This is a genomic window from Micromonospora sp. DT227, assembly GCF_049841835.1.
Classification (GTDB): Bacteria; Actinomycetota; Actinomycetes; order Mycobacteriales; family Micromonosporaceae; genus Micromonospora.
Window position 1 is genome coordinate 302,255 of sequence record NZ_JBNCLA010000008.1, and the last position, 57,671, is coordinate 359,925.

The following is a 57,671-nucleotide window of genomic DNA, read 5'->3' on the forward strand; positions in this document are numbered from 1 at the left end:
GCGCGTCGACCAGGGTGTTCGGGTCGTGGTGCTGATACGCCGTGTAGGCGCTCCACGCGTCCTTCAGACGCTGCCGGAACCGGTCGATCTCGGTCGCGGTCAGGTCGAGCACGTGCGGCCAGCCGGTGTCCACGTAGTGGTTGTGGTTGAGCTCGAACCGGCCGCTGATGTTCTCGGCGAGGCGTTGCATGCCGAGCGCCATGTCGTGCATGGCCCAGGCGAAGACGTCGGCGGCGGAGCCGTCGAACGACCCCCCGGCGTGGACCTCGTCGTACATCGCCCGGAGCCGGGCCTGACCGGGGCCGGTCAGATAGGCGTGCACGTTGCGGAAGCGGGTGGCGACGTCGCGGAACATCGCCGGGTCGAGGTACTGGTTGGTGTCGATCCCGTCGATGATCTCCCGGCTCGCGTCGACAAGCGCCTTGCCCTGGCGTGCCGGCGAGTTGTCGCCGCCCTCGTAGAAGTAGACCGTGGCGCGGATGAGCTGGAAGTTGGCCATGTCGTTGTAGGCGCGGTACCGGTAGATCGTGATCTTGTTCCAGTCGTTCCCGTTGGGCATCCAGTGCTCCCACGGGCGCTGGTAGTCCTGCTCCGTGGCGGCCGAGGTCTCCCAGAACGACATGTCGAGGCCGAGCCAGGCGGGGGTGCTGACCCGGGACGAGTCGATGTCCTTGTCGGTGCCGAGAACGACCCGCATCGACTCGTCCCAGTCCATCGGCTGTGTCATCTGATCCCCTCAACTCCGACCGGCGGCGTGCGTCCGGGTTCGTCGGCCCGCGCGGCACCGCCGTCCGCCGCGATGGCGTGCGGGGACGGCGATGCCGGCGGAGAAGTGGCTACCTGGCGGGCGTCGGCGAGGTGTTCCAGGCCGGCGCGTTGGCGAGGAACTCCTGCGCCTGGTGGCCGTTCATGCCCTCGGTGTCGTCCGTGACGGCCATGAAGTTGGCCAACTGGGCGGCCCGGTTGCTGGCCGTGTCGCGGATCTCCGTGAGCCGGGTGCTCAGGTTCGCACCGACGCCGGAGACCGCCTTCTGGACCTGGGCGCCCAGCGAGAAGCTGCTGTGCCCGGGCTTGAGGCTGATCCCGGCGATGTCCCCTCCCGGCGAGGCGGTGACCTCCTCGGAGATCAGGGTGTTCGAGCTCGCCGCCCGGGTGAGATAGGCGTCGTCGGTGGTGATCGGCATCGCGGTCCCGCCTAGACGTTTCCGCCGAACAGCGCCGCACCCTGGCTGTCCGCGATGTGGTAGTTCTCCCGGATGCTGTCGATGGCGGTGGCGCCGCTGCCGAGCGACGCCTGCATCTTCGCCAGTCCCTGGTGCCAGGTCTGCTGCGCCTGCTGGTACGCCGTGGCGGCGCCGCCGGCGTTGTTGGCGATGAACTGGTTGACGTATCCCTCAAGGGTGGTCAGCGAGTTGTCGATGGCCCGGGTGACACCGCGCAACTCCTCACCGGAGTCCAGCAGGCCGTTCGGGTTCAGGGAATAGGTCGCCATCTGCTCTTCCTCTCGTCAGTTGGTGTACCAGCGGGCGTTCTGGGCGGCCTCGTCCTCGACGTTCGACGAGATGTTCAGGTGCTGGGTCATGGCGGTGCGCAACATCTCGAGTCCGCGCCGGACGTCGTTCAGGCCGGTGCGCCACTCGGCCAGCGAGTTGCGGTACTGGGTGGCGGCGTCGCCGCTCCAGGGCACCGACGAGCTGACCGCGTCGACCGACTGGTCGGCGGCGTTCACGTCGGCCATGGTGGTCTCGAAGGCGCTGAGCGTCTGGGTGATGGTGGCCTGATCCACCTGGTTCAGCGGTGAGGTCACGGTGTTCCTCCTACATCGGCGGTGGTGGACGGGGTGCCGGCCGGGCCGGCGGATCGTCGGGGTGTCACCTCCTCGCCGCCGCCGAGTCCAGGACCGGCCCGGTCGGCAGCAGGGACAGCAGGTTGGCGGGCACGACCCGGGCCGCCTCGACGGTGAAGCCGAGCGCCCGGACCACGTCGGCACCGGCGATCGGGAACTTCACCCCGGCGTCGGTGACCAGGAAGTAGCTCGTCCCGTTCAGTTGCCCGGCGCGACCCTGCCGGACCAGCCCACCCACCCCTGGCGACACCGACACCGAAGTGGCGGTCTGCTCGGTCCGGCGCACGCCCGGCGCGTCCCCGGCGGGAACGACCGTCGGGACCGCCCGCGCGGTCACCCGGGCGGGCAGCTCCGGCGTGGACCACTGCACGCACCACGTGTCGCCGGCCGCCGGGCTCGCCGCCGCCGGCGGCCGGGGCGGGAGACCGGCCGGCAGCGCCGGCTGCTTCGACATCGGTAGCCCGCCGAGCGCGCCGGCGCTGAGGTCCAGCGGGCGTACCGTCGAACCCGGGTAGGCCGCGGCGGTCGCCGGGTCGCCGAGCACCAGCGCGAGCGCGGTCTCGGCGAGCGGGCTCAGCCCGTCGCGCAGCAGCAGGAAGTAGCGGTCGGCGGTGCCGACGACGCGGGCCACGAACACCTGCCCGATCCGGGTCGGCTGCCCGTCGACGACCGGGCCGGCCGCGCCCCGACCGGCCACCGGCACGGGGGTGACGTCCGGGCCTGGGGGAAGCTGGTCGAGCCAGCTCGCCGCGACCACGGGCGCCGTGGAGTAGCCGAGCACCCGCGGGATCCACGGCCGGGTCAGCGTGAAGCGCTGCCCGTCCCAGATCAGGAACAACTGCCCGCCCGGCGAGGTCACCACGAAGCCGCCGTCCGCACCGAGCGGGGTTCCGCCGGCGCCCGGGGCGAGGGTCAGCAGGGTGCCGGCACGGGCCGTGCCGACCCGGTCCGTCCCGCCCAGGGCGCAGACACTCCACCGCACCCCGGCCAGCCCCGCCGGCGCGGGCGGTGAGTCGGGCGCGCCGACGATGCCGATCGGCGTGCCCCGGGGTACGGAGGTCAGCGACGCCGCGGAGACGGTCACCAGGGCGGGCCGCCGGCCGAAGATCAGGGCCGCCGACGTGTAGTTGTGCACCGGCCGGAGCCGGCCGTCGACGAGCACGAACCGGCCGCCCGACTCCTTCTCGACGATCAGCGTGCCCGGTTGCCGCCAGCGGGTGGCGCCCCCCGGCTTGAGCAGGCCGTAGACCACGGCCCCGGCGACCACGAGGCAACCGACCAGCAGCCCGGCGATCATCCCGGTGAGCAACCGCCGGTGCGGGTTCTCCAGCGCCTCCGGCTCGGCCATCACCAGGGCGGCGGTGAGCCGGCCGGTCATGTACGACTGGGCCTGCACCTGGTCCCGTCTCGACTGCACCGCGCTCAGCCCCCGATCCCGCGGGCGAACCGGTACACGTCGAGCACGGCGAGGAGGACCGGCAGGACAGCCGTGGCGGCCAGCGTCTGGAGCAGGTCCCCGAGCCGACCCCAGTACGGGGTGAGTCGGCGATCGGGCATGGTCCGGGCGATGAGCAGCAGCAGGGCGGAACCGAGCGACACGGCGAGCACCGGGGCGGTGACCCGCGCCAACGGGCCGCTGGACGCCACCGCGCCGAGGGCGAGGGTGACCGCGCCGACCGCGGCGGGCGCGAGCTGGGCCAGCCGGTGCCACGCGCTCGTCATCGTCCGGGCGGCCAGGCAGCGGACCAGCGCGACCAGGCCGACCAGGGTGGCCGGCGCCCAGCCCGGGGCGAGGCCGACCACGACCACGGCCACCGCCGTCGGGGCGGCGATCCCGGCGTACAGCGCGGTCATCGCCCGGTCCGCGACGGCGGCCTGGGGCAGCAGCGTGCCGCTCGGAATAGGGTCGAGGTCCTCCTGGAGATGCTCCGGCTGCGTGGGCAGCGGCGCCATTCGCAGGCCGGCGAGCCGGAAGGCGACCAGCGGCACCACCATCGTGGCCAGGGTGGCCGCCACCAGCATCGCACCGGCCGCCTGCACCGCGGTCAGGCCGGCGAACGCGGAGAGCGCGGTCGCCCCCGCGGCGAGCAGGCCGGCCACCAGCACGGCCAGCAGTGTCGGCCGGGCGTGCGCCGTCGTCGTCGCGGCGATCCCGGCGACGGCCAGGACGGCCACCGAGGCGGCGAACAGGCCCGGACCGTCCGGCCGCAGACCGACCACCCCGACCCGCGGGTCGACCGCGAGCAGGCCGGCCAGGCCGGCGTACCCGGCGGCGGCACCGGTGAAGGCGCCGCCGAACGGCCGATCCCCGACGGCGAACGTGGCCACCAGCGCGCCGACCAGGCAGGCGGCGGCGAGCACGCCGGCCGCGCCCGCCCGGTGGCCGGCGTGGCCGGGCAGCGCGAGCGCCGCGACGCCGGTGGCCGCCAGCAGCACGGTCGCCGCCAGGGCGGCCCACCGGCTCAGTTCCGGCCGCCACCGTCCGGGCCGTTGCTTCATCCCGGTGGCGACGCCGTCGACCAGGTCGTCGAAGTCGGCCGGCGGGATCTGCTCGGACCGGGGACGCAGGTGGACCAGGTCGCCGTCGTGCAGGCCCAGCATGGCGACGGTGGAACCCTGGTCGAACGGCGCGGCGCCGAGGCGCTGCAGCACCCAGCCGCCGTGCAGCAGACCGGTCTCGACCAGGTTCTCGCCCAGGTGCTCGACCAGCACCGGCAGCAGGTCCGACACCACCACGTGCGTCGGTACGGCCACCTCCACCTGGCGGGTGGGCCCGCAGACGGTGAGGCGGCACATCTCACCGGTGGCCGAGACAGTCATGGCCGAATCAACGGATGGGTGCCGGCCGAGTTCATCCGGCGGCGGAAAAATCTGCTCCCACTGACCCTCCTCCCTCGGATCGTGCGTTGTAGTTCGTGCCGGCGACCCCGTACCGCCGGCATCGGAGGTCAACGGTGAGCACCGTCGTGTTCCGGCGCCCGGCCCGGCGGACCGGGCCGGAGACGCCCTCGGGCGAGATCAGCCTTCAGGAGCCGCCGGTGCTGCCGGAGGTCACACCCGGCGGTCTGCGTAGCGTCATGACGATCCTGCCGATGATGCTGATGTCCGGCGTGATGGCGATGATGTTCCTCGGCGGTGGCCGCGGAGTGCTCACCTGGGTGATGGCCGGCATGATGGGCGTCGCCATGGTCGGCATGCTGGTCGGCCAGTTGGCGATGAGCGCCGGGGAGCGCAAGCACCGGATGAGTGGCGACCGCCGCGACTACCTGCGCTACCTGTCGCAGCAGCGCAAGCGCGTCCGCAGGTCCATCGACCAGCAGCGGGAGGCGTCCGACTGGCGGCACCCCGACCCGTCCGCCCTCTGGTCGGTGGCGCTCACCACACGGCGGTGGGAACGGCGACCCAGCCACCCGGACTTCCTGGAGGTGCGCGTGGGCACCGGCCGGCAGCGCCTGGCGACCCGGATGGCGCCGCTGCAGACCAAGCCGATCGAGGACCTGGAACCGCTGGCGGCGAAGTCGCTGCGACGGTTCATCAACGCCTACAACACGGTCGCCGACCTGCCGGTGGCCTTGTTCCTGCCCGGCTTCCACCAGATCCGGATCACCGGCGACCCCGAGCGGTGCCGGGCCGTGGCGCGGGCGCTGATCGCGCAGGTCGCCACGTTCCACGCGCCCGAGGAGGTCATGATCGCGGTGTGCCTGTCCGACGACGCCACCGAGGCATGGGAGTGGGCGAAGTGGCTGCCGCATCTGCAACACCCCACCGAACAGGACGCGGCGGGTCCGGCCCGGCTGACGGCTGCCAGCACGGACGCCGTGGAGCGGCTGCTGGGGGAGGACTTCCTGGCCCGGCCCCGGTGGGAGCCGGGCGCCACACCGAGCCGGGACGAGCCGTTCGTGCTGATGGTCTGCGACGGCGGGCGGATCCCCGCCGGCTCCCGCCTGCTGTCCGGTGGTTACCGCAACGCGGTGCTGATCGACCTGGGTACGCCACCGACCACGGTGCCGCGTGGCCTGCTCTGGGCCGACCTCACCGACTCCGGGCTGGAGCAGGTCAAGCACGACCAGGTCGGCCGGGAGGTCCGGTCCAACCTGGCCCGGCCGGACGAACTGGCCTCGGCCCAGGCCCGCAGCCTGGCCCGGATTCTCTCGCCGTACCGGCTGAGCATCACCACCGAGCCGGCCGCCGAGGCGCTGACCACCGACTTCGACATCGGTACGCTGCTGGGCGTCGCCGACCTGAGCCACCTGGACCTGACTCACGCCTGGGCCGCCCGCCCGCCGGCCCGCCGGCTACGGATCCCGATCGGCATCGACGCCGAGGGCGCGCCCGTCGAGCTGGACATCAAGGAGTCGGCCCTGGACGGCATGGGCCCGCACGGGATGCTCATCGGCGCCACCGGTTCCGGCAAGAGCGAGCTGCTGCGCACCATCGTGCTGGGGCTGGCGATGACCCACTCGTCGGAGATCCTCAACTTCGTGCTCGTCGACTTCAAGGGCGGCGCCACCTTCCTCGGCCTGGACCGGCTTCCGCACACCTCCGCCGTGATCACCAACCTCGCCGACGAGGCCGCGCTGGTCGGCCGGATGCGCGAGGCGCTGCACGGCGAGCTGATCCGCCGCCAGGAGCTGCTGCGGCAGGCCGGCGGGTTCACCTCGGTGCTGGAGTACGAACGGGCCCGGGCCCAGGGGCAGCCGCTGGACGCGCTGCCGACCCTGTTCGTGGTGGTGGACGAGTTCAGCGAGCTGCTGGCCACGCACCGGGACTTCATCGACACCTTCGTGATGATCGGCCGGCTCGGCCGGTCGCTCGCGGTGCACCTGCTGCTGGCCAGCCAGCGTCTGGACGACGGCCGGATCGCCGCGCTGGAGACACACCTGTCGTACCGCATCGGGCTGCGCACCTTCTCCGCCATCGAGTCCCGCACCGCCATCGGCGTACCCGACGCGCACGAGCTGCCGACCCAGCCGGGGAACGGTTTCCTGCGGGCCGACGTGTCGTCGCTGCTCCGGTTCAAGGCGGCCTACGTGTCCGGGGCGCACCGGCCCAAGCACAAGCGGCTCGACCTCGCGGTGGTGCAGCGGCAGGTGGTGGCGTACCGGCTCCTGCACATCCCCGTCGCGGCGACCGAGCCGCCGGATCAACCGGCGGCGGCCGACCCGCCCGACGAGCGCGGCCCGAGCGTGCTCGACGTGGTCGTGGACCAGTTGGTCGACCAGGGCCCACCGGCGCACCAGGTCTGGCTGCCGCCGCTCCAGCAACCACCGACCCTGGACCAGCTCCTGCCGGCGCTGGCCCCCGACCCGGAGGCCGGGTTGCGGGCGGTGGGCTGGCCGGGCAACAGCCTGCTGGTGGTCCCGGTGGGCTTCGTGGACAGGCCGTTCGACCAGGCCCGCGAGTTGCTCGTCGTGGACCTGTCCGGCACCGGCGGCCACCTGGGCATCGCCGGCGGCGCGCAGAGCGGGAAGTCCACCCTGCTGCGCACGCTGATCTGCGCGCTGGCGCTCACCCACAGCCCCCGCGAGGTGCAGTTCTACTGCCTCGACTTCGGCGGCGGCACGCTCGGCACGCTCGCCGACCTGCCCCACGTCGGCAGCGTCGCCAGCCGCCTCGACGCCGACCGGGTCACCCGCACCATCGCCGAGGTGAGCGCGCTGATCGCGGAGCGGGAACGGCGGTTCGCCGCCGAGGGCGTGGACAGCATGGCCGCCTACCGGGCCCGGCGGGCGGCCGGGCTGGACGACGACCCGTACGGCGACGTGTTCCTCGTGGTCGACGGCTGGTTCACGCTGCGTCAGGAGTTCGAGGCGGCGGACGCGACGGTGCGACAGATCGTCGCCCGGGGCCTCAACTTCGGCGTCCACCTGCTGCTCACCGCGTCCCGGTGGTCGGAGGTGCACCACGGCATGCGGGACCTGATCGGCAACCGGCTGGAGTTACGCCTCGGCGACCCGGTCGACTCGGCGATCGACCTGCGGGCGGCGGCCACCGTCCCGCACGTACCCGGGCGCGGGTTGACCGCGCAGAAGGCGCACTTCCTGGCCGCCCTGCCCCGGATCGACGGCGTCGCCGACCCGGCCGGCGTGGCCGACGGCACCCGGGCGCTCGCCGCGGCGGCCCGGGACTTCTGGGACGGCCCGGACGCGCCCCGGGTACGCACCCTGCCGGCGGTGCTGCCGGCGGCCGAGCTGCCGGCGGCCGACGGCGACCTCCGGTTGCCGATCGGCATCGACGAGGAGCGGCTACAGCCGGTGTGGCACGACTTCGAGGAGCTGCCGCACCTCACCGTCCTCGGCGACGCGCAGAGCGGCAAGAGCAGCCTGCTGCGGTACGTGGCGGACGCGCTGGTCCGCCGCTACCCGCCACGGGAGGTGCGGATCATGGCGGTGGACTTCCGGCGGGCGCTGTTCGACCGGATCCCCGAGGCGTACCGGCTCGGCTACTCGGTGTCCGTCGACTCCACGAAGGCCACGGTGGCCGAGGCGATCGAGGGCCTGAAGCACCGGATGCCGGGCACCGACGTCTCGCCGGAGCAACTGCGGGCCCGGGACTGGTGGTCGGGTCCCCGGCTGTACCTGCTCGTCGACGACTACGACATGATGGGCGGGCACGAGAGTCCGCTGCTGCGGCTGGTCCCGTACCTGGCGCAGGGCACCGACATCGGGTTCCACATGGTGTTGACCCGGGCGGCCGCGGGCGCGATGCGGATGTCCATGGATCCCCTGGTCCGCCGTCTACAGGAGACGAACAGCCCGGACGTGGTGCTGTCCTGCCCGCCGGGTGAGGGCCCGTTGCTGGGCAACACCAAGCCGAGGATCCTGCCGCCGGGTCGCGCGCTGCTCTGCACCCGCCGGGGGGCGAGGGTCATCCAGACGCCGTACCCGGACCCCGGGACGCCGGCCGACGGTGTCCCCGCCGGATCCGGACCCCGGCGCCGATCAGCAGCGCCACCACCGTGATCGCGGCGGCGAGCAGCCCGGAGCGGGCGACCGCCGGATCGGCCGGCGGGGCGGTGGCGACCGAGACGGCGCCCGCGTCGAGCCGGACCGGTCGGGTCGCCGCGCCGGGATCGAGCGTCGTCATCGCGGCGTACGGGTCGACCGTGCCGGCCGGCGCGTAGGGCGCCCGCTCGGCCGTGCTGACCAGCCGGTCCCGGACCTGCGCGGCGGTCAGCTCCGGGTGGTACCCGCGGACCAGCGCGGCGGCGCCGGCGACGTGCGCGGCGGCCACCGCCGTCCCGCCGACCGTGTAGTGGCCCGCGCCGGTCGGGCCGGGCACGACCGCGTCCTTCGCCGGGGCCAGCACGTCGAGGCCGCTCGCCGGCAGCGCCAGCACGGTGCCCCGGCCGTTCGCGTCGACCCCACCGACCGCCAGGACCTGCGGGTACGCGGCGGGATACCACACCGGCGGCGGTTGTCCCGTCGTGGACGCCGGCCCGTCGTCGACCGGCGCGACGACGAGGACGTCGCGCCCGGCGGCCCGGGTCACGGCAGCGCGCAACGCCGGGGTGTCGGCCACCTGGCCGCTGCCGACCAGCACCACGTCCGCGCCCGCGTCCACCGCGGCGTCGATGCCGTCGGCGATGGACGCCGGCGTCGTACGGCGCTGCGGGCCGATGATCCGGAACGGCAGCACGGTGGCCTCGGGGGCCATCCCCACCACGCCCGTGCCGGGGGTGGGCCGGGCGGCCACGATCGCCGCCAACGCCGTACCCCGACCCAGGCAGTCCGACCGGGCGGGGCCGCCGGAGACCACGTCCCGGCCGGGCGCGACGGCGGCGCGCAGGCCGGCGGCGGCGCCGCTGACGCCGGAGTCCAGGACCGCCACCCGGACGCCCCGGCCCTGGCTGAGTGAGCGGGTCAGGTACGGCGCCATCCGGGCGACCGGCCACGGGGTGCGCTCGCCGTACCGGACCGGGGACTCCCCGACGCAGCCGGTCAGCGCGGCGGGCAGGGCGGGCGGGTCCTCGTCGGCGACCGCCGGGGGGATCGCGGTGGCCAGGTGCAGGCCGGCGATCAGCGCCACGGCGGCGCACGACGCGCCGGCCCGGGCCACCGGCCGGGACGAGAGGGGCATCGGCGCTCCTACTGGTTCAGATACGTGCGCAACGCCTGCTTGGCGTAGTGGGCCCGCGACTTGACCGTCCCGACCGGGACGCCGAGCCGCTCCGCGACCTCGCTCGGGGTGCGGCCGTGGAAGTAGAGCTCGATCAGCACACCGCGCTGGTCCGGCCGCAACCGCAGCAGCGCCTCGCGGACCGCCCGCGCCGACACCACGTCGGCGATGGTGTCCTCGGACACCGACAGCTTGGTGAGATCGTCCATCACCACCTCGGACGGCCGGGACCGGCGCGACCTCAGCATGTCCACGACCAGGCGCCGGGCCACCGTGTACAGCCACGGCCGGAACGTGTCGATGTCGGTGTCACCGTGGCGGGACAGGTGACGCCAGGCGCGGACGAACGTCTCCTGCAACAGATCCTCGGCCAGCTTGCGGTCGCCCAGGGTGAGTTTGACCAGATAGTTCAGCAACTGCTTGCTGTGCAGCTCGTGCAGCCGGGTGAGCTGGGCGTCGGCCCGGCTCGTGGGGGTGGCCGCCGCATCCGCCGGCGTGGCCTGCCGCGCCTCGCCCGACCGCCCCCGGGGCGGGTTCCAGGCGGGATGATCGGCCATCGCGGTCATCGGACCCTCCATTGTCGTCACTGTCATGACGCTCCCGCGATCCGACCGGCGAGACATCGTTGAGCCCAGTGATTTCTTGCACGCGTGTGAACGTTTCGCACCGACGCGACGAAGTAGCGGTGACGGACCACTGCCCGACCGTTTCCGAAGGAGGCGTCCTGTGACGGTCGCCGCGTACCACCACCTGCTCCTCCGGGTCGCCGGCTGGGTGCCCGACGCGTTGGTCAGCGTCGCCCGCGACAGCCTCGTCCGGGGGGTGACCGGCGACGTCGCCGCGATGGTCGGATACGCGGCCACGATCGGACGGTTCCCCCTCGTCGACCGGGACGCCGAGCGGATCGGGGCCGCCCTCGGCGAGGTTCCGCCGGTGCTGCGCGCCGGTGACCGGCCCGTCCTCCCGCCGGTCGTGTTCACCCGTACCCCGCCGGCCGGTCCGCTCCCCGACGCCGAGCCGGTCCCGCCGGCCGGCGCGGCGGACCCGGCACCGACGGACGGCGTGGCCGACGACCTCGACCGGATCGACCGGGCCTGCGTCGACGCGGTCGAGCTGGAGTCCGAGGGGACGGCGAGCGCGGTGTGGCGGGTCTGGCGGTCGCCGGACCGGCCGACGGCGTGGCCGCCACCGAGACGGGTGTACCTCGTCCGGGCCGCCGCCGACGGGGAACTGCTCGCCCTGGTCGCGGCCCGCCTGCAAGAGGTGCTGGAGCACGCGGGCGAGACGGACCCGCAGGTCGAGCTCTTCGCCGAGCCGGATGACCTGCCGCCGTACCAGCGGGCCGCCCTCGCCGTCGCGGCGCTGATCTGGGCCGCCGACGGCACCGGGGCGGCCCCTGCCGCGCGGGTCCGGCCCCGGGTGGCACGACTGCTCGATCCGGGCGTACAGCCGGGCGTCGCGTCCGGCCGGGAGGATCTCGACGCCGCCGAGCGGGACCGGATTCTGGCTTTCCTGACCGGAGGCGTGCCGGTCCTGGCCAGCACGGCCCTGATGGACGACGTCGTCGGCGGCGGGCCGGCCGTGGTGCCCATGACCTGCCGGTCCGACGGCGCGTGGGTGTGGTCGGACGGCGTGGCCTACTACCTGCGCACCCACGGGTTGGCACCGGAGGAGGACTTCCTGCGGCACATCCGCTCGGCCGGCTACCGGGCGGGGGCACCGGACACCGTCGCCGCCCAGTTCGCGGTGCGGGCGCTGGCCGACGCGGGAACGGCAGGTCCGTGGTGAGGGCCGGGGACGGCCGGTGAGCGCCGCGGTCGCCGTCGAGGCGCTCGGCGCCGCGCTGCTGCTGCGGGGCGGAACCGGACCGGTGGGCGCGTTACGGGCGGTGACCACCGCCCTCCAGCGGGCCCACCCGGAGACGGTGCTGGTGACCGCGCCGGCGGTGACCGGTCGAGACGGGCTCTTCGCACTCGTCGCCGACGCCCTGGCGGGCGCACCGCCGTCCGAGAACCGCCTGCGGCTCGTCCTGCTCGGTCGGGGGCCGGACGCGGCGGCCCGCCGCGACGGCGCCCGTCTGGTCGCCCGCCGGCTCGGCCGGCCGGTCACGGTTGCGCTCGGCCCGGTCACGGTCGCGCGGGACGGCACCTGCGTCTCGGTGGCCGAGCCCGACGGTCGCCGCCCGGATCTGCCCGACACCGGGGCCGGATGGTACGCCGTCGGCGGCGCCGGACCGGCCGAGGAACGGGAGGAACCGCCCTGGTCACCCGCGCCGCCGTGGTCGACGCTGCCCGCGCCGCAGCGGTGGGCCGGGCCGGACCTGGTGGCCCGCCCGGTGCCCGCCGGGCTGTGGCTGGTTCCGCCGGACGTCCGGCCCGGCGGGACGGTCGGCGGCCTGCCCCGGGAGCCGGACGCCGCCACCATCTTCGTCGGCGGGTGCGGCGCGCCGGTGCCCGTGGCGGAACTGTGCCGGGCGGTGGCCGCGCTGCGGCCCGATCCGGCGTCCCGGCTGGTGCTGCTGCCCGGCGCGGTGCCGGCCGGCACACCCCCGGCACGGCTGCGTCACCTGCCGGTGCGGCTTCGCTCGGCGGTGCCCGCACTGACCCCGACCGGCCGGCGGCTGGTGCCGGTGGCCTCCGACGGCACGGTGGTCGCGGCGGTCGGGGAGTTCCCGTCGGCCGACGGCCCCGACCCGGTCGGCGGCGTGCCGCCGGACGCCGCCGACCCGGGGCGACCCGCGGGCGCCGCCGGTCCGCCACCGCACCGCGGTTCCTGGCCCCCACCCGGCCCGGATCCGGCCGGCCCGACGCCGCGCACCGGTCCATACACCTCCGGCCGCCGGCCGGTCACCGGCCATGCCACCGCCGCGGGATGGTCGTTCCTGGACGGCGCCGACGACCTCGGCGTCACGTCCGCCGCCGCCGGCACGGTGGTCGAGGTCGCCACCGACCACGACGGCTTCGTCGTCGGTGACCGGGTGATCGACGCGACCGACTTCGCCGACCTGCTCACCGCGGTCCTGGGACCCGGCGTGGGACCGCTGGTCCTGACCGGGCCGGACGATGGCCGCCCCACCTCGCTCGCCGCGGACCTGGCCGCCGCCCGGGACGCCACGGTTCTCACCTCGGCCGGCCCGGTGGCGCTCACCGCGACCGGGGTGCTGCTGGCTTCGGCCGGGTTCCGCGCCCACCGGCCCGCTGCGCCGCCGCGCCCGGTCGGCTCGGTCCTGCCGGCCTCCGGTGCCGGGCTGGACGGCCTGGCCGCCCGGTCGACGCCGCACCCGCCACCCGCGTCCGCGCCCGCCGCCGCTGACGCGGAGGACACGCGGATGGACCCGGCCTCCGGGCTGCTCGCCGCGCGGGGCCCGGCCTTTCCCCGGTACGCCGCCGAGCCGGCCGACGCGCACCGCAGGGCAGCAGGGCCGCCGGGCGAGGAACCGCGCCCGGAGCTGGTGGCGTTGCGGGCCTACGGCACGCACGACCGGACCGACGTCAACGCCTACCTGCGGGAAGCGCCGGCACCCGGATCGGAGCCGGTGGACGGCGACCGGGCGGCACGGGCGGCGGCCGTCGCGGACGGCGTGGTGGCGGCGCTGCCGCTGCTGCCGGTGGTGTTCGGTCCGGTCTTCGCCGCCACCGGTGTGCCGGCGGTCGGCACGCCCGGCCAGCACCTCACCGAACCCGGGTTCGTCGACGCGCGACTGGTCCCGGGCGGCCACCGTGCCGCGTCGGTCGAGTACGTCATCTGGTCGATGACCGCCCGCCGTCTGGACGGCGTCCTCGTCGCCGGGGCGCCGGTCGCGGTGTTCCCCCCGGGCAGCCGCTTCGAGGTGCTCGCCGTCGACCCGGTCGGCGAGCGGCTCCGGGTGTACCTCGCCGATCTCGGCGCCGGTCGGCCGGCCGATCCGGACGAGTTGCTCGCCCGACTGCGTCGGGATGTGCCCGACGCGCCGGACGGGGACGCTTCGCTGATCGCGCCGATCGGCTTCGCCGACGCCGGCCGACCGTTCGCCGGGCTCGGGTGACGCCCGGTCTCCTGACGACCGGCCGGCGCGCGTCGGTGCGGCGGCCCCGCGCCGCGGTCAGGAGACCGGGGCGAGCAGCCAGGTCTGGTTGGCGTTGGGGGCGGCCGGGTCGGCGTTCCACTGCTGGACCGCGACCCCGTCGGCGGTGCCACCGTCCCGGACGTCGAGCAGGAATCCGCTCGTCATGTTGCGGATCGAGTACCGTCCGGAGCCGACGCTCCGGAAGCACCAGGACTGGTTGGCGCTCGCCTGGTACCACGTCCACTGCTGCATCTGCGTTCCGTTGGTCGAGGTGCCGTCGGTGTTGTCGAGCGACTTGCCGGACCGGACGTTGATCAGCTGGTAGCAGCCGGATGGGCCCGCCACCATACGCCAGTGCTGCGCCGAGCCGGCCGCGTCGCCGCTCTGCGTGATGCGCGCCCCGTCGGCGCCCGAACCCTGGCTGACCCCGGCGGACTTGCCGGTCGCGAGGCTGACCAGGCGCACGGTGACCCCGGCCCGCGGTGCGATGGGGTCGGGGCGGGTGACCCGCCGGACCGCCGACGGCTGCGGAGAACGGGGCGCGGTCGGGCGTCGCGCCGCCGGGGACCGCGACGTGGCGGGCGAGGGCGGGCCCGCGATCGGCGCGGGATCGCTCGCCGCCGGCGCCGACGTCGGCTCCGGGGGACTCGGGGATTCGGTGGGTTCCGTGGGCGGTTCGGTGAAGCCCGGCTCGGGCACCGCCGAGGGCTCCGGCATCTCGGCGCCGGACGGCGGCGACGTGGTGGGCCGCGACCCGTCCCCGCCGGCGGTCACCCAGATCGCCGCCGCGAGCAGGAGCACGCCGGCCGCGACGACGACCTTGACCGGCGCCGCCGGCCGGCGCGGCCGGTCCGGCGCGGCGGTGGCGTCCGGGTCGGCCGGTCCGTCGGTGCTCCCGTCGGTCTCCGCCGCCTCGGACTCGGCGACGGTCCACACCAGACGCGGTTCGTCCTGATCGGTGTCACCGCTGGCGCGTTCCCAGTCCTGCGCCTGGTCCCACTCGTCCTCATGAGGATCTCGGTTCACGGTCGTGTCTTCCCCCTCCGCCGTGTCGATCCGGCGGGGCGGTCGGTTCCGCCCGTCCGAAACGACGATCCCCGGCACTACGTACCGCCGGCCGTCCGGGTTCACCACAGGTGCGGGCGGCGGCCCACGCGGGCCGGGGCGGCGGCCCGCCGGCTGCGGGCGATCGCCGCGCACCGCTGACCGCAGTACCGTCCCGCGCCCGTGCGGCCACAGGTGACCGGGGAACGCCTGCACTGCGCGCAGAGCAGGGGCACCGCCTCGGTCCGCCGCCGGGTCCGATAGAGCAGCATGCCGCCGCGGATGATCCCGTTGTCGCCGTTGGCCAGCCCGTCGGCCAGGCACGCCTTGCGCACCGGGCAGCCCAGGCAGATGCGTACCGCCAGGCTCCGGTCCGGGCAGTTGTCGGTCCACCAGTTGGCGTCCGAGCCGGCACAGGCGGCCTGCCGCCACCAACCGGACGCCGTCGCCTCGCCCACGTCCCACCTCCTCCGGATGTGGAAGGTCGTGCCGGGTCCACCCGGCACCACTTCCGTTCGCCCGCCACCGCAGCCCACCGGCGGTACGACGGCGGAGACTCACCGTTCTCTACGAACAGGCGGGCCCCGGGTTCACCCGGCACCCGCACGACGTGCCGCCCGTCAGCCCGCGGGGAGCAGCTTCCAGGTCTGGTGCGCGTTCGGCGCGGTGGGGTCGGCGCCCCACTGCTGGATCGTCACCCCGTCACCGGCGCCGCCGTCGCGCAGGTCCAGCAGCGCTCCGCTGGCGGCGCTGCGGATCGAGTACCAGCCGCCGCCGACGGAGTGGAAGCACCAGGTCTGGTTGATGTTGCCCGGGCCGAGGGTCCACTGCTGCATCGGCGTGCCGTCGGCGTGACTGCCGTCGGTGAGGTCCAGCGCCTTGCCGGAGGACCCGTTGGCCAACTGGTAGCAGCCCGACCCGGCCGACACCAGGCGCCATCGCGTGCCCGCGCCGGCCGTGGACCGTTGCACGACCGAGGCCCCGTCGGAGGTTGATCCTCCCCGTACCCCGACCGGGAGGCCGCTGGCCCGGCTCGTCACCTGGACCACCAGACCGTTGGCGGGCGCGACCGCCGACGGCCCGGCGGTCGCGGTGGCCCGTGGCGGGGCGGGCCCGGCACTGACCGTCGCCGGCGGGGTGGTCGGGGCCGGCCGTGGCGCCGCCGGGCCGGCCGGCGACACCGGCGCCGCCGACCGCCCCGGCACCGGTGGCGCCGCCGGGCCGGCCGGGCCCTTGGCCGGCGGGCTGGTCGGGGCCCGCCGCGCCGTCGGCGTCGGGCTCGCCGTCGCGTCGCCCCACCCCTCGGGCGGCGCCGGCTCGACCGGCGCCTCGGTGCCGGTCGAGGACGGATCGGCCTCGGACGTCGGTGCCCGGTCGGACAGTCCGGCCACGGTGGTCCAGCCGGCCGCGGCGAGCGAGGTGGCCACCGCGACGGCGCCCAACCGGACGAGCCCTGTCCGCCGGCGGCCGGACCGCCGGTGCGACCGGATCGGGCCGCGTCGCGTGAACAACGCGTCGTCGGACGCCCAGCCGTCGTCCTCGTTCGCGGAACGCTTCACGCTCCCACGCCTCCTCCGGATCGACGATTCGCCATCGACAACGTCCAGCGAGGGCCGGTCGTTCGATCGGTACGGCGAACAGTCGGCCACTTGTGCGGTGACCGGTCGTGGTTATGGTGAGACGGTGCGGTTCGCCGATCGCGTCACCGTGGGCCGGAGCGCCGAGTTGGTCCGCATCGACGCCGCCCTCGACGACGTCGTGGCGGGGCGGGGCGGTGTCCTCCGCATCGAGGGCGGCCCCGGCCTGGGCAAGTCGCACCTGGTGGGTGAGCTCGATCAGCGGGCGGCCGCGCGCGGCTGCCGGGTGCACATCGGGCACGCCGATCAGCTCATGCAGGTCTTCCCGCTGTGTGTGGCGGCCTACGCGCTGGGCGTGTCCACCTGGTCCGACGACCCGGTCCGCGCGCAGATCGCCCGCCTGCTCACCGGGGAGGCGGCCGGAGAGCTGCCGTACGCCGACCCGGTGCTGGCGGCGTCCGAGCGGATGGTGGAGCTGGTCGAGAAGCTCTGCGCGGACCAGGCGCTGGTCCTGGTGCTGGAGGACCTGCACTGGGCGGACGAGGCGAGCGTGGCGTTCGCCGAGCGGCTCGGCCGGGAGGTCGACCAACTTCCCCTGCTGCTCGTGCTGACCGCCCGGCCCGACCGGGACGAGCCGGGCGGCGCTCGCGACCCGCTGGACCGGGCCGCGACCGTCACGTTGACGCTGTCCGCGCTGAGCGCGGACGACGTGGCGGCGTTCGCCGGGGCCCATCTGACCGGACCGCCCGGGCCACGGCTGTCGGCCCTGCTCGACACGGCGTCCGGCAGCCCGTTCTACCTGCGGGAGATTCTCTGCACGCTGGGTGAGGACGAGCTGACCATGCTCGCCGACGGCTCCGTCGAGCTCTGCGTGGCGGAGCTGGTGCCCCGGACCCTGGCCGGGGCGGTGGGGCGCCACCTGGGCGTGCTGAGCCCGGACTGCCTGCAGACCATGCGGTTGGCCGCGTTCCTGGGAAACGACTTCACCCGGCAGGATCTGCGCCTGGTGCTGGCGCGGGAGGCGACGGACGCGCTGGCCGCCGCCTCGGCCGCCGGCGTGGTCGAGCTGGCCGCCGACCGGGTGCGGTTCCGGCACGAGCTGCTGCGGCAGGTCCTGCTCACCCAGACGCCGTCCGCGTTGCACGCCGGCCTGCACGGGCACATCGCCCGGGCGCTCGCCGACGGGGGCCGGGCGGACCGGGCGGTCGCCGGGCACCTCACCGCGGCGGCCGACCCGCTTCCCGGCTGGGCCCTGGGCTGGCTCGCCGAGCGGCCCGAGTCGACGCTCTACGCGGCCCCGGCCGCGTACGCCCGGCTGCTGCGCCGTGCCGTGGACGCCGTACCCGACACCGACGGCCGGCGGCCGGTCCTGGTCCGGCAGTTGATGCTCGTCTCGTTCTGGGTAGGCGACGACGAGACGGTGACCGGGCTCGGCGCGGAGGCGATCGCCTCGGCCGGTGACCCGGACCTGGCCGCCCGGCTGCGGATCCAGGTACTGCGCTCGCTGTCCCGGCTGCGCCGCTTCGACGAGGCGGTACGGGTCGTCGCGCCCTCGGTCACCGACCCGGCCGCCACGCCGCTCTGGCGGGCCCGGGCCGCTGCCTGGTCGGCGAACGCGCAGGCGTTCGCCGGCGCGCCCGAGGCGGCCCGGTCGGTGGGGGAGCGGGCGCTCGCGCTCGCCACCTCGATCGGTGATCCGCTCGGTGTCGCCTACGCGCACAGCGCCCTGGCCGTGGTCGACGGCGGCGATCGGTTGATCGCCCACCTGGACGCGGGTCTCGCCGTGCTCGGCGACGACCCGGAGTCGCTGGACCAGCGGCTGCTGATGGCCGGCAACCGGGCCGCCCGGCTCGGCGCGCTCGGATCGCCGGAGGCGGAGGCCGCCTTCGACGAGGTGCTCGTGGCGGCCGAGCGGGTCGGCACGTACCGGACCTCCACGGTGCACGCCCACGCCGCCGGCTTCCTGTTCGGGTGCGGCCGGTGGGACGACGCCCTGATGCACATCGCGCAGATGGACGCGTCGGCGCTGCGCCACCCGGCGTTCGGCTACCTGCACGGGATGCGTGCGGTCATCGCCTACCGGCGTGGGGAGCCGGAGGAGGGCAACCGCCACCTGCGGGCCGCCGGCATCCCCGACCCCGACCCCGACGAGCTGCCGGCCGCTGCCGGCCCGCACCTGGACGAGGCGCTCGCGTTGCGCGCCGAGTCGGCCGGCGACCACCGGCAGGCGCTGCTGTTCCGGGCCCGCTATCTGGACCTGCCGGCGGGGGTCCAGCGCGACGGTCGGTGCGCCGACGCGCTCCCGCTGATCCGCCTGGCCCGGGTTCTCGGCGCCGACGAGATCGCGCGCGCCGCCGGCGTCGCGGTGGACGCCGCCCGGCCGCCGAGCCGGGACGGGCAGCTCTGCGCCGTCGCCTGCCGGGCGATGCTCGACGGCGACGCGGCCGGCCTGCTCGCGGTCGCCGAGCGGTTCCTCGCCGGGGGGTGGCCCCTGCTCAGCGCGTTCGCGGCCGAGGAGGCGGCGGTGCTGCTGGCCGGCGCCGGCGACGTCGACGCGGCGCGTCACCACTATCTGCGGGCGAGCGAGCAGTACGCGCGGGTCGGCGCGGACTGGGACCTCCGCCGGGCCGCGGCGCGGTTCCGTCCGTACGGCATCCGTCGTGGCACCCGGGTGTCGCCGCGGTCGGTCCGGCACGGATGGGAGTCGTTGACCGACACCGAGCTGCGGATCAGCCGGTTGGTCGCCCAGGGACTGTCCAATCCGGACATCGCCCGGGAGATGATGTTGTCTCGCAACACCGTGCAGACACACGTGTCCAACGTGCTCCGCAAGCTCGGCCGGCGCTCCCGCACCGAGCTCGCCCGCGACGTGGCGCTCCACGAACCGGCCGCCGTGCCACCGGCCCGCATCGGTGTCACGTCCGCCGCCCGGGCCCGGACCGTCGGCACCTGACCGGCCCGACCTCGCCACCCGGCTCGGCCTGGAATCCGGCCGCCCTGGCGATGTCCAGCCGGGACCGCACGCCGAGCTTGGCCCGGATCCGGGCCAGGTGCGTCTGTACGGTGTTCTGACTGAGATACAGCTCGTCGGCGATGTCCCGGTTGGACATCCCCCGGGCGACCAACCGGACGACCCGGAACTCGGCCGGAGTCAGGGCGGCCCAGCCGGAGGTGGGCTGGTCGGCCGGCGTCCGGCGGCGCACCCGGTAGCGGCCGAGCCGACGGTCGGCCCGGGCGATCTCCCAGACCGACCCGACCGAGGCGTAATGCCGCACGGCCTCGCGCAGCGCCCGCCCGGCGCCGGCCCGGTCACCGGCCCGGGCCAGCGCGACCGCCAGCTCCTCCAGCCCGTACGCGTGCTGCCGCGGCGCCCCGCGCCGGCTGAGCTGCTCGACGACGCGGCTCAGCGCCGCCGGGTCGGCGTCCGGCATCGCGCGTACCAGGGCGGCGATCGCGAGTTGCACCGGTAGCGCCTCCTCGGCCGCCGCCCGCTCGCAGCGGCGGACGACGTCGGCCACGTCGTCGCCGACGGCGAGGGCGAGGCGGACCACGTGCTCGGCGCCGTGCAGCCGGGCGGGGCGGGCCTCCAGCGCGGCGGCCAGCGCCCGCTGCCGCGCCCGCAACGCCCCGGCCAGATCGCCCACCTGCTCGGCGGCCATCGCGTCGAGTTCGTCCTCGCGCCCGACGGACCTCAGGGACCGGTTGGCGGTCGTGGCGTCCGGGGGCGACCGGTGCCGGGCCACCAGCGCGGCCAGCCCGGGCTCGGCATCGCCGACGAGGTCCCACCGGCCGGCCAGGTAGCCGGCGCGGGCCGCCGTCGCACGCAGCCACGTGGCGAGGCCGGGATCGGTACGGGCCGCGAGTGGCCCGGCCTCCAGGATCGCCCCGGCCAGCGCGTCCGGTGGACCGGTCTGCACGAGCAGGTCGATCAGACATCCGTGCAGCAACCCGCGCAGCTCGGTCGACTCGCTGTCGCCGCCGAGGCCGTCGCGGACGGCGGCCAGGTGGTCCGCGACGAGCCGGCCGTCGCCGGCGCGGACTCTCGCGAGCGCCAGCACGGCGGCCGTCGGCCCGTCCTGCGGCGCGGCGGCCAGGCCGCGGATCCGTTCCCGGGCGGCGGCCAGTTGACCGAGCCCGGCCAGCGCCACCGCGTGCCAGCCCGCCAGGCGGGGATCGTCGGTGTCGGCGCAGATGGCGTCGACGTCGGCGAGGCTCCCGTCGCGGACCAGGGCGCGAACGGCGAGCCGGCGCAGGTCGGCGGCGGCCCCGGGGCGGGCCTCGGCGGTCGTCGCGAGCGCGAGCGCGGTGCGGGCCGCCCGTTGGCGCCGGCCCAACCAGTGGTCGAGCATGCAGCGGCGGGCGTCGACCGGACCCAGGCCCAGCACGTCGGAGAACAGCGCCGGGTCGGTGAGCAGCGTCGACTCCGGCAGCTGGGCCAGCCAGTCGCGGGCGGCCGGCGGCAGCTCTCCGGATTCGCGCAGGTGCCTCGCCACCACCCCGGCCTCGGCGCCGGTGGCGAGCAACGCGAGCGCGCCGGCCCGGTGGAACGCGCGCCGGGCCGCGACCGGGAACGACCGGGCGACGGCGTCCCGCACCACGTCGTGCCGGAACGACAACCGGTCGCCGTCGTCGCCGAGCACGCCGTCCTCGACCGCGTCGGACAGCGCGGTGGTGACGGCGGGCAGTGGCAGCCCGCCGGCGGCGGCCAGTTCGGTGGCGTCGAACCTCGGCCCGAGCAGCGCCGCCATCCGCACGATCGGACGGTTCGGCTCGGCCACCCCCGCGCAGGCGTACCGGTCGAGCGCGGCGGCCGCGCGGTCGTCGTCGCCGCCCAGCTCGACCCGCCCGCCGGCGCGGCGCAGCAGGCCCGCCGCGTCCAGGTCGTCGAGCAGGCCGAGCACGCGCGCGGGACTGCCGCCGAGCGCCCGCAGACAGCGTCCGAGCCGGGGGCCCGGTCGGCCGCCCAGGCGCCCGGCCGCCACGGTGACGATCTCGGCGTCCCCGAGCGGGCCCAGCACCAGCAGCTCACCGTCGTGCTGAGCGACCAGCTCGCGCAGCGTCGCGACCGACTCCCGGTACGGGGTGGGCCGGCAACCGCTCACCAGGAGCAGCGGAAGCCGGGCCGCCGATCGGCTGATCCGGTTCCAGGCCAGCACGGTGGCGTGGCCGGCGCGATGCAGGTCGTCCAGGGCGAGCACGGCCGGGCCGCTCGCGCAGAGCGCGGCGACCGCGGCGTCGATCTGGTCGACGGACTCCGTGATCCCCGGCGGGTGAGCCGGCCCGTGGTCGGTGAGGCCCCACACCGCGTCCAGCGACCTCGGGTCGTCACCGGTGCCGGCCCGCACCGTGCAGCCGGTCGACGTGCCCCGGCGCAGCAGCGCCGACAGCAGGGCCGTCTTGCCGAGGCCGGCCGCGCCTTCCAGCCACACCACCCCGCCGCGCCCGGCCCGTGCCCGGTTCAGGAGAGCGACGAGGGTGGCGAGTTCGGACTCGCGGCCCACGAGCGGTCGGTCCGCCCCGTCGTCCACCGGCCCGGGCGCGCGATCCGGCGTCCGTCCCGGTGCGGTCATGCGGCGGGAGCCACCAGCAGGACGTCTCCCGCTCCCTGGATCACCGCGAAGAAGCGGCACTGGTCGGGGCGCAGCCGGACGGTCCCCACAATCGTCTGCGGACCGCCGGCGGCGACGCCGTCGGCCACCACCAGGGTACGGCCGTCGGTGCTGACAGCGAGCAGCTCGTACCGCACGCCCGGGCGTAGCCCGACGGTGACCGCGCGTACCTCGGCGCCGCCGGGCTTGGGCGTGACGGTGGCGGCGAGCTGGCCCTGCGTCCCCGTCGCGGTGCCGTTCGCGGCGGGTACCGGGTCCGGTTCCCGGTGTTGGTAGAGCGTCCAGCCGCCGCCGAGCAGCGCGCCGACCAGCAGCGTGGCCAGATAGGCGAGCACCGGGCGGGCACGTGAGCGGCGGCGCGGCGGCGGGCGCCGGCTGTCCGAGGTGGAGCTGCCGCGGCCGGCCGGCCGGGCGGACGCCGCGCCGGACGCGCGGTCACCGCCCGCCGGCGTCGACCGGTCCGCGTCTTCGAGTTCGGCGACGAACCCGGACGGCAGCGCGGCCACGGCCAGCGCCACCTCACTCGACTCGTCCGCCTCCCGGCGGCACGAGGCGCACCGCAACAGGTGCTCCTCGAAACGTTGTTCGCGCTCCGCGTCCAGCGCTCCGGTCAGGTAGAGGTCGATCTGATCGCTGACGTGCGATCCGCCCCGACCGTTGGTGGCATCCATGCTGGCGCGTCTCCTCCTGACGGGTCACCCCGCTGATCTCGCTCTGACATCGGATGGGAAGGCTCACTCGTTCGACCGACGGGCAGAATTTCACAAGGCCGAAACCCGCTCGCGGCGCGCCGGTGGCCATCGCGATCGTCCGGGGGACCGGCTACCGGCTGGCGTTCAACGAGCGGTGGTAGACGCCTTCCGGACCGACGGGTCACGACCGGTCCGCGGTGCGCTCGGCCAGTTCCTCGAGCACCAGGGCGCCGAGGTAGTGCAGCGAGCGCAGCAGGCTCTCGTCGCTGGCGGGGTCGATCCAGAGGATCTCCGCCGGCGGTTCGGCCACCGGACGTGGCAGGAGCCCGGCCGGGGCGTACGCGCCCTCGATCAACACCAGCGGCGTCTCGGTGGTCCAGACGGTGATCGCCGCCGGGTCGGCGGTGCCGCGGAGCGCGTGCATCTGCTCCGGGGTGTGTCCCCGAGCGTCGCTGAACGCCAGCAACTGTGACTGGAGGACCGCCCGCAGCCGCTGCGCGATCGACCGTCGGGCGGCGGCCCGACCGGCCGCCGACCCCGCGGCGTACCAGGGCGCGAGCTCGGCGACCAGGTCGGCCGGCTCGTCGGCGTAGGCCCGCCAGCGGTCGCCCGGCTCGGTCAGCTCGAAGCGGTAGAACGTGCCGTCAGGCTTGCGGATCGGGGTGGGTGCGCTCCCCGGCTGTGTCCTTACCCTGATCGCTGGCATGGCTGCCCGCCTTCCCTGCCGCCGTCGCTCGAAGTCGTTCGCCAGTCACAACGGACCGACCGGGCGCGGGGTTCGTCGCCGTCAGCCAGCCGGTACGAGACGCCAGGTCTGGTTGGCGTTCGGAGCCGCCGCGTCGGCGCCCCACTGCTGGACCGGGGTGCCGTCCGTGGTGCCGCCGTCGCGGACGTCGAGCAGGTAGTAGTTCGTCAGGTTGCGGATCGAGTACCGGCCCCGGCCGACGGAGGTGAAGCACCAGCTCTGGTTGGTGGTGCCCCAGCCGTACTCCCACTGCTGCATCTGCACGCCGTTGGTCCACGTCCCGTCCGGGTTGTCGAGCGCCATGCCCGACCTGACGTTGACCAGGTGGAAGCAGCCCGACGTCGCGGCGATGAGGCGCCACCGCTCGGCCGCCCCGGTCCCCCCACTGAGGACGATCTTCGCGCCGGCGAAGGACGCCCCGTCCGCCACCCCGATCGACCTGCCGCTGGTGGCGACCACCCGGACCAGCAGCCCGTCGCGGGGCGCGGCAGCCGTCGGCGCGGCCGGGGGGCTGCTCGACGGTCGTGGCGGGCCGGTCGTGGCGGACGGTCCGCGTGATCCCACCGGCGTGGGCGACGGCACGGCCGGGCGCGGGGAGGTCGAACGAGGGACGGCGGACGGCGAGGGCGTGGCGGCCGGGTGAGTGGTGCTGTCCGCCACAGTCGGCATCGTGGGCGTCAGGTCGAGCACGTGCCGGCGTCCGTACGGGCTCAGCGTGAGCGGTGGCCGGAGGTCGTCGTGTCCGTCGGCCAGCAGCGTCCCGAGGGCGTCCACCCGACCGACCGTGTACGGCCACGTGGCGCGGCGTTGCGCGGTCGACGGGTTGGTCAACGTCGCCCTCCGCTCCGCCAGGAACGCCGACAGCCAGTCGCGTTCGGGCACCTTCCCCGGGCGGCCGTGGGCGCGGACCTCGGTCCGATAGATGATCGACGGCAGCGCGTCCGGATCGGCCGAGTCGCCGTGTTGCAGGAGCGTGTCGTAGATGACGGCCAGGCCGAGCGGGGTGGTCAGGCCGAGGTCGGTGGCGGTCCGCATCGCCGGCTGGTAGTACCTGTCGTCCACCACGTCGTCCTGGGCCTGCCGGAAGCGGGGGTCCTTGCTGGCCAGGCGCCACGCGTCGGGCAGCCCGGCCAGCTCACCGACCGCCGGGCTCCGCCGGTCGGCCAGCCGCTTCAGCACCGGCAGGTAGGTCAGCGACAGCGGGTTGGCGCCGACCCGGGCGGTGTAGGTGTCCAGGACCGCGACGATCTCACCGCCGGCCGTGGAGAAGTCGCCGGTGCCCGCCACGTAGCCGCGCCCGTCGGCCTGGTCCACCACCCGCCCGTACTGGGGGGCGTCCGCGTCGTGCATGAGCACGCTGCGGATCTTCTCGATGATCAGCCGCTGTTCCGGCGTGACCGTCAACCTGCGGTCGGGTTCGATCGCCCACACCACGAGCAACCCCACCACGATCACCACGACGATCGCCGGCCAGGCGAGCATCGGGAGCCCGGGCCGGAATCGGGATCGCGCGGTCGGTCGGCCCTGCGGCACCCCGCCCCCTCACGTCGACTTGCCGGTGCCGCAGCGTGTGCTGGAGCCGGACAGATGATGGCAGAACCGATCACCGGCGTGAAGATGGTGTCACCGGCCGCGTGCGCGGGTGCGACACTTGTCGGCTGTGGCCGGTGCGCCCCCTGCGGGTGATCGCGGGGCGGGCACCGCCGTCCGGGGAGGAGTCAGCCATGCGCGAGCCGGCCGGGCCTCGGACCACGGACGCGACCTACCGGGCACGGGGGCTGGCGCCGGTGGACCTGGTGGGCCGCGATCCCGAGTTGTCGACCTTCGACGAGGTCGTCACCGATCTCGCCTCGGGCCGGGGCCGTTCGGTGTGGATCGACGGCGAGCCGGGCGTCGGCAAGACGGCCCTCCTGACCGAGCTGTGCGGCCGGGTCGGCCGGCGCGCGATCGCCCTGTTCACCGCGCGTGCGGCCGAGGCGGCGGGCATCTTCCCGCTGCGGGTGCTGCTGGACGCCCTGCGGGTCGGTCCCGGAAGCACCGACCCGGACCGGGCCGCCATCGCCGAGCGGCTGTGGGGCCGTGACGGCGACGACAGCCCGGGCACCGGCAACGCCGTCACCGCCGCGGCCGAGTTGCTGACGGTGCTGGTCGACCGGCTCTGCGCGGCCGGACCCGTCACGATCGTGGTCGACGACATGCAGTGGGCCGACGAGACCACGCTCGCCGTCTGGGGAAGGCTGGCCGAGGCGACCCGACAGCTGCCCCTCCTGCTGGTCGCCGCCGCGCGGCCGGTTCCCCGGCGGGAGGAGGTCGACCGGCTGCGGCGGGCCGTCACGGCGGGCGGCGGGGTGCACGTCCCGCTCGACCCGCTTGCCGACCCCGACGTACACCGTCTGGTGGAACGGCTGGCCCAGGCCCCGCCCGGACCGGGCCTGCGGGCCCTGGTCCGGCAGGCCGGCGGCAATCCGCTGTACGTACGGGAACTGGTCTACGCCCTGGTCCGGGGCAGTCGGGTTCGGCGGGCCGAGGACGGCGCGCTCGACCTCGACGACGCCGACGCGGTAGCCCCACGGTCGCTGGCGGCGGCGATCGGCGCCCGACTCGGCTTCCTGTCCGAGCCGGCGATGCGGGTGCTGCGGGCCGCGACGGTGCTGGGCGCCGGTTTCCGGCTGGAGCACCTCGCGCTGCTTGTCGAGCGGTCCCCGCTGGCCCTGGTCGACGTCATCGAGGAGGCGCTCACGGCCGGCGTGCTCACGGACGCCGACCCGGACCTGGCCTTCCGGCACGCGCTGATCCGGCACGCGCTCTACGAGTCCATGCCGGCCGCGATGCGCAACGCGCTGCACCGGCAGGCGGCGCAGCGGCTGGCCGAGGTGGGCGAGCCCGCCGAACTGGTGGTGACCCAGCTCCAGGCCAGCTCCGGGCCGGTCAGCGGCTGGGTGGTCGACTGGCTGCTGCGGGCCGCCCCGTCCGTGACCACGCGCGCCGCCGGCCTGGCCGCCGAGCTGCTGCGGCGGGTCATGGCCCAGGTCGGCGACGACGATCCGCGGCGGTCCGTGCTGGGCATGCACCTGGTCGATGCGCTGTTCCACCTCGGCGACTACGAGGCGGTGGACGCGGCCGTCGTCCCGCTGCTGCGGGAGGCGACCGCCGTCGAGGTCATCGGGCGGATGACGTGGTGCCACGTCGTCGTCCTGCGGGCCCTGGGTCGCCCGGTCGAAGCACTCGACCTGGCCGTGGCCGCGCTGGCCGCGGATCGCCTCGACGCCCGGTGGCGGGCCCGCGTGCGCGCGATCCAGGCCGTCACGTTGGCCGGTCTCGGGCGCTTCGACGAGGCGTTGACCGTCGCGCGCGAGGCCGAGGCCGACGGGGAGCGGGTGCCCGACCGGATCGCCGTCGCCTGGGCGTTGTTCGCCTGGTCACTCGCGACCGGCATCTCCCTCGGCGACTCGGCCGGTTCGCTGGCCGAGGCGGAACGCGGCCTGGCGATTCTGGGTGACGATCCCGCCACGGTGGAGCTGCACCTGCTGTTCCAGGGGCTGCGGGTCACGGCGCTCTACAACCTCAACCGCACCGGGGAGGGGGCGCGGGCCCTGGGCCGTGCGCTGACGTTGGCCGAGCGGGCCGGTACGCCACTGCGGTTGGCCTGGCTGCGGGTCCAGGCCGCCGAGATCAATTTTCTGATGGGGCGCTGGGACGACGCGCTGCCCGAGCTCGACGCGGCGGCCGAGCTGCTGCATCGGGGAGCGGTGGTCCGGGGCATGCTGTTCGGCGTCGGCGCGCTGATCGCGGCGAACCGGGGCGACGACGAGCTGATCGAGCGGTACCTGGCCGCCGCCGCCGCGGAGCCGCCGACCCCGGACGCCGCCGGGATGACCGACTACGTGCACGCGGCGCAGGCCCTCGTCGAGGAGCGTGACGGGCGGCCGGAGCGGGCGCTGGACCGGTGGCTGTCCCTGCTCGACCCGGATTCGACCCGGTGCTTCCCCCGGCTCACCCCCGAACGCTGCGTGTTCAGTGCCACCGCGGTTCGGATCGCGGTGGAGTTGGGTCGCGACGAGGTCGCCCGGGCCGCCGCGAGCGCCTGCGTCGCGCAGGCCGAGGAGCGCGGTGACCTGGTCAGCCTGGCCGCGGCGGAGCACTGCCGGGGACTCGTCGACCAGGACCCGAACCGGCTCCTCGCGGCCGCGGCCGGATTCGCCACCGTCCACCAGATCCATGACCAGGCCACCGCGCTCGAGGACGCCGCGTGGGCGCTGGGTCGGGCCGGCCGGCTGACCGAGGCCCGGGCGGCCCTTGAGGAGGCGCTCGACCGTTACGCCGACCTGGACGCCCGGTGGAACAGCCGCCGGGCCGAGGCACGCCTGCGTGACATCGGTGTCCGTCGGGGCCGGCGCGGCACCCGCCGGCGCCGCCCGGTGACCGGGTGGGAGGCACTCACTCCGACCGAGGTCACCGTGTGCCGCCTGGTGGCCGCCGGCCGGTCCAACCCGGAGATCGCGACCGAGCTGTACACCTCCCGCAACACCGTCCAGACCCACGTGTCGCACATCTTGGCCAAGCTGGGTTGCCGATCCCGTACCGAGATCGTCGCCCTCCACCGCGAGCGGGGGCTGCCCGCGGGGGCGCGGCGCGACCGCGCCCCCGCCGACCCTCAGCAGCGGTAGAAGCCGCCGTGCCAGTTGCCGTACACGACGGCGCAGGCACCGTCGGATCCCGAGACCCAGAACGACCCGACGTAGGTCGATCCGGCCATGAAGGAGATCGTCAGCATCCCGGACGGGAGGCTGAACCACCCGCAGTTGTACGAGGGGACGCCCCTGGTGGAGTAGCTCCCGTCAGGTCCGCTGACGAGCGCGTTGGTCCACGGTCCCTGGGAGCAGAGCTGAAGCTGGTAGGGCGCGGCGGCTTCGGCCGGGGCGGCGGAGACCGTGGCGAGAAGGCCGGCCGTCATCAGCGGAACAGCCACCCGGGCGACGGCGCGACGCCACCGTCCAGTCCTGAACAATGTGGTACCTCCCTCTCATCGGAGTGCCCGATCCGTTCGCCGGGACGGGAACCGGTGCCGGGCACGCCGTCACAACGGATCCCCGACGGGGATCGTTCAGCCTCGTCGGATCAGAAGGTGGGACCTACCAGCCGCGGTGTGCCGTACGGGGCGACGGTCAGGGGCGGCCGGAGCTTGTCGTGGCCGTCGTCGAGCAGTGCCGCGAGCACGTCCACCCGACCCACCGTGTACGGCCAGGTGTCCCGGTGCTCCCGGTCGGCCGGGCTGGTCAGGGTCGCGCGGCGTTCCCGCAGGAGCGCGGACAACCACTCCCGTTCGGTGACCGTGCCGGGTGGACCGCCGGCGCGGTGCGTGGCCCGGCGGACCAGCGCCGGCAGCGAGTCCACGTCGTCGGTGTTGCCGTGTTGCAGCATCGAGTCGAGGAGAATCGCCACGCCCAGTTGCGTCCTGATGTCCAACGCGCGGGCCAGGCTCAGCGACGGCGCGAGGTAGCGGGACTCGAGGACGTCGTCCTGCGCCCGCCGGAACCGGGCGTCCGCGCTGGCCTCCGCCCAGGCGGCCGGCAGCCCGGCCAGCTCGGTGACGGAGGGGTCCTGGTCGGCGCTGAGCCGGGCCAGCACGGTGAGGTATCTCCTCGACAGCGGGGTCGGGCCGACCTGGGCGGCATAGCTCTGCACGACCTCGAACGCCTCCCCGTTGGCGGTGGAGAAGTCACCGATGCCGAGCAGGTAGCCGCGCGAGTCGAACTGCCGGACCGCGCGGGCGTACTGCGGCTGCGCGGTGTCGTGCAGCAGGGCGCTCTCCAACTGGCTGAGCACGAGACGTTGCTCGGCGTCCACCCCGACCGGCTCGTGCGCTCCGGCGAGCAGCGCGAGGACGAGACCGGCGGCGGTCACGGTCGGTAGCGCGGTCCAGGACACGCGCGGCCGGCGACGACGGACGTCCAGGTAGCTCACGCACCACTCCAGTGGCGAGAGTCGGTACACACCAAGCCTGCTCGCCGACCAGACTGGAGCACCGAGGCAGGGCGTACACGCGTCGCCGGTCAGTCGACGCGGACGAGCTGCCAGGTCTGCTTGCTTTTGGGGGCGGCCGGGTCGGCGCTCCACTGCTGGATCGGCACCCCGCCTCCGGTGCGCCCGTCCCGCAGGTCGAGCAGGGAGCCGCTGGCCACGTTGCGGATGGAGTACCGCTTCGAGCCGACCGACCGGAAGCACCAGTTCTGGTTGGGGTTACCGCTCGCCGGCTCCCACTGCTGCATGGGCGCGCCGTCGTCGTAGCCGCCGTCGGGATTGTCCAGGGCCTTCCCGGAACGCAGGTTGATCAGCTGATAGCACCCGCCGGAGGTCCCGACCAGCTTCCACCGGGCCGCGTCGCCGGAGCCGGTGAGCTGGACGATGCCGGCGCCGTCGGCCGTCGACCCGTCGCGTACGCCGACGAACTGGCCGCTCGTCGGGTTCATCAGCCGTACCGTGCCGCCGTTCGACGGCGCCACGGCGGTGGGGGTGGCCGGTGCCGTGGTGGGTGCGGGCGTGCTGGTCCGGGTCGCCGCCGGTGGGTCCGGGCGTCGCGTCGTCGGGGTCGGCGCGGGTGCCGCCGGCCGCGCATCGGACCTGCCCCGTGGTGGTGCGGGCGCCACGGTGATGCCGGCCGTCGCGGCCACCGGGCGCAGGGGTGGCCGGCTCGGCGTCGCCACCGGAGGCGGGGTCGAGCCCGCGCTGGAGGCGTCGCCGATCGGACGGGGCGCACCGGGGGGCGCCGTGGCAGGCGCACCGCCGCCGGCGGGGTGCGGCGCGGTGGGGGGCGCGCCGACGGCGAGGTCGCGGGCCGGCGGATCCTGCATGGTGGCCAGGCCGTCGCGGTGATGCGGCACGTCGGTCGTCCAACCGGTCGCCGACCAGGCCATGGTGCCGACCATCGCGCCGCTGACGAGGACCCGCAGGGGCCGTCGCCGTCGCCCGTCCCGGGGCCGGCGGTGGGACCGGATCGGTGGCCGGTTACCGAACAGTGCGCCGTCCGCCGGCCAGTCGTCGGGGCCGAGCGGCGGGCCGCTTCGTGTCGAGTCCATGTCCTTACAACGGACAGACCTGGGCCCGGTTCGACGGCCGTGGGTGGCGGTCGGAAACCGCGCCGGTCCCGGTCAGGCGATCAGCCGGTATCCACCGCGCACGACGGTCTGCACCAGGTCGACGCCGGCCAACGGGGTGTCGTCGAACGCGCGCCGCAGCCGGGACACCGCCATCTCGACCGCGTGGTCGTTCACCCCGGACCAGGCCGCCGAGGCGCCGCGGATCTCGGCGGAGGACGTCACGCGCCCGGGCGAGCGGGCGAGCACCCGCAGGACCGTCATGGGTCCGGCCTGCACGGGGATCACGAGATCGTCGATCGCGACGGATCGGCTGCGGATCTGCATCCGGTGGCCGTCGACGTCCAGCGTGGGCCCTCGGCCGGGCACCTGCTCCACCAACGCCGCCAGCAGGCCGGCGAGGCACGGAGCCGCCGCGACCACGGGGGTCATGCCCCGCTCGCGAAGCGGCGCCGCCGTGAGCGGGCCGAGGCAGGCGACCAGCACGCGCTCGGTCAGCGCGTCGCGCACATCGTCCAGCACGCCGTCGGCGTCCGCCCGGCGCAGCAGGTCCACCGCGGTGGCCGGACCGGTCAACGCGACCGCGTCGACGTGACCACGGACGATTCCCGTCCACAGCCGGCGCAGCTCGTGGGCGCGCGGGGGCGGCAGGGCCCGGCTGGTCGCCACCTCGACGACGTCGGCGCCGCGTCGGCCCAGCACGGCACACCACTCGCGATGATGATCCGACCCGACGACGGCGACGACCCGGCGACCGGCCATCGGCTGATCGCGCAGCCACCGGTCGGGATCCCGGGCGGGCGGCCGGGTCGGGGCGAGGCCCAGCTCGCGCAGCACGCCGACGGCCCGGGCGTCGTGGGCGACGAGCCGGGCCTCGCGGAGCAGCGCCGCGACCCGGTCACCGTGACCCGCCTCCTGAGCTATCCGCAGCCAGGTCCGAAGCCCGGGGGCGGAGAAGGCGACGACGTCGTGCACGGGTCGCGCGACTGCCCGGCGGGTCGCCTCCGCCACGGCGTCCGGATCAGCCGGCCCGACCGCGCGGACGGGCCGGACGGCGACGGGCCATGCCCCGACCGCCCGCAGGCGTGCGGCCAACTCGTGCCGGCCGGGGTGCTCGGCGGCGACCGCGATCGTGTAGCCGGCCAGGTCCCGCATTCCTGCCTCCCCGCACCACCACTCCTCGACGGCGTCGAGGTGCACCACCTCAACTTCTTCGCGTCCCTGCCCAAGCCCTTGCACCGGGTGATCCGCGAGGGCTATCGCGCGCTGTTGCGCTGGTGTCCGCTCAGTTACGACGCCTTGTTCACGATCACCGACCGTTCGCCACCGCTGGTGGCGGCGATCAGCTCCGCGTTGCGGCCGGCACGCCAACGGATGCTGATGCACATGCCTCCGGACACCGGCCTGGTCGTGTCGACGTTCCCGTTCGCCAACCAGGTCCTCGGGCCGCTGCGCCACACCGGGCGGCTGGGCACGCCGGTCGTCACCTACGTCACCGACTTCGTCATCCACCCGACCTGGATGGCGGCCGGCGTGGACACCTACTGCGTGATCCACGAGGTCACCCGGCAGCAGGCCGCGGTTCGAGGCGCACCGGACGTCCGACTCGTCGACCCGCTGGTGCCCGCCCGCTACCGGCCGCCGACGGATGCCACCAGACGCGCCGCCCGCGCGCAGTTCGCGCTGCCCGAAAAGGGACGGCTGGCGCTCATCGTCGCCGGGTCCTGGGGCGCCGGCGACGTGACCCGCACCGCCAGCGATGTGCTGGCCGCCGGTTGCGTCACGCCGGTGGTGGTGTGCGGGCGCAACGACAGCCTGCGCCGGCGGCTGGCCGGCCTCCCCGGTCACGTCCTGGGGTGGGTCGACGACATGCCCACCCTCATGCAGGCGGTGGACCTGGTCGTGGAGAACGCCGGCGGCCTCACCTGCCAGCAGGCCCTGACCGTCGGTCTGCCCACCATCACCTACCGCCCGATTGCCGGCCACGGCCGAGCCAACGCGCAGGTGCTCGCCGGCGCCGGCCTGACCACCTATGTCCGAAACCCCACGGACCTGTGCCAGGAGCTGACCCGCGCGGCGGCTCCCACAGTGCCGGCGTTCACCGGCGCCGCCGACGTGGCCGCGATCGTCTCCGCGACCCTGCGGCCCGGGACCGGACCACACGGGAACTCGCGGTGACGCCCCGGCGCTCGTCAGCGGACCACTCCCGCGCCCGCCCATGATCTTCTACGCGTTGGCCGGGGCCTTCAGCTTCGCGTTGTCCGCCGTGCTGCACCAGCGCGCCGCGACCCGACAGCCCCGCTTCGCGGCGCTCGATCCGCGGCTTCTGCTACGGCTGTTCCGCAACCGCCTGTGGCTCTCCGGCTGGATCCCGGACACGGCCGGAGTCGTCTTCCAGGTGCTCGCGTTGCGTGTCGGCGCGCTCGCGGTCGTGCAACCCGTGATGGCCAGCGGGCTGTTCATGGCAGTGCTGCTCGAGGCCGTCATCACCGGTAGGCGCGTGGTGGGCCGGGACCTGCTCGCGGTCGCGGTGGGCGTGGTGGGCCTGACCGCGTTCCTGCTTCTCGCCGACGTCCGCGCCGGCGTGACCCGCCCCGCGGCGACGGCTTGGACGGTTGCCATGGGCTGCGCGGTGGCGGCCGTCGCGGCCTGCCTCGTGGGCGCGCGTCACCGCCGTGGCGCCGCCCGGGGCGCGCTGTTGGGCGTGGCGGGCGGCGTCGCGTACAGCTTCGCGGCGGCGCTGGTCAAGGACATCACCGGCGGGCCCGCCGGCTCCCTGCTGGGGGTCGTGGTCAGCTGGCGGTCCGTGGCGCTGGTGGTGGCCGTCGCCCTCGGGCTGATGGTGAATCAGGCCGCGTTCCAGCACGGTCGCCTCGCCGCGCCCCTGACAGCTCTCACACTCACCGATCCCGTGGTGAGCGTCCTCGTCGCCATCACGGTCTTTCGGGAAACCTTCCCCGACGAGCCCATCCGGGTCGTCGGTCTCGTCCTGGCTGCCGTCACGGTCGGTGGCGGGGTGTGGCTCGCCGCCTCCGCCTGCGCGACCGGAGCCGACGAACACCGTCGACGGTGACTGCCGTGAGCAGGTAGGTCAGGGCGGAGCCGGGCAGCGTCGCGGCGACCGCGAGCGGGTTGGCGTGCCCGATCAGCCGCGCGGCGGCTGATCCAGGTGGCGCGTCGGTCCGCGCGGGATCGGTACGGGTCGCGGCCGGTACCCGGGAATCGGCCGGGCGGTCAGCCGGCCCCGACGTTCGCCTGTGCGATCCCGGCCCGGCCGCGGGCCCGTTCGTCGGCCTCGTCGATCCGGTCGGCGATGGCGAGTGCCTCCCGGTGGTGGCGTAGCGCCGCCTCGCGGTCGCCCGCCAGGAGGTACGCCTCCCCGAGCGTGTTCAACGCGTTGGCCTGGATGTCCGGGTTGAGGGTGCGGGCGAGGACGAGCGCCGCCTGTCCGGCCCGCAGCGCCGCCTTCGGCCGACCGAGCCGCGCGTAGCTGAAGGCGAGATTGGCCAGCGCGTTTGCCTGGCCCGGCAGGCTTCCCGTGCGGCGTTGCAGCGCCAACGCCCGTCGGGTGTGCCGGACCGCCTCGGGATGGCGGCCCAGTCGGGCGTGGAGCAGGCCGACGTTGTTCTCCAGGCTGGCCAGGCCCGGCCCGCCGAGTTGTCGTTGGAGGTCGAGCGCCCGCTCGGCGTGGTCGAGCGCCTCGCGGTTGCGGCCGCGCAGGTGCAGGTCGATGCTGAGGCCGCTGAGCGCGGTGGCCTCCCATTGCCGGTCACCGACGGCCTGGAACAGGGCGATCGCCCGGTGGTGCTCCGCGACGGCCTGGTCGTGGCGGCCGAGCCGGCGGTGCACGAGCGCCAGGTGGTGCCGGGTGACCGCCTCGCCGTCCGGCTGCCGAAGCGTCCGGTGCAGGGTCAGCGCCCGGTCGAGCTGGGTCAGCGCCGGTTCCGTCCGGCCCGCTCCGTCGTAGACGTGCCCGAGCATCGTCAGTGTGTACGCCTCTGCCCTGGTGTCGCCGAGCACCCGGGCGGCGTCGGCGGCGCGCAGCAGGATCTCGACCGAGTCGTCGGTGTGCCCGCGCCGGGTCAGATACGGCTGAAGCAGGTGGGAGAGCAGCACCACGTGCCGGTGACAGGCGACGTCGGCCGCGCTGCGGATCGCGGCGACGAGATTCGGGTACTCGGCGTCGAGCCAGGCCAGCGCCCCGGGTTCGTCGGTGAACCGGACCGGGGCGACCCGCGGCAGCGGGACCCGCCCGACCGGCGGGGGACGGAACCGGCGTAGCGGACGGGTCGCGGCCCCGACCGTGGCGACGTACCAGTCGAGCAGGTGCTCCTTGGCCTCCACCACGTCGTCGCCGTCGTCCTCGTCGACGCACAGCCGGACGGCGTACTCCCGCAGCAGATCGTGCATCCGGTAGCGCTCTGCCTGCACCTGCTGTACGAGGTGCTCGTCGAGCAGCGATTCGAGGGCGTCCCGCGCCGCCCGCGGCGAGCACCCGGCCAGCGCGGCCACCGACGCCGGCGTGACGTCGTCGCCCGGGTGCACGCCGATGATCCGGAACAGGCGTCGCCGCCGCGGGCTCAGCGCCCGGTACGACGACGTGAGCACGCTGCGCACCGCGTGGCCGCCGTCGGACAGCTCGTCGAGGCGGTGGTGCTCGTCGGTGAGCCGGGACAACAGATGGTCGATCCGCCAGGCCGGACGGGCCCGGAGCCGGCGCGCGGCGACGGCGACGGCCAGCGGCAGGTGGCCGCAACGGGCCAGCAGCGCGTCCGCGGCGGGCCGTTCGGCGGCGACCCGCTCGCCACCGACGATGGTGCTGAGCAGGCTCAGCGAGTCCGCCGGGTGGAACACGTCCAGCCGGACGGGACGCGCGCCGTCCACGGCCAGGCTGCGGCGGCTGGTGACGATCACCAGGCAGTCGCCGTGGGCGGGCAGCAACGGCAGGATCTGCGACTCGTCGGCCGCGTCGTCGACGACGAGGAGCACCCGGCGGTCGGTCAGCCGGTCGCGAAACAACGCGGCGCGGGCCGCGAGCGTGTCGGGGATGCCGGCGGCCGGCACCCCGAGCAGCCGGAGCAGGGACTCCAGCACCTCGCTCGGGTCGGCCGGCGCGGCGTCGCCGGTGAAGCCATGAAGGTCGACGTGGAACTGCCCGTCCGGGTATCGGGCGGCGAGCCGGTGGGCGGCGTGCACGGCCAGGCGGGTCTTGCCCACCCCGGCCATCCCCTCCACGACCACGATCGGCGCGGCGGCGCCTCCCGTGGCGCCCGCCGCCAGCAGTTCGGCGAGTTCGCGGCGCCGCCCGACGAACTCCGCGATGTCCGGTGGCAGATGACGGTACGTACGGGCCGGGCCCTGCCCGGCGCCGTGCGGTCGCGGCCGGGGCGGCTGCGGGTCGGCCGACGAGATCCGCCGGTGCAGTTCCCGCGACTGGACGGACGGCTCGATCCCCAGCTCCGCGACCGTGCGTCGGTGCAGGTCCCGATAGACGGCCAGCGCGTCGGAGCGCCGGCCGGCCCGGCTGTGCACGGTCATCAGCGCGCGGGCGAAACGTTCGTCCAGGGGGCGTTCGGCGACCAGCCGGACCAGTTCCGGGACCAGGCCGGCGAGTTGCCCGGCGGCGAGGCAGGCGTCGACGTACTCGGCGGCGGCGTCGATGCGGGCCTCGTCGAGCGCCGCGGCGGACGGCCCGATCAGGCGACCGCCGAGGCCACCGAACGCCGGTCCGCGCCAGAGCCCGAGGGCGTGTCGCAGCAGCCGGGCGGCGGTGGCGTCGTCGCCGTCGACGCGGGCCGTGCGGGCCGCCGTGAGCCCGTTCTGGAACTGGTCCCGGTCGTACCGCTCGGGGTCGGCCTCCAACTGGTAGGCCGAGCCGTGGGTGGCGATCGGCGCGGCGGCTCGGGTGCCGCCCGGCGCCAGCCGGCGGCGCAGGTCGGACACCAGGCCCTGCAACTGCACCCGGTACGAGGGTGGAGGCGTTTCCGGCCACAGCTCGTCGACGAGGACGTCGAGGGGGACGGGTCGGTTGGCGCGGGAGAGGAGGACAGCGAGAACGAGCGTGCGTTGCGGCCCGCCCAGGTGCACCGGCTGCCGGTCCCACTGGACGCCCACCGGGCCGAGAACGCGGAAGTACAGCCCCGCCACGGTCAACGCCCATCGAGTCTACGTATTCCCACCCCTCAATATTGTCACGCGCGGTAGCCCGCCGCTTGCAGCGCGAACAGCTCGGCGTACCGGCCGCCGGCGGCGACCAGGTCGTCGTGGCCGCCCTCCTCCACGAGCGCGCCGTCGTGCAGCACGAAGATCCGGTCGGCGTGCCGGACGTTGGCCAGGCGGTGGGTGATGAGGATGGTGGTGGCCCGGCCCTGCCGCTCCCGGATCGCCTGGAACAAGGCTTCCTCGGCGCGCGGGTCGAGGGCGGAGGACGGCTCGTCCATGATCAGCAGTTCGGCGTCGCGCAGGAAGCCCCGGGCGGCGGTGATCCGCTGCCACTGCCCGCCGGAGAGGTCCTGGCCGTGGGCGAAGGTGCGGTCGAGCAGCGTCTCGTACCCGTACGGCAGCTCCATGATCATCCGGTGGGCGGCGGCCTGGTCCGCCGCGGCCTCGATGCGCTCCCGGCGAGGTTCGCCGCCGACGTCGCCCAGCGCGATGTTGGTGGCCGCGGTGAACGGCCAGCGGTGGTGGTCCTGGGTGACCACGGCGATCCGCGACCGCAGGTCGTCGGTGTCCCACTCGGCCATGGGTCGCCCGTTCCAGCAGACGGCGCCGCCGGTCGGTGTGCGCAGCGTGGCGATCAGCGCGGCCAGGCTGGTCTTGCCGGAGCCGTTCTCCCCGACCAGCGCCACCGTCTCGCCGGCCCGGACGGTCAGCGTCACATCGCGCACGGCGGCGTCGTCGCGCCCGGGGTAGCGCAGGCCGGCGCGGCGGACGCTCAGCTCGCGCAGCGGCCCGGGCCGGTCCCCGCCCGGGACGTCCGGCAGGTACGCCGCCGCGCGGGCCAGGAACCCGGTGTAGTCGGCGAAGTGCAGGCCCTCGGTGTAGACCTTGTCGGCCTGCGTGGTGGCGGTGGTCAGGGAGCGCTGCGCGGCCTGTAGGGCGAGCACACAGGTCGCGGCCGCGGCGAGCGGGATGTGCCCGCCCACGAGCAGCAGCCCGAGCAGCAGGTAGACCGCCCCGGTCGCCGCGCCACCGGTCAGCGAGCCCACGGTGGTGGTCGTGGTGACCCTCCGGGCGAGGGCGAGCTGGACGTCGGTCTCCGCCCCCATCACGCGGTCGTACTGGTCGAGCAGGAACGCGCGCAGCCCGTACGAGCGCAGCTCCGGCGCCGAGACCCGCTCGGCCATCAGGCGGTGCAGGATCCAGATGCGGCGCCGGCGTACCGAGCCCGCCGCGTACGTCCGGTACTGCAGGTGCCCGGCCCGCAGCGCGGCCCACGCTCGGGGCAGCGTGGCGACCAGCAGCGCCGGCAGCAGCAGCGGATGGATGACCACCACCGCCACCGCGACGGCGACCAGCCCGACCAGGCCGGCCAGCAGGTTCGTGGTCGCCTGCACCAACCCGGTCGCCGACTCCGGGCCCCGGGAGGCCCGTTCCATGTCGTCGGCGAACGCGTCCGCGTCGAACGCCTCCAGCCGCACGGCCGTGGTCGTCTCGAACAGGCTGCGCTCCACGTCGCGGCTGACCCGCGGCGTCAGCCCGTTCTGCGCGTACCCGGTGACGATGCCCAGGCCGGCGCGCAGCGCGGTCGCCCCGGCCAGCGCCGCGAGCGCGGGCAGCGCGGCGACGACCTTGTCGGCGGTCGGGCCGCCGGCGAACAGCTCGACCAGCACCCGCTGCGTGGCCAGCAGCCCGAACGCGGCGAGCAACCCGCCGCCGACCGTCGCGGCGGCCACCACCGCGGTGCGGGCCCGGTCCGCCCGCCAGCTGATCCGTGTCGCGGCGGCGACCAGGCGGGGCAGCTCGGCCAGCACGGTCAGCAGACCGGCCTCCGCCCGGGTCCGCAGGCCCGTCTCCCACCACATCTCGCGCAGCTCCGGCAGCACCGACTCCGCGGCGGGCGGGCGGTCCCCGGGAGTACGCGGGTCGGCGTGCCGGTCGTCCGCGACGGCGGCCTCGGTCATCGGGTACGCCTCCTCCCGCTGCGCCGCCCGGTCGCGCGCCGGGATCCGGGCTGGAGGTCGAGAGTAGAGCATCGATCCCTTCGATGTCCGGGCACCATGTGTAGCCGCGTCTTCATTCTTAGTGATTAGTTAGCGCGCTGCGCTAGCGTCCCGCACAGCCCAGGGGCCGGTCGGCAACCAGGCCGTCGTGCCCCGCTACCTCGATGGAGGCGACATGACCCAGAGACTGCAGGCGACCCTGCTGGAACTCGCGCCGCGTAGCGGTGGACCGGCCACCGTGGAGCCGCGGATCCACTTCGAGGAGGTGCAGCAGTCGCTGCACTCCGCCAACCGCTGCCCGTACACCTGCGGGCCGTGCACCGACCGCTACAGCGACCGGTGCGTCGCCACCGGGCGCACCGTCTGATCCCGGCCTGACCGCTCCTGCTGCCCGAGGAGGTAGATCTCCGTGTCCGACTGGGAACCCGCGCCGTTCATCCAACGGCTCGTCGACGAACGGTACGGCGGCCGGTTCACGGTGCGCCTCGGGCCGCAGTGGTGCTACGTCGACCGCGAGGGCGTGCGGCTTCCGGACCACGGCTGGAAGCTGCACGTCTCCTCGCGAGCCGAGGACTTCCCGGCGCTCGCCACCCGCGCGGTGCCGTTCCTGCTCGACGCGGGCTGCAGCTTCAAGCTCGCCAGCAGTGGTGACGTGCTCAGCGGGATGAACTACGGCATCGACTCGCCGGCCACCGTCGGCAAGGCGATGACGATCTACCCGGAGCAGGACCGGGTCCGCGAACTCGGCCTCGCGCTGGCCGCGTTGCTGCGCGGGCATCCCGGCCCACGGGTGCTCAGCGACCGCCGCGTCGCCGACGACGCCCCCGTCTACTACCGCTACGGCCCGTTCGTGGCCCGCTGGTACCGGGGCGAGCGCGGGCGCCTGGCGATGCGGATCCCGGGACCGGACGGGGAGTCGTTCGACGCCGTCGCCGACCTCGACTACCGCCAGCCGGACTGGGTGAGCGACCCCTTCCCGCCGGGCGACGACGAGATGCCGGCGCTGCTCGGCGCCCGGTACCGGCCGGAGGACGGCCTCCAGCGGACCGCGCAGGGCAGCGTCTTCCGCGCCCGGGACACCGCCACCGACCGGGTGGTCATCGTCAAGCAGGCCCGGGCGTACGTGGGGGACTCCGGCAACGGCCTCGACGCCCGCTCCCGCCTCCGCAACGAACGCCGGGTGCTCACCGCCTGCGACGGGGTGCCGGGGGTGCCCGGGTTCATCGACCACTTCGCCCACGGCGAGGACGAGTTCCTGGTCACCACCGACGTCGGCGAGCAGGACCTCGCCTACCGGGTCGGAAACCGCGGCGCCATGCTCCGCGCCGGCACGCCGGTGTCGGGCGAGTTCCTCCGGACGGTGGGCGAGCTGGCGCGTACCGTGCTGGCGCTGCACGGGCGCGGCGTGGTCATGCGGGACATCACCCCGCGCAACGTGGTGCTCGGTGCGGACCGGGCGTACCTGGTGGACTTCGGCATCTCCGCCCTGGACGGCCTGCACGTGCCCGGCGGCACGCACGGCTACGCCTCCTGGGACCAGATGCGCGACGGTCCCGCCACCGTCTCCGACGACCACCACGGCATCGGCATGACCCTCGCCTTCGCCGCCACCGGCCTGGCGCCGGTCGTGGGCGAGACCGAGCGTGGCGTGCCCACGCTGCGGATGCTCCAGTCGCTGGACCGTATCCTCGGCCCCGCGCACGCCACCTTCACCGCCCTGGTGGCCGACCTGCTCCACGGGGCCCCCTCGCGGGCCGACGCGGCGCTGCGGGCGCTGGCCGGCGAACGGTGGGCGACAGGTGCCGTCCCCGCCCGCCGCCGGGAGGCGCCCCGTGCCGACCCGCTCGTCGTGGAGCGGCAGGTGCTCGACGAGTTGATGCGCGACGTCGAACTCCGGCAGTTGCGGCAGCCGGCGTCGGCGTTCGCCAACGTGGACGGCAGCGTCTACACCGGCAGCGCCGGGGTCGGCCTGGAACTGGTGCACCACCTGGACGTACCGGGCGTGCCGGAGCTGCTCGACCGGTTGGCCACGCACACCGTCCGGGCCAACGCGCGCACCGACGTGCCGCCCGGCCTGTTCCTCGGCTCCACCGGCAGCCACCTCTTCCTCGCCCGGCTGCGGCAGGCCGGTTTCGACGTGGCGCTGCCCCCGATCCCGGCGGTGCCGTTCGACACCGCCGACGAGCACGACGACATCATGACCGGCACGGCCGGCGTCGGCCTCGGCCACCTCTACCTGGCCGACGTGCTCGACGACCCGGCCCACCTCGACGCCGCCCGGGTCTGCGTCGACCGGCTGCTCGGCAAGACCGAGATGACCCTGTCGGTGACGCTCGACGCCGGGCTGCCCGAGGAGATCGACACCGACCCGACGGCCAGCTACTCCCACGGCCGGGCCGGGCTCGTCGACCTGTTTCTCGCGTACGCCGCACGCACCGGCGACCCGGGTGTGCTCGCGGCGGCCGGGGATCGGTCCCGGGAGTTGCGCGAGCGTACCGAGGTGCTGGTCGCCCGCGCCCGCGATCCCCGCGCGATCCCGCTCTCCGTGTCCTGGTGCCAGGGCCTCGCCGGCATCGGCCGGACCCTGCTGCACGCCGCCGAGGTGTTGGCCGACACCCGGTTCACCGAGACCGCCGTGGCGGCGGCCGACGCCTGCGCCGACTGGATCCCCCGCCTGGCCAACCTCGGTCAGTGCTGCGGAGTGACAGGTGTCGGCGGGTTCCTCGTCGACTGCGCCCGGCACACCGGCGACGACCGGCACCGGCGCGCGGCGCGGGCGGTCGTCGCGCAACTGCTCACCCGCAGCCACGGGCCGGACGACGCGCCGCGGTTCGTCGACGCCAACCGGCAGGACGCGCCGTGGTCCTGGGCCACCGGTAACGCGGGTATCCTCTGCTTCTTCCGCCGGCTCAACCGCTCCGACACGCCGGAGGTCGTGCCGTACAGCCACCTGCCCCGAGGTCACGCGGGGGCGCGCCCCACCCTCGTCGGCGGCTGACCGGTTCGGATGAGGACGCCGCGGTGGTCGACCAGGACCCCGCGCGAGATCGACGGTGTGGCGAGGCGCGTTGCCGACGGGGAGATCGGAGAACGGTGCGGCTCCGGCGCCCACCCGTCATCCAGGGGCTTGCGGCCCGGAACCCGCGGTCGGCGCGGTGGTCGGGGTGGCAGCAGCGGCGCGATCTCGGCCCAGAGATCGTCCGAGACGATCCACGGCGGCTGCTCACCCCTCCGCACGATCAGACCGAACGATCTCCACGTCCCGAAGACACGCCCAACATCATGAAGTTGGGAGTTGTCAGTGACGTCTCGCTACGAGGCGGCATGGTGTAGCTGGCACGGAGCGGACCGACGACGGCTGGCCGGCCGCGCGCCACCGATCTGGCGGTGTCGGAAACGAACGCACGCACAAGCGGCGACAGACGCAGTTCGACGCATCCGCTGGGCGTGTTGCTGAGCATGCCCGCATCAACGAGTTCGTCCACCAGTTCGTCGTCCTCCGGCGGCAGCGGGCTCACCGCATCCGCGGCGACCGGGGCCAACCAGTGCAGCAGTATCTGGGCCGGCTGGCTCAGCGCCAGATAGGCCGACCGGAGGTACTCCCGCATCGACAGGTCGCCGATGCGGAGCCAGCCCAGCACGTCTCCACCACGGTGCCAACCGTCCACCACCTGCCGAAGGACCGTGTGTGGCCGCAGGGCGATCCTCCGGAGCGCGATGTCCAGGGCCAGCGGCAGGTCGCCGCAGGCCGCGGCGAGACGGTCGAGGTCGTCGGGCTCGGCCGTGACGGTGAGGGGCAGGGCCGATTCGATCATGGCGAGGGAGTCGGTGCGCGCCAGTGGTCTGACCTGTAGCCGACGAACGTCTCGTAGTCCCAGCAGCCGGTTGCGGCTGACCAGCATTATCGTGCTCGTGTCACTGTCCACCAGCAGCGGGCGCACCTGCTGCTCGTCCCACACGTTGTCGAGGAGTATCAACAGGCGGCGTTCGGCCGCCAACGTGCGGTACAGGCCCACGCGGTGGTCGAGGGTGCCGGACAGTTGGTCGCCCGACACCCCCAGTGCCCGGAGGAACCCGTCCAGGATGTCGTAGGGGCTGGACACGCTGCGGGCATGGTGCGCGCCGAGGTCGGCGTACAGCTGCCCGTCGGTCGCCTCGGCTGCCTGCGTGTGGGCATGGTGCAGAGCCAGGCCCGATTTGCCGACCCCCGCCGGACCACTGATCACGGTCGGGGTGTCGCCGGGGATCCGCAACCACTCCAGTTCCGCCGCCCGGCCGATGAATCCGCGTGGTCGCTGTGGCAGTTGCATCGGGTACGGGAGCCCGTCGGCGCGCCGGCCCGCCGGCCGTACCCGCGTGGAGAGCCGTACCTCCCCGCCCGTGGCGGCGAGCCAGCGCTGCCGCCAGATGTCCTCGTCGCCACCGCAGGCGGCGACGAATGCGAGCGTCACCGGCAGGGACGGCATCCGGTTGCCGCTCGCGGCGCTGGACAGCACAGACGGCGAGAACAGCGCGCATTCCGCCATCTGGCGATATGTCGGATTCCCCGCCAGCGCACGCAGTTGCCGCAATTCGTCGGCAAACTGGGCGACGCGTTCTCTGGCTTTATTGACCGGCTTCTCGGGTCTGCCCATGATGGTTTCTCCCCCACACGTTGTTCAACACGGCGTAATCGGCTCTCCCGGCGGGAACCGAGCCCTGATGTTCGCCGAACTGTTGAGCCGGTGTCTCCGCTGCCTGATCCGCCACAGCTGATCCCCAGGCACGTCTCGTGCCGAATTCATACGGACGCCGCGTACGCATGTTCATGAGGTGAGGTGTTTGGTTCTACCATTCGCTCAATGTGGGCTTTCGCCTTTTCGCGGCAGTATCGGCCGGGTGGGGTGGATGGCTTTCCGCTGGTCGCTCCGACCGGGTCCGGCGAGATGTTCCGCGCATTGGTGAACGGAGCCGGGATTCGTCATCCGGTGCCCGTCGCGGTCTGATCGCGAGCGAACTGGCCGGTCGTGCACCCGTCCGAGCCCGGCCCCGGTGACAGGGCCCGGACGGGTGCGCCGTGCGGGCGGTGGGTCGGCCTTACCGCCGGGCCGGCGATACTCCCGCCCACCGGCCGGAGGGATCTGGATCACTGAGAAGCGTCGACCCTCGCCGGAACGCGGTCACACCGCCTGTGGGAAGGCGAAGAAGCGGTCCGGGTCGTACCGGCGTTTGACCTGCACGAGCCGCTCGGCGTTCGGCCCGTAGTAGGCCCGCTGCCAGTCTTCGAGGTCGGGGTCGGTGAAGTTGACGTAGGACGCGTCCGGGGCGAACCGGCCCGACTCGACGTAGCGGGCGTGCAGCCATTCCAGGTTGGCGCGAACGACCTCCGGCGAGTCGGTTTCGGCCCATGAGGTGTCGAGGCTGAGCAGGAACCGCGTGTCGCGATGCGGGAACGCGGTGTCCGTCACCGGTACGCGGCTGATCGCCCCGCCCCACGCGAACAGCGCGGCCCCGGCCCCGTCCGCGTTCCCGCTGCCGGGCCACGTCTCCACGGCCCGGACCAGTGCGACCAGTCCGGCCTCGTCGATCGGGTGCGGCACGCAGCGGTTCCGTACCGCGAAGGCGCCGCCGGCGCTGCTGTGGTGCAGGTAGGTGGCGGCGGCCCAGAAGTCCCGGTCCTCGACCTCGGCCCGGTGGGGCCGGGCGACGGCGTGGGCGGGCGCCAGCAACTCGCGCAGCTCCGCTGCCGGGCCGAGGTGGTGGCCCACCACGGACACGACACCCGCGCCGCCGGACGAGCGGGCGATGCCGATGCGGGCGGAGAAGCCGTCCGGCGCCGTCCGCATGATCTCCTGCATCGTGGCGAGCACCTCGACCGCGTGCGACCACGACCACAGCACCAGGCAGGTCGAGCCGGCCGGAGCGGGGCGGACCTGGAAGGTGAAGCTCGTGTTGACACCGAAGTTGCCGCCCCCGCCACCCCGGCATGCCCAGAACAGGTCCGGATGTTCCCGCGCCGAGGCGGTGACCCTGGTCCCGTCGGCCAGTACCACGTCGGTCGAGACCAGCGCGTCGCAGGTGAGACCGTGCGCGCGAGAGATCGTGGTGACACCTCCGCCGAGGGTCAGGCCCCCGATGCCGACCGTGTCGGAGTTGCCCAGCGGGAACGTGACGTCGTACGGCCGCAGGGCCGCGTAGATGGCCTTCATCGGGGTGCCGCCCGCCACCACGGCCTGCCCGTTGTCCGGGTCGAACCGGATACCCGCGAGCTTCCGCAGGTCCAGCACCAGCCCGGAGGACACGGAGTAACCGGCATAGCTGTGACCGCCGCCGCGGGCGACCAGCGGCACCGACTCGGCACGGGCCCAGTCGATGGCTCGGCTGACATCCCCGGCGTGGGCGACCGTGAGGACGGCGGCCGGTCGGATGCCGGCGAACCGCCGGTTCGCCGGCGAGCATGCTTCCGGGAAGCCGGGATCGCCGGGGAGCCGGAGCTCGCCGTCGACGAGGCCGCGCAGCATCCGCCATCCGGTCATCGCGCCGCTCCCGGGATCTCCTCAAGGTACGACACGCCGGCGGCGGTGTGCTCGCCGTAGCGCTGCCAGACCTCACGCAGCACCAGGGTGTCGCCGAGCCACTGCGGCGTGTTGGTGCTGTGCCCGGCGATCACCTCGCCGCCGGCCAGCACCATGGTGTAGGCGAGGCGGAGCACGCCGCGCTCGTCGCAGGTGCCGGTGATCGTGCCGCGCCGAACCCGGCCACCCTCGAATACCGCCCAGACCAGGTTCCCGCGCTGGTGGTACACGGCGCAGGTGCCGTCGCCGCCGCCCAGCGCGCGAAACCGACGGCCGTCGTAGTCGATGCTCACGCGTCCACGTCCAGCAGCCCGGCGGGCATCGTCAGAGTGGTGCCCGGCGGCGGGGGAGCGACCGGTTCGGCATCCAGTTCGACAAGTGCCACCGCGTCGTCGAGCTGCCGGGCGCAGGTTTCCGGGTCCGGGGCGGAGCAGACGACGAACGAGTGGCGGGCGATGTAGCCGCCCGGTGGCAGCCGCAGTGTGGTGCCCGGCTCGACCATGCGGGACGCGAGCACCAGGCCGGGCGCCTGCTCGGGTACGGCGACCGAGTGTACGACGCAGTCGTGGTCGGGGTAGCCGAACCGGATGCCGGCGACGCCGGCGCGACCATGGGTGAGGTCGGGCCGCTGGCCGGTGGCGACGTCGAACAGCACGCTGCCCGGTTCGATGCCGGTGGCGATCTGACCCAGATACGGGATCAGGTCACCACCGAGGCGGCCGTTGACCTCGATGATCACCGGGCCGTGCGGGGTCAGCCGAACCTCGGTGTGCGTGATGCCGTTCTCGATGCCCAGAATCCGATGCGCCGTGACCAGCGCGTCCAGCAGCGTGTCGTCGGACCCCAGCGGGTCGGCGGAGTCCACGACGTGCCCCGTCTCCTCGAAGAACGGTGGCATGCCGGTGGTCTTCCTGGCGACGAACATCGGCAGGTACTCGCCTTTGTGCACGGCGCCGTCGACGCTGATCTCCGGACCGTCGACGAAGCCCTCGACGATGGCTCCACCGCGGTAGGGCTCGTCGCCGATCAGGCTGGCCTCGTGCGCGACCCGGTACGCGAACTCGAGTTCCCGCTCGTCGGAAGCGAGCGAGACCCCCATGCTGGCGCCGAGCGCACGCGGCTTGACGATCACCGGGTACCCGATCCGGGCGGCGGCCGTGCGGGCCTGGTCGAGATCGGCGGTCAGCTCGAACCCGGGTTGCGGCGCGCCGCCCGCGGTCAACCGGGTACGGCAGCTGTACTTGTCCCGGCAACCGTGCACTCCTGGTACGCCCAGGCCGGGCACGCCGAACTCGGCGGCCAGTTCGGCCGCGGGCATCACCAGCGGCTCGTCCCAGCACATCAACCCGGTGACGGTGTACCTGCCGGCCAGCTCGCGGGCGGTCTCGGCGAGCAACCGGTGATCGAACACGTTGACCACGACGATGTCGTCGAAGTACTCGTGCTGCCAGGTCGGCCGGAGATTGTTGATCAGCACCAGCCGCAGCCCGGCCTTACGGGCACGTTCGGCGACGGCACGGACGATGTACTCGCGGTAGAGCCTGAGGCCGCTGCCGACAACGAGCAGCGCGCCGGGTGCGGGTGCGGTCATGAGGGTGTCCTCCAGGGTGCGGTGGGTGTCATGGGGTCGACGCCGCGGCACCCGCGGCTCGACCCCGGAAGCTCGTCGACGACCGCGTCGACGGCATGCGGAGCGGTGCGGAATCCGTCGCCGCCGCTGGCCGGGCGGGCCCAGGCCCGGAGCCCGATCCGGACGAATCCGGTGTCCCCGCCGGCCGCGGTGGCGTAGTGGCAGTGCCGCACGCGCACGACGTCGTACCGGTGGACGTCGGCCACGATGCCGGCCGAGAGCACCCGGGCGGCCCAGCCCGCTCCGTCGTCCGGATCGGACAGCGTGGTCACCCCACGCCGGACGGCGTCGGTGCTGATCTTGAGCAGGGTGCCCGCCACCGCGGGCAGCAACCAGGCTCGGCCGTCGGCGCCGATCCCACCCGCGGCGGGTGCCGCCGCCCAGCTGTAAACCAGCTCAGCCGGTGGCCGCAGATAGACCATGGTCTGCCGGTGCAGCGTCACCGGCAGGTCGATCAGGGCCGCCGACCAGGGCCCGGCCGTGACGAGCACCGCGTCACCGGACTCGACCGAGCCGTCGGCCAGCAGCACCCGGCCGGTGTCCGGTCCTACGCCGACGACCTCCCGGCCGGGCCGCAGGTCCGCCAGCCGGTGACGCCGCAACCACCGGACCGCTGCCCGCAGGATGCGGTCGGCGAGCAGGACGCCCGCGTGCGGCTCGAACACGACCGCGGCGCCGGCCGGAAAACCGATGTGCGGACGGTCCGCCGGATCGGTGACCCGGATCGGCAGCCCGGTGGCTTCGGCCGTGGCGACGGCCGAAGCGACCCCGTCGGGAGGGAGCGCCGTCAGCACCCCGACGCGCCGATAGAGGCGGGCGCCCGACAGACCTCCGCTGATCAGGGCGTCCAGCTCACACCAGCGGCGGTGCAGTCGTGCCGCTCGTCCGGTGCCGGCCACGTCGCCGGTGGCGAGGGCGCGCAGGACACGGTGCTGGTCGAAGGACGTCGACTCCGGATGCGGGATCGGGCCGTGCTCCAGCAGCACCACGCGGTGCCCGGCCAGGACGCACCGGATCGCGGAGAGCAGCCCGGTGACGCCGGCACCGACCACCACGACCCGCGGCCGGTTCCGGTCCGCCTGGCAGGTGGCCCCGGTCATCGCCCGCCCCTCGGCGCGGCAAGCCGCGGCAGCGGCACCGGAACGACGGAGGTGATCTCGGCGGGATCCGTGCTGGCGGTCGCGGCTTCCCCCAGGGCCTGGGCCGCCAGGTCGACCAGGATCGGCGCGGCCGACCGGAGCAGCCAGCCGACCTCGAAGCAGAAGTCACCGGCGTCGTCGTCTGCCGCCGGCCAGCGGTCCAGCCTGGCCAGGTGCTCGCTGATCGCCTCCGCCGCGCGGTTGAGGCTGAACCCGGGCAACTCGTAGGACGCCGCGAACCGGTCGGACATGCGAGCTGCGGCGTGTCGCGAGCGCGCCGACACCGGCAGCGGGCCGCGCCCGACCCAGCGGTTCACCCGATCGGCGACCCGGTTCCACGGCCCGGTCAGTCGGGACTCGGTGACTCTCGACAGCGCGTCCCGGCTGAAGCTGGTCCGCTGGTGTTCCGGGCTGGTCGTGGCCAGGTAGAACCGGATCAGGTCGCGTGGCACCTCGGCAGCCAGGTCCCGGCCCCGCACCACATGTCCGCGGCTGGTGGAGAACTTCTGGTGGTCCAGCTCGTAGAACTCGTTGGTCAGGTAGCGGGTGGGCAGCTCGTAACGGTCGTCGCAGGCCAGCAGCATCGCCGGACCGGTGATGGCGAACGGGTAGAAGTTGTCGAATCCGAGGAAGTAGACGATCTCCGACTCGCTGCCGGCCCGCCACAGTCCGTCCTCGCCGGCCGGAGGGTGTCCGCGGCTCTCCGCCGCCAGCGCCGAGCAGTGCATGCTCCACGCCATCGCTTCGGCGTTGGGGTTGACCACCTGCCCCGCGACCTCCGGAAACGGCACCTTGATGCCCCACGGCACCGGATAGGTCACCGGGAAGTCAGGCAGTGGTCGGGACAGCACCCGCGCCATCGCCTGCACCATGTGCGGCCGCATGCCGTCGGCGTGCCTCTCGAAGTGCGTGCGGAGCCGGTCGTGATAGCGCTCGACCGGGAGGACGAGCACCCGGGCGTCCCGCAGCGGTACCGGCTCGTCCGGGTCCAGGGCGGACCGCACGTTGAGCAGCTCGCCCGCCGGCACCAGGTGCCCGCAGCTCTCGCACAGCCCGGCGCAGCCCTCGGCCAGGCACTCCGGGCAGTTGCCGGACACGAAGCCGTCCACCAGGAACTGCCCGGTCCGCTCCGAGTACGGGAACGGCATCGTCCTCAGCTCCAGCCGGCCTGCCGCGCGCAGCCGGCCGATGAAGTCGACGACCCACCCGGTGAATCGGTCGTCGTCGCCGGTGTAGCTGTCGACACCGATTCCCATCGTCCGCAGGGTCGACTCGATCTGCGCGGCCGAGGTGGCCACCAGCTCGTCCGGGTGGACGCCGCGACGGTGGGCGGTCGTCACCACGAACGTCGAGGTGTCCTGGCAGCCGGTGCCCAGGAGCACCTCCCGCCCCAGCGCCCGCGCGTAGCGGGTGTGCACGTCGGCGGCGAGGAACGGGCCCGCGATGTGCCCGAGGTGCAGGTCCCCGTTCGCCGTCGGCGCCGGCGAGATGACCACCGTCCGGGTGCTCATCGACGATCCGCTTCGTGCCGGGCCAGGAACGTCGCCGACATCTCGGGGTCCCACCAGAGTCCGTAGTACTCGAAGTCGGCGGGGCCGTCGTTGACCACCCGGTGGGTGGAACCCGGCGGCAACCGGACGATGTCGCCCGCGGCGAAGGGATGCCGCGCCTCGTCGACGACCACCGTGGCGGTGCCGGAGACGGCGATGAAGATCTCGTATTCGTGGTGGGAGTGCGGAGTCGACTCGGTCCCGGCACGCAGGACGCACCAGGCGCCCTCGAACGGCGCGTTGAGCGCCGGCCAGGGCAGCAGGCGCTGGCCGTCGATCCCGTAGGCAGGCTCCAGACGATCACGGTCGAGGCGGCGAATGTCGATCATGCCCGCACCGCCAGCGCCCGGTCGGCCGATACCTGGTCGACGCCGGCGCCCCGGTCGGCGACACGGCGGTCGACGATGTCGCCGACGATGTCGGCCGAGCGTTGCGCGAGCACGCTGATGAGCGAGTCGGAGATGCCGTGCGTGGCTTCGTTGACGCCCTGGAGGTACAGGGCGCCCCTGGCGTCCGCGCCCAGATCGACGCGGTAGTGCCGGTTGACGGTGACCTTCGGCAGACCGATGGTGTCGGCCAGTTGGCGCACCATCGCCGGCATCCGTGAGTCGAAACCGGTGCCCAGGAAAAGCGCGTCGCATCGGACCTGCTCCACGCTGTCGTACCGGAGGTCGCGAACGTCGAGCACCACCTCCGCACCGCCGCCGGGCACGGGCTCGACCTTCGCCCCGACGACCTCGGTGAGCCCGCGGACGCTGGAGACGGGCTGGCCGAGCATCTTCTGCCGGTAGATCATGGAGTACAACTCGTCGAGGAACGGCGGCGCCAGGCCCGCGTAGTTCGTCAGGTGCATCTCGTTGAGCACCCGGTGGCGAACCTGGTCCGACATGCCGAAGAAGGTGTCCACGAAGGACGGGTAGAACAGCTCGTTGACGAACTTGCTGGTCTGGTAGTTCTTGAGGGCGATCGAGCGCAGCAGCATCACGGGCGACGAGCCGGGGGCGTCCTGGTGCAGCGCCATGAACATCTCGGCCGCGCTCTGCGCGCCACCGACGACCACCGGCCGCAGTGGCCCGTCCGGGCGGGCCAGGCTCGTGGCGGCGCCGACCCGGCTGCCGTACTCGGTGCTGTGGATGACGCGCTCGGTGGGCAGGCCGCGGAACACCTCGGGCACGAAGGCGTCCCGGCCGCCACCGAAGACCAGGTCGCGGCAGACGATCGTGTCGCCGTCGGACAGGTGCACCACAAAGCCGAGCACCGCGGCGTCGTCGGCTCGGATCGGCTGGATCCGCTCGGCGCGGACCTGGTACCGCACCCGGACGTGCTCCAGCGTGTCGGCCACCCACTGCTGGTAGGCCGACAGCTGCCACCGGAACGGGTTGAACGTGCCGAGGTTGACGAACGCGTCGAGTTCCCCGTTCTCGTGCAGGAAGTTCAGGAACGAGAAGCGACTGCGCGGGTTCCGCAGGGTCACCAGATCCTTGAGGTACGACACCTGACTGCGGGTCCAGGGCAGAAGCAGATTCCGCTGCCACTTCACATCCCCGTACTGCTCAAGGACCATGGCCCGGCCGGCGACCTCGGGTGAGTCGCACTCCTCGAGGGCCACCGCCAGCGCGAGGTTCGACGGACCTGCGCCGATCATCAGAACATCCACGTCGTGGACAGACACGTGTATTCCTTCCGGGACGGGTGTGATGTGCCGCGACGGCACGCCGTGGGGGCGCGGCGCACCGTCGACAACAGCGTTTTCCGGCTGTCGTGCATTCACTCAAGCCGAAGTACGCATTGATGGAAAGCATTGGGGGCGGAAGACAATCAAGTGATCGTGACCGTGGTCGATGAGTTTATCGGTATGGCGGATACGACCTTTGTCGGCCGAATGAAAGGGGTCCGGATGTGTGGCGCGCGAGCGGTCCGGTCGCGGCTCCGGCCGGATCGCGGCAGGATCCGGCCGTCGACTCGGCAGCTGTCATCCGCGGCCATCCGTCGCCGCCGCGAATTCTGCTGGGAGCTATTCCCACGGGGGTGTGTGAATTGGTTATTCTGCGCGGTCAAAACTTCCGACCAACTCTTCGGCGCGCTGCAATGGCAGCCAGAGGTGGGAGGGGCGGTCTTCGATGTCGTGCCCGCCCGCCACCTGACGACGAGCCACCTGGAGACATCGCCGTGACCGCCACCATCGACAGACCCGCCGGTGTGCTCACCGTTCTACGCCGGACCCCGACACCGGTGCGTTGTCTGCTCGGGGGCGTGCTGGTCAACCAGCTCGGCGCGGTGGTCCAGACGTTCATGGTGCTCTACCTGGTCTTCCGCGGGTTCTCCGCCGGGCAGGCCGGCACCGCGATCGCCGCCTACAGCGTCGGATCGGTGGTGGGCGTACTCGTCGGCGGCGAGCTGATCCACCGCATCGGCCCGCGCGGCGCCATCACCGTCGCGATGCTCGGTTCTGCCGCGATCCTCGCCGTCCTGCCTCTGCTCAGCCGACCCTCGACGTTCGGCGTGCTGATGGTCGCCATGCTGCTGGCCGGGCTCGCGACCCAGAGCTACCGTCCCGCCGCGGCCGTGCTGTTGAGCGACCTGATGCCGGAAGACCTGCGCGTCATGGGCTTCTCGATGATGCGCATCGCACTGAACATCGGCGCCGCGCTGAGCCCGCTGGTCGCCGCCGGGCTGATCCTGCTGGACTGGAACCTGTTGCTGTGGTTCGACGCTGCCACCGCTCTGGTCTACGCGATCCTCGCCCGCTGGCTGCTGCCCGACCTGCGGACCGGACGAGGGGCGCCCGGCGCGGCTGTCCAGGGCGCGAGCGGTACCCGCATGGTGTACGGCATCCTGTTGCGCGACAGGCGCTTCTGGTTCTTCCTCGTCTCGACGCTGATCGGTGCGGTCATCTACGTCCAGTTCAACGTCGTCCTCCCGCTCAAGATCAGCGCCGAGGGGCACTCCACCGGTCTGTACAGCGGCGTACTGGTCACCGCGTCGATCGTGCTCATCCTCTGCGAGCTGAAGATCACCGCGAGCGTCGCGCGTTGGCCCGGCCACGTCGCGGCCACGGCGGGCACCGTGCTCATGGCAGTCGGCGCGGCCAGCTTCGGGGTCAGCGGTGGCTCGGCCGTGGCGCTCGTCGCGTGCACCGTCGTGTTCGTGTTCGGCACCATGATCAACGGGCCCACCATGTTCGCCTACCCCGCCACGTTTCCCGCGCCGGTGAACGCCCGCTACATCAGCGCGCACCAGGCGACGTTCGGCCTGGGGATGGCCGCCGGCCCGCTGGTCGGGGTCGCGGCGTGGGTGTGGCTGGGCAACGGGGTCTGGTGGCTGTGCGGCGGACTCGGCCTGGTGGCGGCCTGGTGCGCCCGGCTCGGAATGAAGACCCCGCGCCAGGCGCCGTAGTGCGACCGCCGCGCGACGTCGCACGCCAGATGACGGGCCCCGTCCGAGGGCGGGCCGGAATGTCCCGATCGAGCACGCCGTGCAAGGAAAGGTTGATCCCGATGAGCGACATCCGCCATGTCTCCGGCGACGAACGCCTGCGCACCGCCTTCACCCTCTATCCGTACGCCTTCGACGAATCGCCGTCCCCGGACGCGGCGGAGGGCCTGGCGAGCATCCTCCCCTTTCACGAGGGCAACCACACGCTGATCGCTGAGGACGGTGGCCGGACGCTCGCCACGGCGGCGGCGATCCCGACGCACCAGAACCTGCGCGGCATCGTCATGCGCATGGCGGGCATCGCCTGGGTGGCCACCCATCCCGCGGCCCGCCGACAGGGCCACTGTCGTCGGTTGATGCGCCGGCTTCACCGCGACATGCTCGACACGGGACACCTGCTGGCCACGCTCTATCCCTTCCATCCGTCGTTCTACGAACAACTGGGCTACGTCGGGCTGCCACTCAACCGTACGGCGACGTTCGCGCCCGAGGGGTTGGCGCCGCTGCTGGGCGTCGAACTCCCCGGCGACGTGTCCTGGCAGGGAATACCGGATGGCTTCGAGGTCTACCGCGCCTTCCAGCGACGCCTGCTGGCGCAACGGCACGGTTTCATGTTCACCCCCGACTACCGAGCTGCCCGCATCCTCGCCCCCGCCGACCGGTGGCTCGCCGTCGCCTCGGTCGACGGGGAGGTGGTCGGTGTGCTCACCTACCGCATCGACGGCTACGGCGGTCGCCTGCACGGTGACGAGTTGCTGTACACCAGTGGGCTCGGGCGGGCGTTGTTGCTCCGGTTCCTCGCCCAGCACGTCCACCAGGTCGCCGAGATCGCGGTCACCGTCGCGCCGGACGAGCACCCCGAGACCTGGGCGGGCTCCCTTGCCGTCCGGACCGAGGCGACGGCGGCCTTCCCCACGTCACCGCCCCTCATGGGTCGGCTCCTGTCGATGGACGCGCTCCGCGACGTGCCTTGTGGCTCCGGACGGGCTCAGATAGAGATCGTCGAGGATGAGCTGCTCGCGGGGCGGTATCTGCTCGACGGAACCCGCGGGACGATCGACGTCACCGTCGCCGGACAGGGCGGGGAGAGGGCCACGCTCACCGCCGCTGGACTGTCCGGACTGGCCTACGGTGTGCTGGACCCGGCCGACGTCGTCGCGCGTGGCCTGGGTGACATCTCCGACAACGTGGCGGCCGAGCTACGCGCACTGCTGCCTCGCCGCACGCCGTACGCGTTCGGTAAGGGCTGATCCACCCGCCTCGCTGTCAGTGCTGAGTCGGTGCCGGGACCGCTCGCCATACGGGGGCGATGTTCTCGACCTTCTCGATCATGCCGTGGCAGTAGTGCGCGTTGTGCTCCAGGGTCTGCGTGGCCATGTTGGGGAACTGCAACCGCTTGTGGTCCACGATGTAGCCGGGGCCGCCGGCGGGCAGCCGCGCGGCGTCCTGTAGCTCCTCGGTCCACTCGCTGGCCAGTTCGACGGTGTACTGGCGGCCGGTGCGGCCGAGGACCCGGACGGCTGCGCCGGCGCCGGACGGCTCGTCCAGCGGTGTGTTGGAGTAGACGTACGGGCGGTTGATGGTGTCGATCTCGAAGCGGGCGCGGGCCTTCGGGTCGGCCCACCAGTCGCGGCTGGTGGCGAAGTCGCGCAGTTGTTCGGCGAACACGTCGCGATGCTGGTGCAGCGCGAGGTGGACGAAGAGGCCGTAGTTGCCGAGGTCGTAGTAGTCGGCGCTGGCGATCGAGTGTTCGACGAAGCGCACCAGTGGGTCGTCGGGGCGGCTGCGCCAGTAGTCGACGAACTCGGAGAACAGGGCCGCGAAGGTGGTGACACCGGCGCCGACCAGGTACTCCGCGACGGTGCGCAGGCTGCGGGTGTTGTGCAGCGCGTGCACGGCGTAGAAGAAGCGCATGCCGTCGGCGAAGTCGGCCGTGCTGGCCTCGCGGGTGGCGATCACGATGCGGGCGTCGGCGACGTCCCCGCCGGCCGGCCGGGTGGTCAGGCCCAGGCGATCCCGGTTGTGGTAGATGGGGGTGTTGTTGAGCAGCAGGTGGGAGTATGCGATGACGGTCTGCGCGCCGTTGTCGCAGAGCTGCCCGATGCCGCTCTTGAAGGAGTCGAGTGTCTCGCCGGGCAGCGGCCAGATGAGTTCGATGAACGAGCTGACCCGCTTCTCGCGCAGATCCTGTTGGAGCGCGGCGAAGGCGCTGAGCTTGATGTTGGAGCGGGCGACCAGGTCCAGGACACGGGGCTCCATGCTCTGGATCGACACCGGCTGGGAGGCGACGAGACCAGCGTTCTGGAAGATTTCGGTGATCTTGGTGACCGCCTGCGGCTTGTTCTTCGCCGCCGAGAAGTAGACCGTCTTGGGCATGCCGTATTCGCGGGTGCAGTCGGCCATGTGCTGCGACAGCTCGATGTCCCGGCCGAGCATGCCCCAGTTGGCGTCGACGAGGTACACGAAGAAGACGTTGTTGCGTCCCATCCAGGTGATCTCGTCGCGGACGCGCTCCTCGTCGAACCGGTACACCCGGTCGTTGGTGGCCGCGCCCCAGTAGCAGAACCCGCAGTGGTAGGGGCAGCCGCGGTTGGTCTCCAGCAGGCCGATGGTGTATTCGTCGTCGAACAGGCCGGTGAGGTACGGCGAGGGAATCTCGTTGAGGTTGGCCAGCCGCGGCGGTGCGGGCGTCGTGATGAGCTGCCCGTCGCGGCGCACGCTGAGGCCGGGGACCTTGGTCAGGTCCGGCGTCGTTTCGGTCAGCTCGCGCAGGTACGCGGCGAAGATGCCCTCGCCCTCGCCGTTGCAGACGGCGGTGACCGTGTCGGTCGGGCTGAGCTGCTGGTCGGCGTGTTGCATGACCTGGGGGCCGCCGAGCAGGACGGGCACGTGTGGTCTGGCGGCGCGCAGCGCGGCCAGGACCTGCCGCACCAGGCCCATGTTCCACACGTAGCAGCTGAACGTGTAGATGTCGGCGTCGAGGTCCAGGACGTGGCGCGTCACCTCGGCGGCCGGGGTCTTGATGCTGGTGGTGTACGTCCGGTACACGTACTCACCGGTGAGGACGTCATCGGCGCGGGCATACGCTTCCAGGTATCCGGAGACCAGCGGGGTGATCCGCTCAAAGACGGAGAGCTCAACCATGCCGACCGTTCGCATCGGTGTTCCCCTTGTCACTGTCGTGGCCGGTGGCGTTCATCCACCGGCCTCCCTGCCGTTCAGGCTGGCGCGAGTGGCGAGCCGGTGGGCGCGCCGACGTAGAACAACCCGAAGCCACCGAACTCGACGGGCTCCGCGGCGAGCCCCGCCGCGCGGAACCACTCGGCCAGGCGCGACGGGTGGTAGGCGACGGTGTCGAGACCCTCGTCGTTGCGGAACCGCACCCCGTCAGCGTCCTCGGTGAGCCGCAGCCCGGTGTAGCCGCAGGCGTCGTAGTACTCCCGCCGCCGCCGCGACGCGTCCCGGTCCGTGCGATAGGTGCTGATGGCGAACGGCAGGCCGCTGCCGGCCAGCGCGGTCAACACGGCGCGGGGCCGGGCCATGTTGCCGAAGCTGTTGAACGGGAACAACGCCACCGCTCGCCCCGGTGGCAGTGCCACGGCCGGCAGCTCCTCGGCGTCGGCGAGCGCGAAGCGGTACCGGTCCGCGGGCAGCGCGCGATCGGCCAGCCGTGCCCTGCCCTCGGCCACGTAGCGGGAAACGACGTCGACGCCGACGTACCCCAGGCCGCGGCGGACCGCCCACTCAAGATGCAGGCCCGACATGCTGCCGACCTCGACGAGCACGTCGACCCCGGCACTGATCGAGTCCAGCATCCGCTCCTCGTGCGCGAGCAGCGCCTGCACCACCGGTGGGAGCAGGTCGGCGTCCACCAGCCGGTCGCCGGCACCGCTCGCGTAGAACTGGGTGGTCACCGCGCACCACCACCGCTCGGCCGTTCGTAGAGCGCGTGGAATGTCGCCCGGATCTCCTGCACCTCCGCCAGCACCGGCGGCGCGCAGCCGCTGAGCGGGTAACGCGTGGTGGCTTCCCCGAAGTCGTCGAACGCTTCGGCCCACTCGCCGGCGGGCACCGACCATTCGCTGTACCGGTAGCCGGTGCCACCGTCGGAGCCGCGCAACGGATGTTGGGTGGCCCAGTTGAGGCTGACCGGCCACGGTCCGCCGTACCGGTCGCGCCAGTCGCTCAGCTGGCGCAGGAGGGCGAGCCGGTCGCGGTGCGGCTCGCCGAGGCCGAACAGCACCGCCGCCCCGGTCTGGACGCCGAGCTGGGTGAGCTGGTCGATGGCCTGCTCGGTGCGGCTCATCCACGCGGCCCCGTCCGGCCGCCGGTCCTTGCTCATGCCGCCGATGCCGCCCGGGTCGAGCGTCTCCACCCCGATGAAGACGTAGTCCATGCCGACCTCGGTCAGTCCCTTGATGAGGTCGGTGC

The 57,671-nt window shown here is 73.8% G+C and carries 44 protein-coding genes (2 of these 44 running past the window's edge); 12 read left to right on the forward strand and 32 right to left on the reverse strand.

Features of this window, described 5'->3' with window-relative positions; genetic code table 11:
- The 6 genes from ACLQ2W_RS25880 to eccD form a co-directional block, all read right to left on the reverse strand.
- A protein-coding gene (locus ACLQ2W_RS25880; protein ID WP_425789424.1) for a WXG100 family type VII secretion target crosses the window boundary here: on the reverse strand, positions 1 to 727 show its 5' portion. 1,463 nt of this gene lie to the left of the window's left edge; 727 of the gene's 2,190 nt are visible here — the first part of the coding sequence; it begins with the start codon at positions 725 to 727; its stop codon lies off the left edge, out of view.
- Between the two features lie 109 nt (positions 728 to 836).
- Complete coding sequence (locus ACLQ2W_RS25885) at positions 837 to 1,184, reverse strand: hypothetical protein (protein WP_425789426.1); 348 nt, start codon at positions 1,182 to 1,184, stop codon at positions 837 to 839.
- 11 nt (positions 1,185 to 1,195) lie between these two features.
- The gene (locus ACLQ2W_RS25890; RefSeq protein ID WP_107157657.1) at positions 1,196 to 1,492 is read right to left on the reverse strand and encodes a WXG100 family type VII secretion target; all 297 of its coding nucleotides are present in this window, start codon (positions 1,490 to 1,492) and stop codon (positions 1,196 to 1,198) included.
- 15 nt (positions 1,493 to 1,507) lie between these two features.
- The gene (locus ACLQ2W_RS25895; protein ID WP_281938983.1) at positions 1,508 to 1,807 is read right to left on the reverse strand and encodes a WXG100 family type VII secretion target; all 300 of its coding nucleotides are present in this window, start codon (positions 1,805 to 1,807) and stop codon (positions 1,508 to 1,510) included.
- Between the two features lie 64 nt (positions 1,808 to 1,871).
- A complete protein-coding gene (gene eccB / locus ACLQ2W_RS25900; RefSeq protein ID WP_425789429.1) occupies positions 1,872 to 3,263 on the reverse strand; it encodes a type VII secretion protein EccB in 1,392 nt (463 codons plus the stop codon).
- Positions 3,264 to 3,268: 5 nt separating this feature from the next.
- The gene (gene eccD, locus ACLQ2W_RS25905; RefSeq protein ID WP_425789431.1) at positions 3,269 to 4,666 is read right to left on the reverse strand and encodes a type VII secretion integral membrane protein EccD; all 1,398 of its coding nucleotides are present in this window, start codon (positions 4,664 to 4,666) and stop codon (positions 3,269 to 3,271) included.
- A 134-nt stretch (positions 4,667 to 4,800) separates the two neighbouring features.
- On the opposite strand from eccD, the gene eccCa reads away from it, so the two are divergent.
- Entirely contained in the window at positions 4,801 to 8,808 is a 4,008-nt protein-coding gene (gene eccCa / locus ACLQ2W_RS25910; protein WP_425789433.1) for a type VII secretion protein EccCa, read from the forward strand.
- Here eccCa and ACLQ2W_RS25915 read toward each other — a convergent pair.
- Together ACLQ2W_RS25915 and ACLQ2W_RS25920 are read right to left on the reverse strand one after the other, a co-directional pair.
- The gene (locus tag ACLQ2W_RS25915) at positions 8,714 to 9,925 is read right to left on the reverse strand and encodes a S8 family serine peptidase (protein WP_425789435.1); all 1,212 of its coding nucleotides are present in this window, start codon (positions 9,923 to 9,925) and stop codon (positions 8,714 to 8,716) included. The genes eccCa and ACLQ2W_RS25915 overlap by 95 nt on opposite strands.
- Before the next feature lie 8 nt (positions 9,926 to 9,933).
- Entirely contained in the window at positions 9,934 to 10,530 is a 597-nt protein-coding gene (locus tag ACLQ2W_RS25920) for a sigma-70 family RNA polymerase sigma factor (RefSeq protein ID WP_425789437.1), read from the reverse strand.
- A gap of 160 nt (positions 10,531 to 10,690) precedes the next feature.
- On the opposite strand from ACLQ2W_RS25920, the gene ACLQ2W_RS25925 reads away from it, so the two are divergent.
- Complete coding sequence (locus ACLQ2W_RS25925; protein ID WP_425789439.1) at positions 10,691 to 11,752, forward strand: hypothetical protein; 1,062 nt, start codon at positions 10,691 to 10,693, stop codon at positions 11,750 to 11,752.
- A 16-nt stretch (positions 11,753 to 11,768) separates the two neighbouring features.
- Complete coding sequence (locus ACLQ2W_RS25930) at positions 11,769 to 13,988, forward strand: hypothetical protein (protein WP_425789441.1); 2,220 nt, start codon at positions 11,769 to 11,771, stop codon at positions 13,986 to 13,988.
- Between the two features lie 57 nt (positions 13,989 to 14,045).
- Here ACLQ2W_RS25930 and ACLQ2W_RS25935 read toward each other — a convergent pair whose 3' ends face one another.
- The 3 genes from ACLQ2W_RS25935 to ACLQ2W_RS25945 all read right to left on the reverse strand — a co-directional run bounded on the left by ACLQ2W_RS25935 (position 14,046) and on the right by ACLQ2W_RS25945 (position 16,612).
- Entirely contained in the window at positions 14,046 to 15,035 is a 990-nt protein-coding gene (locus ACLQ2W_RS25935; protein ID WP_425789443.1) for an RICIN domain-containing protein, read from the reverse strand.
- Between the two features lie 101 nt (positions 15,036 to 15,136).
- Positions 15,137 to 15,511, reverse strand: coding sequence for a WhiB family transcriptional regulator (locus ACLQ2W_RS25940; protein WP_425789445.1), 375 nt, complete (start codon positions 15,509 to 15,511; stop codon positions 15,137 to 15,139).
- A gap of 162 nt (positions 15,512 to 15,673) precedes the next feature.
- A complete protein-coding gene (locus ACLQ2W_RS25945) occupies positions 15,674 to 16,612 on the reverse strand; it encodes an RICIN domain-containing protein (RefSeq protein WP_425789447.1) in 939 nt (312 codons plus the stop codon).
- Positions 16,613 to 16,736: 124 nt separating this feature from the next.
- On the opposite strand from ACLQ2W_RS25945, the gene ACLQ2W_RS25950 reads away from it, so the two are divergent.
- Positions 16,737 to 19,583 (forward strand): helix-turn-helix transcriptional regulator, encoded by a 2,847-nt coding sequence (locus tag ACLQ2W_RS25950; RefSeq protein ID WP_425789449.1) that lies wholly within the window; start codon positions 16,737 to 16,739, stop codon positions 19,581 to 19,583.
- Here the strand turns inward: ACLQ2W_RS25950 and ACLQ2W_RS25955 are convergent.
- The 4 genes from ACLQ2W_RS25955 to ACLQ2W_RS25970 all read right to left on the reverse strand — a co-directional run bounded on the left by ACLQ2W_RS25955 (position 19,546) and on the right by ACLQ2W_RS25970 (position 25,158).
- Positions 19,546 to 22,200 (reverse strand): LuxR C-terminal-related transcriptional regulator, encoded by a 2,655-nt coding sequence (locus ACLQ2W_RS25955; RefSeq protein ID WP_425789451.1) that lies wholly within the window; start codon positions 22,198 to 22,200, stop codon positions 19,546 to 19,548. The two genes, ACLQ2W_RS25950 and ACLQ2W_RS25955, sit on opposite strands and share 38 nt — an antisense overlap.
- Positions 22,197 to 22,910, reverse strand: a complete 714-nt coding sequence (locus tag ACLQ2W_RS25960) for an anti-sigma factor family protein (RefSeq protein WP_425789453.1) — start codon at positions 22,908 to 22,910, stop codon at positions 22,197 to 22,199. The genes ACLQ2W_RS25955 and ACLQ2W_RS25960 overlap by 4 nt, the downstream gene beginning before the upstream one ends.
- 202 nt (positions 22,911 to 23,112) lie before the next feature.
- The gene (locus tag ACLQ2W_RS25965; RefSeq protein WP_425789455.1) at positions 23,113 to 23,637 is read right to left on the reverse strand and encodes a hypothetical protein; all 525 of its coding nucleotides are present in this window, start codon (positions 23,635 to 23,637) and stop codon (positions 23,113 to 23,115) included.
- An 81-nt stretch (positions 23,638 to 23,718) separates the two neighbouring features.
- Positions 23,719 to 25,158 (reverse strand): chitosanase, encoded by a 1,440-nt coding sequence (locus ACLQ2W_RS25970; RefSeq protein WP_425789457.1) that lies wholly within the window; start codon positions 25,156 to 25,158, stop codon positions 23,719 to 23,721.
- A gap of 242 nt (positions 25,159 to 25,400) precedes the next feature.
- Here ACLQ2W_RS25970 and ACLQ2W_RS25975 point away from each other — a divergent pair, with 242 nt between their 5' ends.
- On the forward strand, positions 25,401 to 28,343 hold the full coding sequence (locus ACLQ2W_RS25975; RefSeq protein WP_425789459.1) for a helix-turn-helix transcriptional regulator: 2,943 nt from the start codon (positions 25,401 to 25,403) through the stop codon (positions 28,341 to 28,343).
- Here ACLQ2W_RS25975 and ACLQ2W_RS25980 read toward each other — a convergent pair.
- The 4 genes from ACLQ2W_RS25980 to ACLQ2W_RS25995 all read right to left on the reverse strand — a co-directional run bounded on the left by ACLQ2W_RS25980 (position 28,331) and on the right by ACLQ2W_RS25995 (position 31,865).
- On the reverse strand, positions 28,331 to 28,645 hold the full coding sequence (locus ACLQ2W_RS25980; RefSeq protein WP_107157677.1) for a hypothetical protein: 315 nt from the start codon (positions 28,643 to 28,645) through the stop codon (positions 28,331 to 28,333). The genes ACLQ2W_RS25975 and ACLQ2W_RS25980 overlap by 13 nt on opposite strands.
- A gap of 149 nt (positions 28,646 to 28,794) precedes the next feature.
- Positions 28,795 to 29,640 carry a chitosanase gene (locus tag ACLQ2W_RS25985; RefSeq protein ID WP_425789461.1) on the reverse strand — a complete coding sequence of 282 codons (846 nt, stop codon included), beginning with the start codon at positions 29,638 to 29,640 and terminating at the stop codon, positions 28,795 to 28,797.
- An 89-nt stretch (positions 29,641 to 29,729) separates the two neighbouring features.
- Positions 29,730 to 30,752 (reverse strand): RICIN domain-containing protein, encoded by a 1,023-nt coding sequence (locus tag ACLQ2W_RS25990; RefSeq protein WP_425789463.1) that lies wholly within the window; start codon positions 30,750 to 30,752, stop codon positions 29,730 to 29,732.
- 72 nt (positions 30,753 to 30,824) lie between these two features.
- On the reverse strand, positions 30,825 to 31,865 hold the full coding sequence (locus tag ACLQ2W_RS25995) for a uroporphyrinogen-III synthase (RefSeq protein WP_425789465.1): 1,041 nt from the start codon (positions 31,863 to 31,865) through the stop codon (positions 30,825 to 30,827).
- Between ACLQ2W_RS25995 and ACLQ2W_RS26000 the strand changes: the two genes are divergently transcribed.
- Complete coding sequence (locus ACLQ2W_RS26000; protein ID WP_425789525.1) at positions 31,791 to 32,948, forward strand: MGDG synthase family glycosyltransferase; 1,158 nt, start codon at positions 31,791 to 31,793, stop codon at positions 32,946 to 32,948. The two genes, ACLQ2W_RS25995 and ACLQ2W_RS26000, sit on opposite strands and share 75 nt — an antisense overlap.
- Before the next feature lie 55 nt (positions 32,949 to 33,003).
- Positions 33,004 to 33,843, forward strand: coding sequence for a DMT family transporter (locus ACLQ2W_RS26005; RefSeq protein WP_425789467.1), 840 nt, complete (start codon positions 33,004 to 33,006; stop codon positions 33,841 to 33,843).
- Between the two features lie 161 nt (positions 33,844 to 34,004).
- Here the strand turns inward: ACLQ2W_RS26005 and ACLQ2W_RS26010 are convergent, their stop codons facing one another.
- Both ACLQ2W_RS26010 and ACLQ2W_RS26015 read right to left on the reverse strand, forming a co-directional pair.
- Positions 34,005 to 36,917, reverse strand: a complete 2,913-nt coding sequence (locus tag ACLQ2W_RS26010; protein ID WP_425789527.1) for a tetratricopeptide repeat protein — start codon at positions 36,915 to 36,917, stop codon at positions 34,005 to 34,007.
- A 44-nt stretch (positions 36,918 to 36,961) separates the two neighbouring features.
- Positions 36,962 to 38,893, reverse strand: a complete 1,932-nt coding sequence (locus ACLQ2W_RS26015; RefSeq protein ID WP_425789529.1) for an ATP-binding cassette domain-containing protein — start codon at positions 38,891 to 38,893, stop codon at positions 36,962 to 36,964.
- A 214-nt stretch (positions 38,894 to 39,107) separates the two neighbouring features.
- On the opposite strand from ACLQ2W_RS26015, the gene ACLQ2W_RS26020 reads away from it, so the two are divergent.
- Positions 39,108 to 39,299, forward strand: a complete 192-nt coding sequence (locus ACLQ2W_RS26020) for a hypothetical protein (protein ID WP_181567895.1) — start codon at positions 39,108 to 39,110, stop codon at positions 39,297 to 39,299.
- A gap of 42 nt (positions 39,300 to 39,341) precedes the next feature.
- Entirely contained in the window at positions 39,342 to 41,930 is a 2,589-nt protein-coding gene (gene lanL / locus ACLQ2W_RS26025) for a class IV lanthionine synthetase LanL (RefSeq protein WP_425789469.1), read from the forward strand.
- A gap of 241 nt (positions 41,931 to 42,171) precedes the next feature.
- On the opposite strand, the gene ACLQ2W_RS26030 is transcribed toward lanL, so the two are convergent.
- The gene (locus ACLQ2W_RS26030) at positions 42,172 to 43,566 is read right to left on the reverse strand and encodes an NB-ARC domain-containing protein (RefSeq protein ID WP_425789471.1); all 1,395 of its coding nucleotides are present in this window, start codon (positions 43,564 to 43,566) and stop codon (positions 42,172 to 42,174) included.
- Positions 43,567 to 43,773: 207 nt separating this feature from the next.
- On the opposite strand from ACLQ2W_RS26030, the gene ACLQ2W_RS26035 reads away from it, so the two are divergent.
- Positions 43,774 to 43,917, forward strand: coding sequence for a hypothetical protein (locus ACLQ2W_RS26035; protein WP_425789473.1), 144 nt, complete (start codon positions 43,774 to 43,776; stop codon positions 43,915 to 43,917).
- A 174-nt stretch (positions 43,918 to 44,091) separates the two neighbouring features.
- Here ACLQ2W_RS26035 and ACLQ2W_RS26040 read toward each other — a convergent pair whose 3' ends face one another.
- From ACLQ2W_RS26040 to ACLQ2W_RS26070, 7 genes are read right to left on the reverse strand one after another with little or no spacing between them, the layout of a single operon-like run.
- On the reverse strand, positions 44,092 to 45,447 hold the full coding sequence (locus tag ACLQ2W_RS26040; protein ID WP_425789475.1) for an FAD-binding oxidoreductase: 1,356 nt from the start codon (positions 45,445 to 45,447) through the stop codon (positions 44,092 to 44,094).
- A complete protein-coding gene (locus tag ACLQ2W_RS26045) occupies positions 45,444 to 45,779 on the reverse strand; it encodes a hypothetical protein (protein WP_425789477.1) in 336 nt (111 codons plus the stop codon). Before ACLQ2W_RS26045 ends, ACLQ2W_RS26040 begins: the two co-directional genes overlap by 4 nt.
- Positions 45,776 to 47,077, reverse strand: coding sequence for an ATP-grasp domain-containing protein (locus ACLQ2W_RS26050; RefSeq protein ID WP_425789479.1), 1,302 nt, complete (start codon positions 47,075 to 47,077; stop codon positions 45,776 to 45,778). The genes ACLQ2W_RS26045 and ACLQ2W_RS26050 overlap by 4 nt, the downstream gene beginning before the upstream one ends.
- Entirely contained in the window at positions 47,074 to 48,216 is a 1,143-nt protein-coding gene (locus ACLQ2W_RS26055) for an FAD-dependent oxidoreductase (protein ID WP_425789481.1), read from the reverse strand. Before ACLQ2W_RS26055 ends, ACLQ2W_RS26050 begins: the two co-directional genes overlap by 4 nt.
- On the reverse strand, positions 48,213 to 49,766 hold the full coding sequence (locus ACLQ2W_RS26060; protein ID WP_425789483.1) for a class I tRNA ligase family protein: 1,554 nt from the start codon (positions 49,764 to 49,766) through the stop codon (positions 48,213 to 48,215). The genes ACLQ2W_RS26055 and ACLQ2W_RS26060 overlap by 4 nt, the downstream gene beginning before the upstream one ends.
- Positions 49,763 to 50,134 (reverse strand): cupin domain-containing protein, encoded by a 372-nt coding sequence (locus ACLQ2W_RS26065; protein ID WP_405090219.1) that lies wholly within the window; start codon positions 50,132 to 50,134, stop codon positions 49,763 to 49,765. Before ACLQ2W_RS26065 ends, ACLQ2W_RS26060 begins: the two co-directional genes overlap by 4 nt.
- Positions 50,131 to 51,477 (reverse strand): SidA/IucD/PvdA family monooxygenase, encoded by a 1,347-nt coding sequence (locus ACLQ2W_RS26070; RefSeq protein ID WP_425789485.1) that lies wholly within the window; start codon positions 51,475 to 51,477, stop codon positions 50,131 to 50,133. Before ACLQ2W_RS26070 ends, ACLQ2W_RS26065 begins: the two co-directional genes overlap by 4 nt.
- Positions 51,478 to 51,974: 497 nt before the next feature.
- Here ACLQ2W_RS26070 and ACLQ2W_RS26075 point away from each other — a divergent pair, with 497 nt between their 5' ends.
- A complete protein-coding gene (locus ACLQ2W_RS26075) occupies positions 51,975 to 53,201 on the forward strand; it encodes an MFS transporter (RefSeq protein WP_425789487.1) in 1,227 nt (408 codons plus the stop codon).
- Between the two features lie 101 nt (positions 53,202 to 53,302).
- Complete coding sequence (locus tag ACLQ2W_RS26080; RefSeq protein ID WP_425789489.1) at positions 53,303 to 54,490, forward strand: GNAT family N-acetyltransferase; 1,188 nt, start codon at positions 53,303 to 53,305, stop codon at positions 54,488 to 54,490.
- Between the two features lie 16 nt (positions 54,491 to 54,506).
- Here ACLQ2W_RS26080 and ACLQ2W_RS26085 read toward each other — a convergent pair whose 3' ends face one another.
- From ACLQ2W_RS26085 to ACLQ2W_RS26095, 3 genes are all read right to left on the reverse strand, one after another.
- A complete protein-coding gene (locus ACLQ2W_RS26085; RefSeq protein ID WP_425789491.1) occupies positions 54,507 to 56,384 on the reverse strand; it encodes a cobalamin-dependent protein in 1,878 nt (625 codons plus the stop codon).
- A gap of 74 nt (positions 56,385 to 56,458) precedes the next feature.
- Positions 56,459 to 57,154, reverse strand: coding sequence for a class I SAM-dependent methyltransferase (locus ACLQ2W_RS26090; RefSeq protein WP_425789493.1), 696 nt, complete (start codon positions 57,152 to 57,154; stop codon positions 56,459 to 56,461).
- Positions 57,151 to 57,671, reverse strand: partial view of a B12-binding domain/radical SAM domain-containing protein gene (locus tag ACLQ2W_RS26095; protein ID WP_425789495.1) — the end only. It continues 1,042 nt past the right edge of the window; only the last 521 of its 1,563 coding nucleotides appear in the window; the start codon falls outside the window, past its right edge; it ends in the stop codon at positions 57,151 to 57,153. The genes ACLQ2W_RS26090 and ACLQ2W_RS26095 overlap by 4 nt, the downstream gene beginning before the upstream one ends.

Bases quoted from the DNA above. Each gene is read 5' to 3' on its own strand.
- ACLQ2W_RS25885 (WP_425789426.1), bottom strand. From the start codon at position 1,184: ATGCCGATCACCACCGACGACGCCTATCTCACCCGGGCGGCGAGCTCG.
- ACLQ2W_RS25890 (WP_107157657.1), bottom strand. From the start codon at position 1,492: ATGGCGACCTATTCCCTGAACCCGAACGGCCTGCTGGACTCCGGTGAG.
- eccD (WP_425789431.1), bottom strand. From the start codon at position 4,666: ATGACTGTCTCGGCCACCGGTGAGATGTGCCGCCTCACCGTCTGCGGG.
- ACLQ2W_RS25915 (WP_425789435.1), bottom strand. From the start codon at position 9,925: ATGCCCCTCTCGTCCCGGCCGGTGGCCCGGGCCGGCGCGTCGTGCGCC.
- ACLQ2W_RS25920 (WP_425789437.1), bottom strand. From the start codon at position 10,530: ATGACCGCGATGGCCGATCATCCCGCCTGGAACCCGCCCCGGGGGCGG.
- ACLQ2W_RS25955 (WP_425789451.1), bottom strand. From the start codon at position 22,200: ATGACCGCACCGGGACGGACGCCGGATCGCGCGCCCGGGCCGGTGGAC.
- ACLQ2W_RS25960 (WP_425789453.1), bottom strand. From the start codon at position 22,910: ATGGATGCCACCAACGGTCGGGGCGGATCGCACGTCAGCGATCAGATC.
- ACLQ2W_RS25965 (WP_425789455.1), bottom strand. From the start codon at position 23,637: ATGCCAGCGATCAGGGTAAGGACACAGCCGGGGAGCGCACCCACCCCG.
- ACLQ2W_RS25970 (WP_425789457.1), bottom strand. From the start codon at position 25,158: ATGCTCGCCTGGCCGGCGATCGTCGTGGTGATCGTGGTGGGGTTGCTC.
- ACLQ2W_RS25975 (WP_425789459.1), top strand. From the start codon at position 25,401: ATGCGCGAGCCGGCCGGGCCTCGGACCACGGACGCGACCTACCGGGCA.
- ACLQ2W_RS25990 (WP_425789463.1), bottom strand. From the start codon at position 30,752: ATGGACTCGACACGAAGCGGCCCGCCGCTCGGCCCCGACGACTGGCCG.
- ACLQ2W_RS26015 (WP_425789529.1), bottom strand. From the start codon at position 38,893: ATGACCGAGGCCGCCGTCGCGGACGACCGGCACGCCGACCCGCGTACT.
- ACLQ2W_RS26020 (WP_181567895.1), top strand. From the start codon at position 39,108: ATGACCCAGAGACTGCAGGCGACCCTGCTGGAACTCGCGCCGCGTAGC.
- ACLQ2W_RS26030 (WP_425789471.1), bottom strand. From the start codon at position 43,566: ATGGGCAGACCCGAGAAGCCGGTCAATAAAGCCAGAGAACGCGTCGCC.
- ACLQ2W_RS26035 (WP_425789473.1), top strand. From the start codon at position 43,774: ATGTGGGCTTTCGCCTTTTCGCGGCAGTATCGGCCGGGTGGGGTGGAT.
- ACLQ2W_RS26040 (WP_425789475.1), bottom strand. From the start codon at position 45,447: ATGACCGGATGGCGGATGCTGCGCGGCCTCGTCGACGGCGAGCTCCGG.
- ACLQ2W_RS26050 (WP_425789479.1), bottom strand. From the start codon at position 47,077: ATGACCGCACCCGCACCCGGCGCGCTGCTCGTTGTCGGCAGCGGCCTC.
- ACLQ2W_RS26055 (WP_425789481.1), bottom strand. From the start codon at position 48,216: ATGACCGGGGCCACCTGCCAGGCGGACCGGAACCGGCCGCGGGTCGTG.
- ACLQ2W_RS26060 (WP_425789483.1), bottom strand. From the start codon at position 49,766: ATGAGCACCCGGACGGTGGTCATCTCGCCGGCGCCGACGGCGAACGGG.
- ACLQ2W_RS26065 (WP_405090219.1), bottom strand. From the start codon at position 50,134: ATGATCGACATTCGCCGCCTCGACCGTGATCGTCTGGAGCCTGCCTAC.
- ACLQ2W_RS26080 (WP_425789489.1), top strand. From the start codon at position 53,303: ATGAGCGACATCCGCCATGTCTCCGGCGACGAACGCCTGCGCACCGCC.
- ACLQ2W_RS26085 (WP_425789491.1), bottom strand. From the start codon at position 56,384: ATGGTTGAGCTCTCCGTCTTTGAGCGGATCACCCCGCTGGTCTCCGGA.